Here is a 57,430-nt window from a genome sequence, read left to right as displayed (position 1 = left end):
TAGCCGCACGCGGCCCTGCAACTTTGTGCCACATCTGCGCGACAGTCGCCAAGCGCCCTGCGAGCCACGATCATGAGTGTCGCCGGGACACCTAGCGATGCTCGGAAAACTACAGCTACTTTAGGCTGCGACACCGGCAGCTCCGCGTTACGTGGTGTCGATGCCGTGATTGCCGAGCTGCTGATACAGGCCGATACCCATCACACCAATCTCGCGACACGGCAGCTGCCCTTAACCGCGTGCGCCGGCCGCGTCTTAGCCGAAGCCATTAGCGCTCCACACGATGTCCCCGCATGGGCCAATAGCGCCATGGACGGCTATGCTGTGGCCGCCGCTGATCTGCTCAGTGCTGCCCAACAGAGCAGCGTCAGTGGCACGGAAACGTCTGCTGCCAGGATTCACCTCCCCCTCGATGGTCGCCAAGCTGCTGGCGACAGCCTCTGCCCGCCGCTGCGCGCTGGTCATGCGCGGCGCATCTTCACCGGCGCGCCGCTGCCTGCCGGCGCCGACACCGTGATTGCCCAAGAGCAGGTCATGCGCGAGGGCGAATCGGTCTATCTGCCGCGCACCGCACGTGGCGCCAATGTCCGCGCGCAGGCTGAAGAGCTCAGTCGAGGCCAATGTGTTTTAACACCAGGCACGCGTTTGCGCGCCCCCGAAATCGCGCTGATCGCCAGTCTTGGCTACGCCCGCGTGCGCGTGTTTGCGCCCTTGCGCATCGGCCTACTCTCCACTGGCAATGAGCTCTGCACGCCCGGTGCGCCCTTGGCGGCCGGCCACATTCATGATGCCAATGGTCCCGGCCTCGCCACCTTGCTACGCGGCTGGGGCTTTGAGGTTATCGCACAGGGCATCGTTGCCGATCAACCGGCCGCATTGACGGATGCACTGCTGAGCTTATCGGCGCAATGCGATGTGCTGATCAGCTCCGGCGGCGTCTCCGTGGGTGAAGAAGACCATCTCAAGGCCGTGGTCAGCACACTGGGCGAACTTTCTCTGTGGCGCGTGGCCATTCAGCCCGGCAAACCACTGGCCGTTGGTCGTGTCGGCTCGTGTCCCTGGCTAGGCCTGCCGGGCAACCCCACCTCCGCCTTCATCACCGCGATGATCATCGCTAAGCCCTATCTGTTGCGCCTACAAGGCCAAGCGCGCGTGCAGGCCAGTCGCTATGCGTTGCCGGCCGCCTTTAGCTGGCCGACAGCCAAACCACGTCGGCAATACCTGCGCGCCAGCCTCAACGACAGCGGTCATGTCACCCTGCACGCTCAACAAGGCTCGGCCATGCTCAGCCCAGCCTGCGCAAGCGACGGTTTAGCCATGATCGACGCCGGATGTACCGTGGCGCTGGGCGATGCCGTGGCGTTTTTACCCTACGCTGGCCTGCTCTCATGAGTTTTCTCATCGATGGCCTAGGCCGCCGCATGAACTATTTGCGATTATCACTGACCGATCGCTGCGACCTGCGCTGCCGCTATTGCATGGCCGATGACATGCGCTTCTTGCCGCGCGAACAGACGCTGACCCGCGCTGAAATTAGGCGTGTCGCCGGCGTCATGGTAGCCGAGGGTATTGGTAAAATTCGTCTCACCGGCGGTGAGCCACTGGTGCGCCCCGACATCATCAGTATTTGTGAAGATCTCGCGGCACTCCCCGGCCTCAATGAGCTGGTGCTCAGCACCAATGGCCGCCAGCTCGCCGCTCATGCTTGCGCCCTCAAAGCCGCTGGCGTCAGTCGCTTAAACATCAGTCTCGACAGCCTCAAGCCTGAGCGCTTTCACCACATCACGCGCCATGGCGTGCTCGCCGAAGTCATCGATGGCATCGATGCTGCCGTGGCGCAGGGCTTTCAGCGCATCCGTCTCAATTGCGTGATGATGAGCGGCTGCAACGACGACGAAATCGAAGATCTGCTGGCTTTTGCACTGGCGCGCGGCATCGACATCTGCTTCATCGAAGAAATGCCCTTGGGTGATGTTGGCCGCACACGTGCTGACACCTATTTAAGCAGCGCCGACATCATCGCGCGCTTGAATCAGCGCTACACATTACTGCCCATGCTGAATCGCGACGCACAGGCCGGCCCCGCACGCTATCTGCAAGCCCAAGGCTACCCCGCCTCGCGCATCGGTTTTATCTCGCCGCACTCAAATAACTTCTGCGCCAGCTGCAATCGCTTGCGCCTCACCGCCGAGGGTCGTTTGCTGCTCTGCTTGGGTCACGAACATTCGCTGTCGCTGCGTGATCTGATGCGTGCCCATCCAGACGATGATCAGGTTTTGCGTGAGGCGCTGCACACCGCATTGGCGCAGAAACCGGCACGCCATGAATTTGCTCACGATGGCGAGCAGCTCGTGCGCTTTATGAATGTCAGTGGTGGCTGATATGCCATACGGCCATCCCGCGCACCAAAAGCGGCGTAGGCTGCTTTTGCAACGGCCAGTACTAAGCGCTGTAGCGAGTCTGCTGTTGTGCCTCAGCCTAGACAGCAATTTCGCCCGCGCTGATACCATCACCGTGGCCGTGGCTGCCAACTTTGCCCCCACCTTGCAGGAACTCACCCGGCACTTTCAGCAACACAGCGCGCATCGCGTACGGCTAGTCAGTGGCTCATCGGGCCTACTCGCCGCACAAATACGCCATGGCGCTCCCTACGATGTATTTTTCTCAGCCGATGCCAGCAAGCCGCAAGCCCTGCAAGCTGACGGCCTCGCTAAGGCTCATTACTCATATGCCATTGGCCGCTTAGTGCTCTGGTCTGCGCGGCCGACAAAGGTCATCATGCCGGTTCAAGCAGCTCAACTGTGCACGACGCGTGATACCTGCCAGAGCTCGCTGCGCCATACCCTGCAGCAAGATTTTCGCCACATCGCCTTGGCTAACCCACGACTGGCGCCCTATGGCCTTGCCGCCGTCGAGACGCTGGCATCGCTGGGTCTACAGACTGCCACCAAGGCGCGCTGGGTGCTTGCGGAGAACATCGCGCAAAGCTATTTATTCATCAGTAGTGGCAATGCCGAGTTAGGCTTTATTGCTCGGGCGCAATGGCAAGCCGCTAAGCCCAGTGGCCAAGCCTGGCTGATCCCCTCGGACTGGCATCACCCCATCGCACAAGAAGCATTACTGCTCAATGAGCGCTCAGCCAGTCGTGAGTTTTGGCAATTTATGCGCACCGATGCTGTCCGCGAGCACATTCGGCGCGCCGGCTATGATGCCCCGGAACTCACGCCATGAGCCTCTCTGCCGATGACCTCGCCACGCTGTGGCTGACCATCAAACTCGCCAGTACCACCACACTGATCTTGCTAGTGCTCGCTACACCACTGGCCTGGTGGCTGGCCACAACGCACTCGCGCTGGCGCGCGGCGATCAGCGCCGTGGTGGCACTGCCACTGGTTTTGCCGCCCACGGTATTGGGCTTTTATCTACTCATCAGTCTTGGTCCGCATGGCGTCATTGGCGAGCTAACCAGCGCGCTTGGCATCGGCTATTTGCCATTTCATTTTAGTGGCTTAGTACTGGCGTCGGTGTGCTACTCACTGCCCTTTGTCGTGCAGCCCCTGCAGGCCGCTATGCAGGCTATTCCTCGTCAGCATCTCGAGGCTGCCGCTAGTCTGGGCGCCGGGCCATACGATCGCTTCATCAGCGTGGTGCTGCCACTCGCCAAACCTGGTTTCATCAGCGCCGGGCTCTTAGGCTTTGCCCATACCGTCGGTGAGTTTGGCGTGGTCTTAATGATCGGTGGCAATATCCCCGGCGAAACCCGCGTGGCTTCGGTAGCACTCTATGACCATGTCGAAGCCATGCACTATGAGCAAGCGCATACGTTAGCCGCCGTGCTGCTGATCTTCTCGTTTGTCACGCTGTTGATGCTCTACAGCAGGTCGCCAGCGGCTCTATCGAGAATCGGCCCATGACCGATCGCAACCAGTTAAGCCTTGATGTCGATGTGCAGCACGGCGCATTTCATTTAGCGATCGCCTGCTCGCTGCCGCTCGCTGGTGTCACCGCGATTTATGGCGCCAGCGGAGCCGGCAAAACCACGCTCTTGCGCTGCATCGCCGGCTTGCACGCCTCACCCCATGGCCACATGCATTTTCGCCAACAGCACTGGCAGCACCTGCCCACACATCGTCGTGGGCTGGCCTATGTCTGCCAGCAGGCCAGCCTATTCCCGCACTTAACCGTGAGCGGCAACCTCGACTATGCGCAACGGCGCGCGCGCCGAGCGGGCCATCAGCGCGAGGAGATCATTGCGCTCTTTGCCTTAGCACCGCTGCTTGCCCGCGCGCCACAGCAACTCTCGGGTGGCGAACGCCAGCGCGTGGTGTTAGCACGCGCCCTGCTGAGTCAACCGCAGCTACTCTTACTCGACGAGCCATTCAGTGGCATCGATCAGGCGCAACGCACCGCGTTACTGCCCTATATTCGGCATCTCAGTCAGCAATTGCCCATTATCATGGTCAGTCATGATCTGCGTGACATCGAATGCCTCGCGCAGCACATCGTGCATCTAGCCGATGGCCGCTTAATCGCGCAGGCGCCAGCCTCGACACTACTGCCGAGCTTGCGCGCGCACAGCGATAGCGACCGGGTAGCGGCACTGGAGGCCGAAAATATCCGGCTGCGCGCCGCCTTAGCCGGTCAACAACGACTGATGGGTTAAGAACAAGCGCAAATCCAATTCGCGCTGATGGTAGTCCGCCAACATATGCTCGCAGAGCTGATAAAACGCCTTGTTATGATCTTTTTCGCGCAGATGCGCCAGCTCATGCACCACCACCATCTGCAAGAGCGGCTCCGGTAGCGTTTTCAACAACGCCGAAATCTTAATCTCATTTTTGCTTTTCAGCTTCGCACCCTGCACACGGCTAATAAACTGGTGCTGCCCCAAGGCATTGTCGATGACATGCAAACGCGCATCGAAACTAACCTTAGTGACCGGCACGCTGCTGCGCAGATACGCTTGCTTGATGCGCTGCGTGTAGTCGTAGAGCGCGCTATTGCTTTGGATGGCATGCGCGGGCGCCGGCGGATAGCGCCGCGCCAACCAGGCGCCGAGCTGATCGGTGTCGATTAACCGCTGGACCTGTTCGCGCAGCGCCGGCGCATAGCCATTGAGGTAGATGAGTTTAGTCATGTCTTATTGTACAAAAATGGCATCAACATATTGAAGCAGCCAAAACCGTCGCAATGTGTTATTGATCAGCTCACTGTCACTCACCAGAAAAACAACGAGGCCGCATGAAAATCTACGAAACCCGCACTGCCCCCAACCCACGTTTGGTGCGCATGTTTCTCGCTGAAAAAGGCATGTCCGCGGAATACATTGAGCTCGATATTGCCGCTGGTGAAAACCTCAGCGCGGCCATGCGCGCGAAAAATGTCACCACCAAAGTGCCCTTTTTAGAGCTCGATGACGGTACCGTTATCGGCGAAACCGCGGCTATTTGTCGTTATATTGAAGAAATACAATCGGCTCCCGCACTGATGGGCAATAGCCCCGTTGAAAAGGCGATTATTGAAATGTGGCGCCGGCGCGTTGAGTTTGGTTTTTTTATGCCCGTAGGCATGTGCTTTCAACATTCCACCGGCTATTTTAAAGACCGCATGACACCCGTCGCCGAGTTTGGCGCGGTATCGGGCAAAATGGCACTCGATTTTTTAAACGTGATAAATGATCAACTCGCCACGAACGAATATGTTGCTGGCGCCAGTTTTAGCATTGCCGACATCACCCTATTAGTCGCCATCGACTTCGCGCGCGTGATGAAAATCCGCATCGGCGACCAGCATCCACACGTGCAACGCTGGTATGAGATGGTCTCGTCGCGGAAGTCTGCCCAAGCATAAAACGGTAAGCCGTGACTTTTCGCAGGCCCCAAAAACCACAAAACCCGCATCGCACAAGGCTTTGCAGGTTTTGGTGGTTGGTGGGCGATACTGGGATCGAACCAGTGACCCCTACCGTGTGAAGGTAGTGCTCTCCCCCTGAGCTAATCGCCCGCCGCGTACGGCGTGCGCGCATTCTAGTACAAAATGACCTAGATGCAAGACGCCGATGCGGGGATTTGCCGATTAAATCAGCAAATCATCTAGCGATTTGCCTTCGGCGAGCAATGCAGCAATCCACAGCGGTTGGCGACCACGGCCAGTCCAGGTTTGCGAGGCATCATTGGGGTTACGGTATTTTGGAGCCACCGTCGACTTTGGTTTAGAGGCTTTACTACCCGCCTCTGGAAATAACTCACTTAATGACACGCCGGCTTCGCGAGCCAACTTTTCCATATCTGCCATTAATGATTTACGCGCTAACGCCTTTTTGCGCGTAATTTCCTGTTGCACTTGAGCAATTAAATCATCCAGTTGATTTACTGATAAATGGGAGATGTCGATCATTATTAATTCCTGTGGTTATTAATTACTGCAAGTGCTTTATAAATACTTTTAAATTAAAACTCAAGATTTATTAATCGTACAACCCAATTAAATCTATCGTCAGCCGTCACCTTGCATTCGTCTCATCGGCGGACAATACTCGACTAAGTTACACAACCAATAATTAGAAGAGCACATTCATGGCCATTCCCCATTTTCATGCAGCACTGGTTGCAACAGCAACGGCGCTAGCCCTCTCAGCTTGCGGCGGCTCTAGTAGCTCCGGCAGTCGCCCGAGCGCCGATGCCACGCCGCCTGGTGTTAGTGCGCCTGACACCAACACGCCGCCACCGAGCACCATGGCCACCAGTGCCAACGTGCGTGTGCTGTCTAATCGCGCCGACCTAATCAGTGCTGGCGATGCGCTAATCGAAACCATCGCTCCAGCCGGCAGCACGCTCACTAGCCTCAGCCTGAATGGCCAAACGCTGAACCCCAATCCCGTACAAGCACGCGCAAATAATCGCAGCATGGGCGTGGTGAGCGGGCTAAACGTGGGCCTAAATACACTGGTGGCCACCTTTAGCAATGGCCAGCGCGCCACTACGAGCATTCGCAACCACCCAAATGGCGGCCCGATTTTTTCTGGGCCACAGATTCAGCCTTACCGCTGCCAAGAAGCCGCTGTCGATGCGCAATGCAATCAGCCTGTTGAGATCAGCTGGCTGTATCGCTCCAGCAATCCGCTCACGCCCGATCTGCAAGCTTATGACCTCGACAATCCAGCCACCGATGTCGCCATGACTACCACCGATGCCGGCGTGCAAGTGCCGTTTATTGTGCGTGTCGAAGTGGGTTATCAAGATCGCGATCAATACCGCATCGCCACACTCTTTCAACCCGGTGAAGACTGGCAACCCTGGGCGCCACAAGCGCAATGGAATCGCAAGCTGCTCATCACGCACGGCGGTAGCGCTGGTGTGTCTTACACGCCCGGTCGCGCGCCCACGCAAGACTATGCCGGCACCATCCCCAGTGATGTGCCGGGGCTGCAAACCCTGGCCGGCGACAGCCCCACCTTCGCGCTTGGCCGCGGCTATATGGTGATGTCCACGGCGCTCAACAACAACGGTCATAATGTCAACTTAGTCACTCAAGCCGAATCCATGATGATGGCCAAAGAGCTGATCATTGAGCAGTTTGGTGAGTTGCGTTACACCATTGGCACCGGCTGCTCTGGCGGCGCGATTGCTCAGCAGCAAGTCGCCAACGCCTACCCTGGCATTTATCAGGGTATTATTGTGCAATGCTCCTATCCCGATAGTTGGACCACGGCGATTCAAATTGGCGACTACCATTTATTACGCGGCTATTTAGAGCAACCGCAAAAATGGGCGCCGGGCGTGGTCTGGAACCCGCTGCAATTTGCCGCCGTGGAAGGCCATGCCTTACCTGTGAATGCCATTGTTGCTGATGAAGCATTTTTTGGTGCCGCTCGCCCCGATCATGACTGCCCCGGCATCACCGATGAGCAACGCTACGACACCACCAATAACCCTGATGGCGTGCGCTGTGGCCTCTTCGACCCCATGATCAATATCTTTGGTGCGCGCCAACCCGAGGTGTGGAGCGCCAACGAACAACTGCTCGGCCGCGGCTTCGCCGGCATCCCGCTCGATAACGTCGGTGTGCAATACGGCCTAGCCTCCTTGCAGCAAGCGCTCATCACACCGGATATGTTTATCGACTTAAACCGCAAAATTGGCGGCTTTGATGTCGATATCAACCCCAGCAGCGAGCGCCTGCGCGCCGATACACCCGCACTGCGCAATGTCTATCGCAGCGGCGGGGTCAATGACGCCAGCCATTTGGCCGAAGTTGCGATTCTCGACTTGCGTGGCCCAGACCCCGGCATTGCCCACGATGCCTTTCACTCGTGGACCATGCGCGATCGTCTGATTCGCAGCCAAGGCCATGCCGACAACCAAGTCATTTGGTTTGGCCCCGTGCCACTCATTGGCGATACCACTTACACCACGCAAGGCTTACTGGCGATGGATCGTTGGCTAAGTCAGGTCGAAGCCGATACCCGCGAACTGCCATTGGCGCAGAAAATCGTCAGTGACAAACCCGATGACCTGCAAGACCGCTGCACCCCCGCCTCTGGCCTCTCCGGGCCAGACGGCGTCTCGATCCCGGTGGTTGGGACAATTTTCAATGCGCCATTAAGTCCGCTCACTGGCCTACTCAACCCGCTCACTGGCGCACTGAATCAGCTGCTCTTAAACCCCGTGCAAGACCAACTCTGCGGCACACCTCTGGTGCAGTTTTTGGTGCAAACGCGCTTTGGCACACCACGCACAGTGGCCGGCGAGCCGCTCATCACGCTCACCAATAAATGCGCGTTGAAACCGCTCAACCCGCTCGATAACTACGGCGTGATTCCGTTTAGCGAAGCGCAATGGGCCGCCCTGCAAGACATTTTCCCCGAGGGGGTATGTGATTACAGTCAACCGCCCGTAGATTTCGAGGCCAGCAAAACATGGCTGGGTTATGGCAGCGCTGAGCAGGTGATTACTGGCGGCAGCAAGCTCAACGCAGCGCCAATGTTCTCGGGTGCTGGTTGGGCATCACCTAGCTTTAATGAGGGTTTATTTGGCCATAAGCCCTGAACACCGAGACAGCCAACGTCGGTGACTAGGCGGTAGTTTTTTGACAGCCACAATGGTTACAAATTTCGTACATTGTTTACGCAAAAACTACTTTAACTTTACTCAGATGAACTTGACTTTTGTCGGCTGACAAATCGCTCAGACAGTGCTAAGTTCCTTCGGCGAAACAATAATAACTAGATAGGGTCATACATGAATATTAAAAAACTTCCCCTCATGATGCTTTGCGTCTCCGCTCTCGCCCTCGGCGCCTGCAGCAGCGATGAAGAGTTCGGCACCATTAGCGCTAATGAAAACGGCTCCGCCGATATGAGCGGTAACAACAACGGCAACAACGGCAACAACGGCAACGGCGGGAATGGTGGCAATGGTGGCGGCGATATGGCGGCTAGTCCATTAGCGCCACTCTGTGCCATTCCAGTATTGGGCCCAGCTATTGTTGAAGGCTCCGGTGGCGCATGCGGCGAAGGTACTGGCGGTACCGGTGCAGGTGGCATCCCAGGTGCTGAGCAGCTCACCGCTATTTGCGCTGTGCCCACGATTGGCCCAGCCATTGTGTCTGGTGCAGGTCAAAGCTGTGACGAAGGTGCGGGTGGCGAAAGCCCACTGCCCTTAGATCAACTGTGTGCCATCCCCGTATTGGGCTCTGCACTGGTTAGCGGTGCCGGCGGCTCATGCGAAATGGCCGGTGGTGACGATGCCGGTCCAGCTATTCCTGGCGCCGATCAACTCAGCGCGTTGTGCATGATTCCCGTGCTTGGCCAAGCCTTGTTTGAAGGCGCCATGCTCGGTGAGTGCACCATGGGCACCGAAGGTCCCGGCACGACGATTCCGGGTCTAGATGCTCTGCCTACTGATCAAGTCACTGGTTTACTGTGCGCCATTCCTGTCTTGGGCGACGCGCTCGTAAGCAATGTCATTAGCTTACTGGCCCCTACTGCTCCCTGCAGTGATACAGGTGGCAGCCCACTTGACGCTTTAACAGGTGCCTTTGGTGGCGCTGGCGGCGGCAGCCCACTCAGCGCATTACCTGCACCGCTCAATGCATTGCCACTCGATGCACTGCCCTTACCTATCTAAGGCCTAGGCATTAAAAAAAGGCTCCTTCGGGAGCCTTTTTTATGACTAATGCTGATGAATCATGATGCGGCAAAGTCTCGCAAACCCAAACTCAGCACCTTCATGAAGTCGGCAAAAACTCATCTAATGATTTGCGGAAACGCCGCTTAATCAGCGTATAAGTCGCGCGATCTTTTTTTGCCATCTCGGCAGCCCAGGCCATCGCCGTTGGCAGCAACTCCGTCTCGCTTAATGCATGCTCGATAACGCCTTTCGCGACCGCTTCCACACCACCCCATGCCGCACCGGTGCTCATCATTTCCCACGCACCCGCAGTGCTTGGCAGCAAGCGCACGACTTCGGTCATCAAGGGCGTAAAGGGGATTTTGATATTGACTTCAGGAAAGCAAAAACGACCACGATCCGCGCGCATAAAGCGAATATCGCCGGCACTGGCCATGATCGCGCCACCGGCGTAGGTGTGACCATTGAGCGCAAACGCGACCGGCATGGGAAAGCGCGCGACCCGCAAAAACAACTGCTCTAAGCGCGGCGCAAAATCACTGACAAAATAGTCATAGCCGTGCTCGGCAAGTATCGGTTCAATATCGATGCCATTGCTAAAAAACTTCGCATCATCGGCGGTGATCACCAAGGCGGCATTGCCCTCACTGGCCTCGATGGTGTCGAGGGCGTCATGCCAGGCCGCCAATGACTCGTTGTTGAAGCGGTTATCGCCATGACACAGCGTCATTAACCAGACATCGCCATCACGGTTTAAGTTTATCCACGACATAATGCACACTCATTTCAAGAAAAACACAGCATACCCATGCTCGTGGTCGTTTGTCACAAGCAGAGCGCAAGTGGCCAATGCTAAACTCACCGCACATTCGGTACCTGCCAGCCTCTTTATGAAACTCAATGCCCGCCATTTAATTCTCGACGTCATGCTCGCCAGCGATGCCCATGTGCTCAGCGCAAAAGAGGCCATTTTAGCCTGCCGGATTTTTGATATTTCAGAAAACTCGGTGCGCGTGGCGTTGGTGCGACTCTCAGCCGAGGGCCTCATTGAGGGCGCAGGCCGAGGCAGTTACCGCTTAGCCGATGCCGCGCGCGACTTAGCCGGCGACATTGCCACGTGGCGTCAGGCCGAACAACGCCTGCGACCCTGGCAAAATGATTGGCTGGTGGTGTTTTCTGCCGGCCTCGGGCGTAGCGACCGCACCGCGCTCAATCGCCGCGAACGCGCGCTGCAAATGCTCGGCTTTCGCGCACTCGATAAAGGCCTGCATGTACGCCCCAATAACATTGAGAAAGATGTCGATGCCGTGCGCCGACGCTTGCACAGTCTCGGCTTAGAAAGTGATGCCAGTGTATTTAGCGCGAGCGATTGGGCGCCCGCGCGCGAAGCGGAGATGCTCAAGCTCTGGGACACTCAACAGCTCATTGAGCAATACGCAGCGTCGCAAACACACCTGCGCGACTGGATGGCACGTGCCGCTGATCTTGACCCAGAAGTGGCGGCACGTGAGTGCTTCCTGCTCGGCGGCAAAGCCATTCGCCAAGTCATTTTTGACCCGTTATTGCCAGAGCCTTTGGTGGAAGCCAAGGTGCGCCAGGCTTTTGTGCAAACCGTGCGCGAGTTTGACCAGCTCGGTCACGGCATTTGGCGCAAACTCTACGATGTCGATGCGTAAGCGACCGCTAGTCGCCGCTTGTCGCACGACAAAAACAACTTTTGTCGGACAAGCAATGCGCTATAGTGACCCCGCCGCTGCGTATTCAGTCAGCATTATCTTATGAGGTCACCATGACACCCCTAATCGCTCCCCTGTCACCGGCTATTTGCGCCCTACTGTGTTTCACCGCACTCACCGTGGCGCTAGCTTTTATTTTTGTCGGCTATCGCGTTGCCTTGGTCTTAAGCTTTAAAGTCGCCGCCAATGCCTGGACACGCGGCGCAGCCACGCACGTGGACCCACCGTTCATCACGCGCGTGCAACACGCCCAAATGAACTGCGTTGAAAACCTACCGGTGTTTGCGGCTATTGTGTTTGTCGCCTCTGCCATGGGCCAGCTGGCGATTTTAGAACCGCTAGCCATGATCTTTTTAGGCCTGCGTGTGGCACAAAGCGCTGTGCACGTCATCAACACCAGCGCCGCCATGGTGTTTTTGCGCGCTAATTTATGGCTTGGCCAAATGGCCATCATTGCCTACTGGCTGTTTGAACTGTACGCCGCGCACTAAATAGTAGGCATAAAAAAGCCCGGCATGACCGGGCTTTATTTACAGCTATTGAAAACCGATGCTTAGGCAGTCAGTTCCAAAATTTGCTTGAACAAGGCTTTTTGCTGTTCGCTAGGACGAGCCGATTGCAAGGTCATGAGCTTGCTCATGTCGCCTTCCACTTTGATTTGGCCAGTCATGAAACCTTGCATGCCAGCAGCGGCATCGCCTTCTAAGAAGATTTTGCGCAGCATATCGGCTGGCAGAATCAGTTTGGTACCGGCGCTGGCATTGTGGCCACGCTCAAAGTTGCCGCCATTGAGTGCCAAGTCCACGGAACCATCGGGGGCGCCAGTAACAGTCACGTTCATGACCATGCCAGCAACTGCGGGTGGAATATTCAGGTCGCCAGCAGCAGCGGTTAATTCATCAACTTTGTCGAACCATTCTTGTGACAGGAAAGCAGCCATTGTAACAATCTCCTAAGCGTCGCTTTGCGCTCATTAAATAAGGGGTTTATCTCGGTAACACAAAACCGATCGCTGAAACTACACGATGGCCCTGATACGCGCAACCGCAAGCGTTAGTGCCGTCGCACGGTCAAAAAAACGCCCCTTTACGGGGCATTTTTCAAAGCGATGCGCCGCGATGGTGCAAGACCTCGTTACAAATCGTAGCCGCGCTCATCGTGCTGGGCCAAATCCAAGCCTGTGGTTTCTTGCTCATGCGAGACGCGCAAGCCACCGGTCATTAGGCCAGTGAGTTTGAGCAGGCCCCAGGTCACCACGGCGGTATAGCTAATACCGACGAGCACCCCAACCGTCTGCGCGCCAAACTGGCTGGCAATGCTGTCATTGGCGCCAGAGAAGCCTTGACCAGAAAAAATGCCCAAATCCGGGCTCGCCAAGATACCCACGAGCAATGTACCGAGGATGCCGCCCACACCATGCACCGGGAAGACATCGAGCGAATCGTCAATTTGCCATTTACGCTTAACGATCTGCGTCATGTTGAAGCACACGAAGCCCGCCAATACGCCGATCACTAGCGCACCCATGGGGCCAACATTGCCGGAGGCTGGTGTGATGGTACCGAGGCCGGCCACCATGCCGGTGACGACGCCCAGCACCGAGGGCTTGCCAAAGCGCTTCCATTCGCAGGCCATCCACACTAAGGCGCCTGCAGAAGCAGAGATGTGCGTGACCAAGAGGGCCATGCCCGCCGAGCCATTGGCAGCCAGTGCTGAGCCGGCGTTAAAGCCAAACCAACCGACCCACAGCATGCCCGCGCCCATCACCGACATGGTGAGATTGTGCGGCGGCATGGCATGTTTGGGAAAGCCACGACGCGGGCCAATCACCAACGCCGCCACCAGCGCCGCAACGCCAGCCGTGATGTGCACCGTGATGCCGCCGGCAAAGTCGATGACGCCGAGCTCGCTCAAGAAACCGCCGCCCCAGACCCAATGCGCTACCGGCACATACACCGCCGCGGTCCAGAGTAGTGAGAAAATCAGCATCGCTGAGAATTTCATGCGCTCAGCGAATGCACCAATAATGAGCGCTGGCGTGATGATGGCGAAAGTCATTTGGAAAGCCGCAAAGAGAATCTCAGGGATATCGCCTTGCATGGAATCCGTGCCAATGCCTTGAAAAAAGGCCTTCGATAGATCACCAATGACCGGTTGCAAGCTGCCGCCGTCACCAAACGTCAGTGAGTACAGGCCAAGAACCCATAAAATGCTAACGCCGCTGGCGATGGCAAAGCAGGCCATCAGTACTGAAAGCACGTTTTTGGTGCGTACTAAGCCACCATAAAACAAGGCCAAACCGGGCAAGGTCATAAACAAAACTAATGCGGTGGCAGTCAGTATCCACGCGGTGTTGGCGCCATTTAAGGCAGACTCAGCAGCAAATGCCGAGGTGGCGAAAACGCCAGAAACTAGGCCAAAAGCCCATTTTTGATAAGACACAATGCTCTCCTCAAAGCAAAACCCGCGTTAAATGGCGTCGTCGTTGGTCTCGCCAGTACGAATGCGCACGACGTGCTCTAAGTTGGTTACAAAAATTTTGCCATCGCCAATTTTGCCGGTGCCAGCGGCTTGCGTGATGACCTCAATGACGCCATCAACTTGCTCATCACTAACCGCCAAATCAAGGCGAACTTTTGGAACAAAATCAACCACATACTCAGCACCGCGATACAGCTCGGTATGCCCTTTTTGGCGACCAAAGCCTTTCACTTCAGTCACGGTAAGGCCGGTAACACCAATGCCGGAGAGTGCTTCGCGCACATCATCAAGCTTGAATGGCTTAATTACTGCAGAGACCATTTTCATAATAAAACCCTTCTAATATCAGTCAATTGGCGGATGTTTTGGAGGTCATCAGAGGAGAGCGTTAGACCATCACGACCCTAAGCATACTCAGAGTTGGTGGCTACGCCCATCGCTGTTTTGCACTGCTAACGTGCAGACCTTCGCGTCATGCGCTAAAAATGAGCATGCAGGAATTGCGCCATGACCAATGTCTTAGCGATGAACAGTAAAAAATCACAAAAAATGACCGATTGACCGCATTTTGTCGGTGCGTTAAGCCGCCAATGGCACTAAAATGCGCGCGGCTTAAAACATACCCCCGCGATGATCGTGGGTATGATGAGCTTGTCCGACACTTGCCGAATTGCCGCTCAGCCCCTGCACGCGCACGCTCAGCTTTGCATCGGTTACCGTGTTCGCAAGACGTTCTTATCTGGTAAACAGGAAGCAACTATGTCCCACGCACAGACAGTCGCCCAACCGACATATGACATGCAAGTGGTTCGGCAATTCGCCATCATGACCATTTTCTGGGGCATTCTCGGCATGAGCATGGGGGTGATGATCGCCGCTCAGCTCGCTTGGCCAGCCCTCAACTTCGACACCGCCTGGTTCTCATTTGGCCGCTTGCGCCCGCTGCACACCAACTTGGTCATTTTTGCCTTTGGTGGCTCAGCGCTGATGACCACGTCGCTGTATGTCGTGCAACGGACCTCGCTCACCTCCTTGTATATGCCAGGTATGGCTAAGTTCGTGTTTTGGGGTTGGCAGACGGTTATTGTCGCCGCCATCATCACGCTGCCCATGGGTTTGACCTCCACCAAAGAATACGCCGAGCTCGAGTGGCCCATCGATATCTTGATTGCTGTGGTGTGGGTTGCCTATGCCACCGTGTTTTTCGGCACGCTGGTGAAGCGCCAAACTTCACACATCTATGTGGCTAACTGGTTCTATGGTGGTTTCATTATTACCATCGCGCTATTGCATATCGTCAACTCGATGGCTGTGCCAATCTCTGCCTTCAAGTCCTACTCCATGTACTCCGGTGCCATGGATGCGATGATTCAATGGTGGTATGGCCACAACGCCGTGGGCTTCCTGCTCACCGCCGGCTTCCTCGGCATGATGTACTACTTCGTGCCCATCCAAGCGGGTCGCCCGGTGTACTCCTACCGGCTCTCGATTGTGCACTTTTGGGCACTGATCTCGGTCTATATGTGGGCCGGTGCACACCATTTGCATTACTCGGCGCTACCCGATTGGACGCAATCATTGGGCATGGCGTTCTCGCTGATTCTCATTGCACCAAGCTGGGGCGGCATGCTCAACGGCGTGCTCACACTCTCCGGTGCTTGGGATAAGCTGCGCTCCGACCCCATCATCCGCTTCCTGATTGTGGCACTGTCGTTTTACGCGATGGCCACGTTTGAAGGCCCCATGATGTCGATCAAAACGGTGAATTCGCTGTCGCACAACACCGACTGGACCATTGGCCACGTGCATTCTGGCGCCCTTGGCTGGGTCGCAATGATCTCCATCGGCTCGCTCTATGTGCTGATTCCTCGCCTCTTTGATCGCCAAGCCATGTACTCGACCTCATTGATCAATGTGCACTTCTGGCTCGCCACCATTGGCACCGTGTTTTACATCGTCTCCATGTGGATCTCTGGCATCACGCAAGGGTTGATGTGGCGCGCGGTCAACGCCGACGGCACCTTGACCTACAGCTTTGTTGAGAGTGTCGTAGCCAGCCATCCCATGTATGTCGGTCGTTTAATCGGCGGCATGTTGTTCTTGGCCGGTATGTTTGTCATGGCCTACAACACCTACAAGACCATCGCTGGTGCCAAGCCGAAAGACTTGCCTGCCCCTGTTGCTGCCTAAGGAGAATATGTGATGGCATCTTCAAAGCATGAGTTAGTTGAAAAGAACGTCGGCTTATTAGCGTTTTTCACCTTGGTGGCAATCAGTTTCGCCACCTTGGTGGAGATCGTGCCGCAGTTCTTTCAAAAAGAAACCACGCAGCCGGTCAGCAGCCTTGTGCCATTGAGCCCGCTGGCCATGGAAGGTCGTGATATCTATATCCGTGAAGGCTGCCACGTTTGCCACACGCAAATGGTGCGTCCACTTCGCGCTGAAACGGCCCGTTATGGCCACTACTCAGTGGCTGGTGAGTCGGTCTGGGATCACCCCTTCCTGTGGGGCTCCAAGCGCACAGGTCCTGACTTAGCGCGTGTCGGCGGTCGTTACTCGGATGAATGGCATTATGCCCACTTAATCAATCCGCGCGATGTAGTACCGGAGTCCATCATGCCATCGTACCCATGGCTTGAGACCACCGTGCTCGATGGCAAGTTGACCGCGAAAAAGCTCGAGACGTTCCGTGATTTCGGCGTGCCATACACCGATGCAGACATCGCGGGCGCTGAAGAGGCGGTGCAAGGTCGTACCGAATTACAGGCCTTAGTGACGTACTTGCAGCAATTAGGCCACGCCTTTAAAGATCGGGGGATACGCTAATCATGGATCGCGGCACACTGCACGGTATTGCCACTATTTTGGCCATGATCGCGTTTTTGTCGATCTGCTGGTGGGCATTTAAGCCATCGAATCGCAAGCGCTTTGAGGCCGATGGCCAAATTGCCATCGACACAGATCCTATTCATGGTGTTGAGGCAAAAAAGACCCAAAAGGGAGATGAGAAATGAGCAATTTCTGGAGCGGTTACATCATCGTTCTGGCCTTGGCCAACATCATTGGTGTGAGCTGGCTGCTCATGTGGACACGCAAGATGGACTTGTCCGACATGGCCGAAGATGGCACCACGGGCCACGAATACGACGGCATCAAGGAGTACAACAACCCCTTGCCGCGCTGGTGGCTAATCTGCTTTTGGGGCTCTATCGCTTTCGCCCTGGGCTATTTGGCGCTCTACCCCGGCCTCGGCAAATTCCAAGGTTTCTTAGGCTGGACATCGCACAATGAATTGAGCACAGACCAAGCGGCCTACGACACAGAGTTTGGCCCGCTCTACAAGTCATTTGCCGCCACGCCAATTCCTGAATTAGCGAAAAATGATCGTGCCATGAAAGTGGCCGGCCGTATTTTCGCCAATAACTGCGCGCTCTGTCACGGCTCCAATGCCCGCGGTGGCCAAGGCTTCCCCAACCTCACCGACGATGACTGGCTCTATGGCGGCAGCCCAGAGAATCTCGTGGAAACCCTCACCAACGGCCGCAATGGCGTGATGCCTGCGTGGAAAGAGTCCATGGGTGAGCAAGGCGTGAAAGAAGTCGTGACCTACACGCTGTCGCTGTCTGGCCGCACGGTCGATGCCGACCTCGCCGCTGCCGGTGAAAAACGTTTCGCGGTCTGCGCCGGTTGCCACGGTGCCGATGGTCGCGGCAATCAAGCCATTGGTGCACCGAACTTAACGGACACCATTTGGCTCTATGGCGGCGCTGAGCGCCACGTACTCGATACCGTGTATTACGGTCGCAAAAACCGTATGCCCAACTTCGACAAAACCTTAGGCCCAGATCGTGTGCATCTCATGGCTGCCTATGTGTACTCGTTGAGCAATAAGTAATCGGTAATACGCTGTGCTGCGGCAATTCGTCGCAGCACAGCCGCAACATCTCCGCGTATCATCTACGCCCCGTTGAGCTTAGGACACTGGTGCCATGAGCGAACAGATCCCCACCCGCGACCTCTCACCCGACCCCGTGCGCGTGGTGCAGCCGCAAATGATGGATCTCTATGCCAAGCGTGAAAAAATTCATGCGCGCGCCATTTCCGGTTTCTTTCAAAACATTCGTGTCATCACGCTCTACCTGACCATGGCGGTGTTTTTCTTGCTGCCTTGGATAGACTGGGAAGGCCGCCAAGCCGTGCTGTTCGATCTAGCCAACCGGCATTTCTATATTTTCTGGTGGACCTTTTTGCCGGAAGATTTTTTCTTCTTGTCATGGCTGTTCATTATTGCCGCCTTCACGCTGTTTGCTGTGACCGTGCTTGCTGGGCGCGTATGGTGCGGCTACGCCTGTCCGCAGACGGTATGGACAAAAGTCTTTATGTGGATCGAGGAGATGGCCGAGGGCAATCGCAACGCCCGCATGCGTCTCGATAAAGCCCCGATGAGCCTGCGCAAGTTCATCAAGCGCACCATTAAACACAGCGGCTGGGTCATTGTCGCGCTCGCCACCGGCATGGCGTTTATCGGCTATTTCACGCCCATGCGCGACTTGTGGTTTGAGTTTGCCACGCTGAGCATGGACCCATGGATGGCGTTTTGGATGCTGTTTTTTACCGGCGCCACCTACCTCAATGCCGGCTGGATGCGCGAACAAGTCTGCCTGCACATCTGCCCCTATGGCCGCTTTCAAAGCGTGATGTTTGATCGCGACACCTTGATCATTTCCTATGATCATCACCGCGGTGATCCGCGCGGTTCACGTGGACGCAAACAGACCAGCCTCGATGTCGGTCTCGGTGACTGCATCGATTGCAAACTCTGCGTGCAGGTCTGCCCCACGGGTATTGATATTCGTGATGGCTTGCAGTTTGAGTGCATTCAATGCGCCGCCTGCATTGATGCCTGCGACAGCGTCATGGACCAAATGGGCTATGCCCGCGGCTTGGTGAAATACACCACCGAGAACCTGCTCGAGAACACCGGCGATGGCAAGTACCACTTCCTGCGCCCGAGCCTGATCATCTACAGCGTCGCGCTCACGCTGATGATCTCCGCCCTGCTCTTTGCTCTGTTTATGCGTACGCCGTTATCGATTGAGGCCATGCGCGACCGTGGTGCGCTGTTTAACGAGAGCTACGACGGCACCATTGAAAACAGCTACACCTTGAAGGTGCAGAACAAAGCGCAAAAAGATTACCAATACCGTGTTGAGGTGCGCAGCGAGACATTGCCCATTACGCTCAATGGCGGCAGCAAAATCATCTCGCTGCAGGCCGGTGAGCTCGCCACCGTGCCATTGACCGTCATCCTCAAAGAGGCGCCGCGGGCAAGTCAGCGCGCGGCTATTGAGTTTGTGGTGACGCGTACCGACGATGAATCCGTGCAAGACAGTACCGACAGTACGTTTATGATGCCGCGCCGCTAACCCTAGGAGGCTGCTATGAATACCCCCGCTGAACGCCCGTGGTACCGTCAGTTTTGGGTCTGGTTTGTGATTGCCATTCCCGCCATCGCGGTGGTGTCATCACTGCATTATGTGTATTTAGCGGTAGTCAACAAAGACGAAGTGGTGTCCGGTGATTGGTATCAAGATGGCAAGTCGATTAACGAAGACTTCGCCCGCGTCGATACCGCCCGCGCACTGGGCGTGCATGCGCGCATCATTCTAGATGACCTGACTGGCGAGGCCCTCGTAAGCCTAGACTCCAGCAGCAATCGTCAATGGCCGGCAAGTCTGACCCTACGTCTTAATCACACCACGCTCGCCGCACGCGATCAAAATTTATTGCTGGTCGCCACCGCCCCGGGAGAATATCGCGGCGAGCTCAAGCAAGTGCCCGTCGGCCGCTACACCCTCGATATCAGCACCGATGCCTGGCATATCAGCAAGGATGTCACGCTGCCAGCGCCCGGCACGATCGATTTAGCCGCGCAATAAACTCGTGACCTCACGGCTGATGGCCTGCTTTCATTGTGGCCTGCCCAACCCCAGCACGCTGGGGCCCTATCGCGCCGTTATTCTCGGTGAGACACGCGATTTTTGCTGCCCCGGCTGTGTGGCGGTGGCGGAAACGATTGAGGCCAGTGGCTTAAGTGATTACTACCTCAATCGCGACAGCGAGCCACAGCAACGTTACGCTGCCGCCCCCGCTGAATTGCTCGCCCGCTTTGATCATCCTGCCGTGCAGCGTGAATTTGTCAGTCACGCGGGTGACACATCGATTGCCGAGCTCAGCATTGAAAATTTAAGTTGCGCTGCCTGTGCCTGGCTCATTGAACGACGCCTGCAGCAGACCGTTGGCGTGCTTGAGGCAACCGTCAACTACAGCACGCATCGGCTTCGGCTGCGCTGGCAAGATGAGCACATCACCCTCAGCACCGTGCTCACCGATCTCGACCGCATTGGCTACACGCTGCGGCCATTTCAGCAAGATAGCCATGCCAGTGCACTCAAGCAGCAGGCGCGAACTCAGCTTTTACGCGTGGCTTTAGCTGGCCTTGGCACCATGCAGGCCATGATGCTCGGAGTCGGTTTGTACCTCGGGGCATTTCAAGGCATTGATACCGAATACCGCGACTATATGCGCTGGATTTCGGCACTAATAACACTGCCGGTATTTGCTTGGGCAGGCTGGCCATTTTATCGCGCCGCATGGCAAGCGCTGCGAGCACGGCATTTGACCATGGATGTGCCGGTGTCTATTGCGCTCTGGGGCGCTTTTTGGGCCAGCGTTTATGCCACGCTCATTGGTCAGGGCGAGACCTATTTCGACTCCGTCTGCATGTTTATTTTCTTTCTGCAAAGCAGCCGCTTTATTGAGCTCAAAGCCCGTCAGCGCGCTGCCGAGCGCGCCGCTGACCTGCTCACCATCAACCCACGACTCATCAAATATTGGCGCAATAATCAATGGCAGGACATGCCTAGCGATGAGCTTGTGTCCGGCGAGCGTATCTTAATAGCCGCCGGCGATAGCGTGCCGGTCGATGCCGAGCTGGCGCAAGACAGTGGCTATGTGAGTGAGGCCATGCTCACTGGGGAGCCAGCGGCTTTGCGCAAGCGCCGCGGCGATATGCTGCTCGCCGGCAGCGTGGTTGGCGATAGTGCACTGGAAGCCATTGTGGTGCGCAGCGGCAATGACACGCTACTGGCCACGCTGCATCAATTGATGTCGCGCGCCCTGTCCGAAAAGCCGGCACTGGCGCAGCGTGCCGACAGCCTCGCGCATTGGTTTGTCGCACGCGTATTGGTGCTCGCCGTTTGTGTGTATATTGGCTGGCAGTTTGTTGATCCCAGCCAAGCCTTTTGGGCCACTTTAGCCGTCTTAGTCGCCACCTGTCCGTGCGCGCTGTCATTAGCCACCCCAACGGCACTCACGCTTGCCACTGAGCGCTTAGCGGCGATGGGATTTTTGCTCACCCGCGGGCATGTGCTGAGTACATTGCCCGAGGCCACCCACATTGTTTTCGATAAAACTGGCACGCTGACCGTGGGCGCGCTGCAAATCAGTGAATGCCACGTAGTCAGCCCCACCGATTCGCGCGAGTCGTTATTGGCGCTGGTACTGGCCATGGAAACCGGCGCAAGCCATCCTATCGCACGGGCGCTGTGTGACTACATTCAAAGCCAAGGCGTAGCGCCGGCGGTGATTAGCGCAACCGTGACCGCGCATCCTGGCCAAGGCTTAGCGCTGGCCGAAGATCACGGACTCTATCGCCTCGGTCACGCAGCATTTGCCCTCGGTGCTCACACACAAGCCGATAGCGAGCAGGTTGTTTGGTTGAGCAGAGACCATGTGCCATTGCTGCGCCTGTGCTTTAGCGATCAACTGCGCCCAGAAGCGCACGCGCTGATTGCCGGCTGCCACGCACGCGGACTGACCACGGTTTTACTCTCTGGCGATGCCTCGGCACAGCCTCAACGCATTGCCGAAACACTTGGCATTCAGCAGGTCTACAGCCAGCAAAGTCCGGCACAGAAACAAGCGCTGATTGCTCAATGGCAGGCGCAAGGCGCGATTGTGGTGATGGTCGGCGATGGCATCAATGATGCCGCGAGTCTGGCGCAGGCGCATTGTGGTGTGGCCATGGCATCCGGCACTGATTGGGCGCAGACCAGTGCCGATGCGGTGTTGTTGGGCGATCGCTTGAGTGCGCTGCTACCAGCGTTTGCATTGGCCGAACACACCGCGCGCAATGTTCGACAAAATATGCGCTGGGCGGTGACCTATAATCTCGGCATTTTACCGCCAGCCGCGCTCGGCTTTATTGCGCCGTGGGCGGCAGCTTTGGGCATGTCGCTGAGTTCATTGGTGGTGGTCTTCAATGCCCGCCGATTACGCCATATTCGTTTGAGTGAGTAGGTTTTATGGAAGTCATTTATTTGCTCATCCCGCTGAGTCTTTTGTTTATATCTGTGGCTATTTATGTACTGTTTTGGGCCATCAAAAGCGAGCAATTTGACGATATGCAAGGTCCAGCACACCGCATTTTGATGGATGATCAACGCCAGCGCCGCCACGATGCCCGCGAGCGCGACACTCAGTCAGCGCCAGCCGCTAAGAAGGACACGCCCCATGACTGATCTGGCCTGGCTACTCACTGCCCTCACCATGGGCCTACTCGGCGGCACCCATTGCGTAGGCATGTGCGGCGGCCTCAGTGGCGCCTTCACGTTTGCGCTGCCTGCCGATCAGCGCCAAGGTTGGCGCTTGTTAGCATGGCAGCTGGTCTTTAATAGCGGCCGCCTGCTCACCTACACGCTGCTGGGGCTGGTCGCCGGCGTTCTGCTCGCCGACCTACAAAATCTCGGCCCGATGAAAAAAATCATCCCCATCACCGCCGGGGTATTCATGATCCTGATGGGCGCGTATATGGCCGGATGGTTTGCCGCGCTGGCGCAGATCGAGCGCTTGGGTGGGCCGTTATGGCGCGCCTTAGCGCCGTTGCGCCAGCGCCTATTTCCGGTACGTCACCCCGGCCATGCACTTGCGGCCGGCATGATCTGGGGCTTGCTTCCCTGCGGCCTAGTCTATAGCGCCATGACACTGGCCATCACGCGCGCCGACCCCGCGCAATCGGCCTTAGTCATGCTCGCCTTTGGCCTGGGCACGCTGCCCACGCTGCTGCTCACCGGCACGGCGGCGGGGCAAATCAAGCGCCTATTGCAACGACCAGCCACGCGCAAAACCGCGGGTCTGTTGATTATTCTCTTTGGACTGTGGACACTGCTGGGCACACAGCTGCATGGCGGGCATCAGCACGCGGGCCAATCGAGCGGCAAAAGCGCTGAGCACGAGGCCGCCATGAACCACGCTGAACATGGCTCGGCGCATCATCATTAACCGACGCGGTGGCCATCAACACACGCGGAATAAAAACGAGAAATAACCATGACACTCAAACCCTTTAGCGCCAAAGCGCTGCTATTCAGTTTGCTCACGCTGGCCAGTAGCGCGCAGGCCTCGCTCGGCGGCTGGGTGCAAGAAACCGCACTCGGCTTCGAACAATACAAAGCCGGCCTAGAGCGCAGCAGCTACCGCGTCGATGACCACGACATCGTGGTTTTTAGCCGCCACAGCGACAGCGCCGAGCCCTGTATTGTTATGATTCATGGCTTCACCGCGCGCGCCGCGCATTGGTTTCGCATGGCCAAAAATCTACCGGCTGAGCGCTGCGTGATTGCCATGGACTTGCCAGGCTTTGGCCAGTCGAGCTTCCTACCAAGCGCAGCCTACGACCCCGCCACACAGGCCGATCGCGTCAGTGCGTTGATCACCGCCATGGCACTGAAAAACCCGCAGGTTGATCTCATTGGCAACTCCATGGGCGGCGCTATTTCAGCGCAATTTGCGCTGCGTCATCCCGAGCAAACCCATAGCCTAACGCTACTCAATGCCGCCGGTGTGAGCAGCCCCACGCTGAGCACGTTGCGCCAACAAATTGCTGAAGGAAAAAATGGCTTTTACGCCACCACGCTCGATGACTGGAAGGTTTTCTATGCCATGACCATGAACGAAGCGCCCTATGTGCCGAGCTTTGTGCTCGATGCGGTGGCGGCAGATGCCATCGCTCGCGTACCGCGCCATGCCTATATTTTCAAGCAACTCGGCGGTGTCATGGATGACTCATTGAGCCAAATTCGCACGCCCACGCTGATTGTGTGGGGCGATGAAGATCAGCTCTTACACGTCAGCATGGCGGGTGTTTGGCAGCGTATTGCCGGCTCAAAAGCTTACGTCTATGCCGGTGTTGGTCATATGCCGCACCTCGAGCGCCCGGCGCAAACCGCCGCCCTGTTCACGCGCTTTTTAGCCGGCGAATTGCCCTAACGGCGTGATCGCAACTAGTCACGGCTTTGCCCCCATCCTCGCTGAAGACACAACGCTGCTGGTCTTAGGCAGCATGCCGGGGCAAGCCTCTTTGCAGGCACAGGCTTATTACGCCCATCCGCGGAATGGCTTTTGGCCCATCGTGGCGGCGCATTTACGCGCGCAACACGGCGTGCTGCTCGCCGACGATTTCGCCTCGCGCTATGCACAACTTTTAGGCGCCGGCATTGGCCTCTGGGATGTGCTCGCCGCGGCCATTCGCCCCGGCAGCTTAGATGCAAAAATCCAAAAAGATGGTCTGGTTTTCAACGATTTTCAGGCAGTTTTCGCCGAATATAGCCACATCTCACAGATTGCGCTCAATGGCCAAGCCGCGCATCGCTGGTTTATGCGCCAGGTCTGGCCAACGCTCAGCGTTGATCAGCAACAGCGCTTGCATTGCCATGCCTTACCCTCCACCAGCCCAGCGCACGCCGCCTGCTCATTATCGGAGAAAATGCAGCACTGGCTGCCAGTCTTAGCCCGCGCGAGACCCGAATGTCAGCTTGAGTCAGCGGGCATTAGCGTTTAGCGTTAGGCACACTGAATTCCTTGAGGATATCTCTATGAAGCGCACGCTTTTAGCCACGGCATTCGTCTTGGCCAGCACCACCGCACTGGCGAGCAAACCCGCCGATATCGTCGTTGACATGCACACCGTCAGCGATACTGGTGTGGGTGCCAGCATCGGCACCATCACGCTCAGTCACAACCGCCACGGCACCGTGCTCACGCCCGACCTCAAAGGCCTAGCACCCGGCCTGCACGGCTTTCACATGCACACCAACCCAAGCTGTGAGGCCGCTGAAAAAGACGGCAACATGGTGCCGGGCTTAGCCGCCGGCGGCCATTACGACCCCAACAACGCCGGCAAACACGGCACACCCTGGGGCAATGGTCATTTGGGCGATCTGCCCGTGCTCTTTGTCGATGCCGATGGTAATGCCAACCAGCCGGTGCTGGCGCCGCGCCTGACGCTCAAGCGCATGCGCGGGCATTCGCTGATGATGCACGCCGGTGGCGACAATCATCATGATCACCCAATGAGCCTCGGTGGTGGTGGCGCGCGTATGGCCTGCGGCGTGGTGAGCGCAGCGAAATAAACCCATGACTTCATCGCGCGCCGTGCTGGTCATCAACGCCGGCAGTTCATCGCTTAAATTTGCCTTGATCGACACAGCCGAGCCGCAGGCTTTGGTGCGCGGTGACATTGATCGCCTAGGCAGCCCTGAGGCGAGTCTGCGTTGGCGCATCAAGGATGATAAACAGCCACCGCAAGCGCTGGCGGGGGCTGATCATCAGGCCGGCTTGCTGGCTATTGTTGACTGCTTAGCGCCGTATCGGGAGCGGCTATCGGCGATTGGCCATCGCGTCGTGCATGGTGGCGAAGACCTGCAAATGGCCACGCGCATTGGCGCCGAATCATTGGCGATTTTGCAGGCCAATAGCGCGCTGGCACCGCTGCATAACCCGGCCAATATCGCTGGCATCGAAGCCGCCCAAGCCGCCTGGCCAGATCTGCCGCAAGTAGCCGTCTGCGACACCGCCTTCCATCAAACCTTGCCGGCCATGGCCTATCGCTACGCCCTGCCCGAGGCACTTTATCGCGAGCATGGCGTGCGGCGCTATGGCTTTCATGGCACCAGCCATCGCTACGTGAGTGAGCGCGCCGCCGAAGCGGCCGGCCTCGATTATGCCAGCAGCGCTTGGCTGGTCGCGCACATGGGCAATGGCGTGTCGACCTGCGCGGTGCTAAACGGCATCAGTGTCGATACCAGTATGGGCCTCACGCCGCTGGAAGGCCCTGTCATGGGCACACGCAGCGGCGATATCGATCCGAATTTACACGGCCATTTGCAACGCAGCCTGGGCTGGAGTCTGGAGCGCATCGAGACCGTGCTCAATCGCGAAAGCGGCCTGCTCGGACTCTCCGGCCACTCCAACGACATGCGCACGCTCTTGGCTGCGCGCGACGATGGCCATGAGGGCGCAAGATTAGCGATTGCGGTATTTTGCTACCGACTAGCGAAATCACTGGCCGCCATGCGCTGCGCGCTGCCTCGACTCGATGGCCTGATTTTCACCGGCGGCATTGGCGAGCATGCGCCGGCCATTCGCCGCGAAACTTATGCGCACCTGAGCTGGCTCGGCGCCACACTCGATGACACGGCCAATGACGACACCCTAGGCAAGCTCGGCTGCATTAGCCGCGGAAGCGGCCCGGGCCTGTGGGTAATCCCCACCAATGAAGAGCGGCAAATTGCCATCGAGACCTTGGCGGTGTTGGCGGCAACACCCGGCTAGACGCGCTGCGTTGCCCACGATTTGATAAGGACTGCTCATGCACACATTTTTACTCGCCCCCACCAGCGCCCGCGTTGGCCTAACCTCCACGAGCTTGGGGCTGGTGCGCGCACTGTCACGCGCGGGCTTGAGCGTGGGCTTTTTCAAAGCCGTGGCGCAGCATCACAGCAGCGATGATGGCCCGGAGCGCTCCACCGGCCTGATGAAACTCACCCACCACATCGACGCGCCTGAGCCATTGGCTTTGGTCGATGTGGAGCGCTACATCGCCGAGCACAACCTCGATGACTTACTCGAAGCCTTAGTCACGCGCTTTCACAGCGCCGCTCATGACCACGACGTGGTGATCATTGAGGGCCTCGTGCCCAATCAGCAAACCAGCTACGCCACGCGGGTTAATGTCGCACTCGCCAGTAGCCTCAATGCCGAGGCGATTATCGTCACTGCGCCCGATGACGAAAGCGCTGAAGTGCTCGCCGATCGCATCGCCCTGCATGTGCAACAGTTTGGCGGTCCCGACCAAGCCGTCATTGTTGGCGCGGTGGTCAATAAACTGCCCAGCGCCGACTATGTTGATGCCCTAAAAGGCGCATCACCGCTGTTTCAGCGCGACGATTTCCGGCTCATCGGTACCATTCCCTGGGATGAGTCACTGAATAATCCGCGCGTTGCCGATGTCATGGCACTGATGCAGGCTAGCGCGCTTTCCATCGGCGATGCCAGCCGCCGTCGCGTAAAAAAAACCGTGCTGTGCGCGCGCGCCATGCCCAATACCGTGGCGCTCTTGCAGCCCGGCGTGCTCGTGGTCACCCCCGGCGATCGCGACGACATCTTGGTGGCGAGTTGCTTGGCGGCCATGAATGGCGTGCCGCTCGCTGGCCTGCTGCTGTGCACCGATTTTCAGCCCGATGCGCGCGTGCTGGCGCTCTGCCAACCCGCCATCGATGCCGGTCTGCCGGTGTTTACCGTGGCCAGCGGCTCCTACGACACCGCCCGCGCCTTGGCCAAGATGAATCCGGAAATCCCGCTCGACGATGCCGAGCGCGCCGAGGCCATTACCGAATTTATGGCCAGTCATTTAGACCATCAATGGTTGCAGGCGCGCTGCGGCCAAGCACCGGTACCGCGCATGACACCGGCGGCCTTTCGCTACCAGCTCGTGACGCGCGCCAAGGCCGCGAAAAAGCGCATTGTGCTGCCGGAAGGCGCGGAGCCACGCACCGTGCAAGCGGCGGCGATTTGTCAGGCGCGCGGCATTGCCGACTGCGTTCTGCTCGCCAAGCCGGCCGAGGTGCGCGAAGTGGCGCGCACACAGGGCGTCACACTGCCCGATGCACTGACTATCATTGACCCCGATAGCGTGCGCGAAGACTACGTCGCCGCCATGGTCAAACTGCGCGCCCATAAAGGCCTCAATGCCCCGATGGCGCTCGCGCAACTCGAAGACACCGTGGTGCTCGGCACCATGATGCTCGCCGAAGGTGAAGTCGATGGCCTGGTCTCCGGCGCTGTGCACACTACCGCCAATACCATTCGCCCGGCCCTGCAGCTGATTAAAACCGCACCGGGCTATAACATCGTGTCATCGGTATTTTTTATGCTGCTGCCGCAACAGGTCTTGGTCTATGGCGATTGCGCGGTGAACCCCGACCCCAACGCCCAGCAGCTCGCCGACATTGCCCTGCAAAGCGCGGCCTCGGCGCAAGCCTTTGGCATCCCCGCGCGCGTGGCCTTACTAAGCTACTCCACCGGCGACTCGGGCAGCGGCGATGACGTCGAAAAAGTCCGCGAAGCCACCCGACTAGCCCAAGCCGCACGCCCCGATCTCGCGCTCGATGGCCCTTTGCAATACGACGCCGCCGCGATTGCCAGCGTGGGCCAGCAAAAAGCCCCGAATAGCCCAGTCGCCGGGCAAGCCACGGTGTTTGTTTTCCCCGACCTCAACACTGGCAATACCACCTATAAGGCTGTGCAGCGCAGCGCCAATTGCGTGAGTGTGGGGCCCATGCTGCAAGGCCTGAATAAACCGGTCAATGACCTCTCGCGCGGCGCACTGGTCGATGACATTGTCTTTACCATCGCGCTCACTGCAATTCAGGCAGCGAGCTGAGCGGTTTGCGACAGCAGGCGCAATTGGGTAAGGTCGGGGCTGACTTTTTCGCAGCCTACTATTCATGTCCACCTCGGTTTTGCATCGCAGCCTAGACCATCTCGAACGCCTCGGTAATCGCCTACCGCATCCGACCTGGCTGTTTGTTTGGCTGTGTTTTCTTGTCGCAATAATTTCAGCCATCGCCGCCGGTCTCGACTGGCAGGCCCCCTGGCCCGATGGCAGCCGCACCGTCAGTGCTACCAGCCTCATCTCGCTCGATGGCCTGCGCTATATCCTCACCAGCAGCATCACTAATTTCACTCAGTTTGCACCAGTCGGCAGCGTCATGATCGCCATGCTCGGTCTGGGTCTGGCTGAACGTTCAGGACTACTCGGCGGCTTGCTATCGGGCTTGGTACGCTTAAGCGGTGGCCGCGGCTTGGCATTTATTGTGGCCTTTGCCGGCGTACTCTCCAGCCTCGCGGTGGATGCCGGCTATGTGGTGATCATCCCGCTCGCCGGTCTGCTCTTTGCCCGCGCCGGACTACCGCCATTGGCAGGTATCGCCTGTGCATTTGCTGGGGTGTCTGCTGGCTTCTCGGCCAATATCGCCATCGGTCCGGTCGATGCGATTTTGGCCGGCATCACCACCGAGGCAGCACGTACGGTGAATCCTGAGGCCAACGTGGCCATCACCGCGAACTATTATTTTATTGCCGCCTCCACACTGTTGGTGACGCTGGTCATCAGCGCGGTCAATGCCTGGCTGGTGCAGCCGCGCCTGCAAGCCGCCGAGCAGCAGCTCGCCGCCGGCGCACTGACGCAGCCCGACCTCGATGCCCAGCGTATTTCACCCTCCGCTGGCGGCAACACGACAGTGCTTGCCGACGCAGACACAGACCACCACCTGCACCGTGCCGGTGCGCTCGCCGCTCTGCTCTGGACACTGCTCATCGCTTGCGCCTGCCTCTACGCACTCTGGCCAGCCGATGGCGCTTTACGCGGCGCCGATGGCAGCATCTCGCGCTCGCCACTGGTGCAAGGCATCGTCGTGGTTATTGCCTTTACCGCCGGCGTGGCCGGCATTCTCTACGCACGCTTTAGCGGCCGATGGTCACGCGCCAGCGACTCCGTGGCTGCCATGGAAGACACCTTCAAAACCCTCGCCAGCTATTTGGTGCTGATGTTTTTTGCCGCGCAATTTGTCGCCTGGTTTAACTGGAGCCAGCTCGGCCAGCTGCTGGCTATTTCCGGCGCCGAAGCGCTAGCGCACACCACGCTCAGTGCCACGGCGCTGCTGCTCCTGTTTTTGCTCGCCACCTTCATCATCAACCTATTCATCGGCTCCGCCTCGGCGAAATGGGCACTGATGGCGCCGGTCTTCGTGCCCATGCTGCTGCTCGCGGGCATTCCCGCCGAATCCACGCTCGCGGCCTTTCGCGTCGGCGATAGCGTCGGCAATATCATCACGCCATTGATGCCCTATTTCGCCATGGTCGTGGCCTTTGCTCAGCGCTATCAACCAGCAGCCGGCGTTGGCACGCTGGTGGCACTCATGCTGCCTTACTCGCTGACGTTGTTAGTGATTTGGGGCGGCTTTCTCGGTCTCTGGCTCAGTCTCGGTTGGCCTTTGGGGCCGGCTTCATAACCACGCGTTGTGGTGTCTGAGCATGGCTTGGGCGCTGTTAGCCTAAGAGGTGTTCAATGATTTGGAGTTTCCTGCTGTTTCTCACCGGCTTTGCCTTGGTCGGTGTTAGCGCCGCTCGCAAAAGCCGCGGCACCGCCGATGATTATTACCTCGCCAGCCGCGATGTCTCGCCCGCACTCGCCGGCCTCTCCGCGGTGGCCACCAACAACAGCGGCTATATGTTCATCGGCGTCATCGGCTACACCTACGCCACCGGCTTCGCCGCCATTTGGCTGATGATCGGCTGGATCAGCGGCGACTACGTGGCCTCGCGCTATGTTCACGCCCGCCTACGCCGCCTCACCGAAAGCACCGGCGCAGTGAGCTTTGCCGATGTCTTAAGCCACTGGAATGGCCAGCGCGATGTGCCATTGCAACGCTTGCTGGCACTCATCTCACTGGTGTTTTTATTGGCCTACGCGAGCGCGCAATTGGTGGCCGGCAGCAAGGCTTTACATGTGCTCTTTGACTGGCCGATGGCCACCGGCGCCTTTCTCGGCGCCGGTCTGGTCTTGGTCTATTGCCTTTCCGGCGGCATTCGCGCCTCCATGTGGACCGACGCCGCGCAATCGTTCGTGATGATCGGCGCCATGAGCTTGCTGCTCATTGCCGCCACACGCAATCTCGGCGGTCTCGATGCCGTCTGGCAGCAACTGCACAGCATCCCCGGCTATATGAATGGCTACCCGCAGGATCTCGCCCTGCCGGGCTTGGCTGGCGGCGTGCTGTTTGCCGTGAGCTGGTTTTTCGCCGGGCTCTCGGTCATCGGCCAGCCGCATGTCATGGTGCGCTTTATGGCCCTCAATGACGGCGCGCACATGAACCGCGCGCGGCTCTGGTACTACCTGTGGTTTATCGCTTTCTACGCCATGGCCACCGGCGTTGGCCTACTCTCACGGCTGTACCTGCCAGTCGCCGTCGACTTCGATGCCGAATTGGCGCTGCCGACCATGGCGCTCGAATTACTGCATCCGGTACTCGTTGGCTTAGTGCTCGCCGGCGTTTTCGCTGCCACACTGTCGACCGCCGACTCGCTGATTTTAAGCTGCTCTGCCGCACTCACCCACGACCTCGTGCCCGGCTCACGCAAACTATCGCGGCTCAAATGGGGCACGGCGATCATCACCGGCCTCGCGCTGATCTGGGCGCTGAGCAATACGCAAAGCGTCTTTAGCTTAGTCATCATGGCGTGGTCAGGCTTGGCCAGCGCGCTAGCACCGCTGCTGATTTGCCGCGTACTGGGCGGCCAACCACCGCGCTGGGCGCGCTTTGCGGCGGTGATTATTGGCTTGGGCGTGGCCATTGCCTGGCGCCAACTCGGCTGGCAATCAGCGCTCTATGAGGGCATGGCCGGCATGGCCGCCGGCGGCTTGTTGCTGCTATTCTCGCTAGTACTTGCACAAAAGCCACACCACCATTAAGGCCAAACTTATGCGTTACATAAACTGCGCCAGCGCTGGTGATGCCAACGTCATGGCGCTGGCAGAAGGGCCTGTACCAAGCCTGCAAGCCGGCGAGCTATTGATTCGTGTGCATGCTGCTGGCGTCAATCGCCCCGATATATTGCAGCGACGCGGTCTCTATCCCATGCCCGCCGGCGTCAATCCCGTATTGGGCTTAGAGGTCGCCGGCGAGGTCGTGGCGGTGGCCGATGGTGTCATGAATCATCGCGTTGGTGATCGCGTTTGCGCCCTCACCAATGGCGGAGGCTATGCAGAGTATTGTGCGGTGCCATCAGGGCAATGCTTGAGTATTCCAGCGGGCGTATCGATGACACAAGCGGCGGCGATCCCTGAGGCATTTTTCACGGTGTGGGCCAACTTGCTACAGCTGGCCCGGGTTCAGCCCGGCGAGCGCGTGCTCATTCATGGCGGCAGCAGCGGCATTGGCAGTACCGCGCTGTTGTTAGGCCAAGAGCTGGGCTGGCACTGTTATGCCACGGCCGGATCCGATGAAAAGTGCCAGTTTATTGAAGACCTTGGCGCCTCTGCCCTGAACTATCGCGCGGCTGACTTTGATCAGCAGTTGCTCGCACTCACCGATGGCGTCGATGTGGTGCTCGATATGGTGGGCGCCGCCTACCTTGAGCAGCATCTAAAGGTACTCAATGACGATGGCCGCTTGGTCATTATTGGAGCCATGGGCGGCGTCAGCTCAATGATAAATATCATGCCGATCATGCTCAAACGCCTAACGCTGACCGGCTCCACTTTGCGGGCGCGGAGTAGCCAGCAAAAGGCCATCATTGCCGATGAGCTGCGTCAGCAGATTTGGCCAGCGCTAGCAGCAGGTCGCTGCTTGCCAATCATCGATAGCGAATTTGCGCTAGCCGATGTGGCCAGCGCGCATCGGCGCATGGAGTCCGGCACGCACATGGGTAAGCTGGTGCTAACTCTGCGCTAAGACATCAACTCGCGCGCTTGACCTTAAACCAGGCGGCGTAGAGCGCCGGCACAAAGAGTAGCGTGAGGCCGGTGGCAAACACCAAGCCGCCCATAATGGAAATGGCCATTGGCCCCCAAAACACACTCGTTGATAGCGGCACCATGGCCAACACCGCAGCAGCAGCGGTTAGTACCACGGGCCGCGAACGGCGCACTGTGGCATCGACAATGGCCTGCCACGGCTCATGCCCAGCGGCAATATCTTGCTCAATCTGATCGACCAAAATCACCGAGTTCCGCATGATCATTCCCGCCAGCGCGATGACGCCGAGCAGCGCCACAAAGCCAAACGGCACATTGAACAACAGCAGCGCTGGCACCACACCAATGAGACCCAATGGCGCGGTTAAAAAGACCATAAACATGCGCGAGAAGCTCTGCAGCTGGAACATCAGCACCATCAGCATGACAATCAGCATGACTGGAAATACCGCGCCAATGGCCTTGTTTGCCTTCAGGCTTTCCTCAATCGCGCCGCCTTGCTGAAGCTCATAGCCCGGTGGCAGCGCATCAATAATCGGCTGCAACGAGGGCCATATTTGCTGCGTGGCATAAGGGCCTTGCACACCATCGGCCAGATCACTTTTCACCGTGAGCTGCAAATGTCGATTGCGCCGCCACAACACCGGCTCCTCAAATACAGGCTCAATACTCGCCACCTGACTCAACGGCACGACGCCGCCCGTGCGCGAAAACACCGATAAATCGCCGATATTTTCCACGCGCGCGCGCTCTTCGGGGGTACCTCGCACCACGATATCAATAAGCTCCTCGCCACGCCGAATTTGGCTCACCGGCGCACCCGACAAAGCGGTTTGCAGCAAGTTCGCAATATCGACGCTGCTGACACCGAGCAAGCGCGCTTTATTTTGATCAATGCGTACTTTCATCACGCGCACCTGATCATTCCAATCGAGTTGCGTATCACGTACCAAGGCACTCGCGCGCACCGTGTCGCGCACCTCATAGGCAATACGACGCACTTCCATGGGATCAGGACCAATCACCCGAAACTGCACCGGAAAACCCACTGGCGGGCCAAACTCCAAACGCAAGACACGACCGCGCAACTGCGGAAACACCTGATCTTCATCAAACAAGGTCATTAGCCGTGTACGAACCGCCTCGCGCTGCGCTAAGCCGCCCGTTTGAATGACAAATTGCGCATAGGCCGGATTCGGCAACTCCGGCGCTAAGGAAATGTAGAATCGCGGCGAGCCTTGGCCTACATAAGCTGTGAAATAATCGATGTCCTCATCTTTCAGCAACAGGCTCTCAAGGCGCTTCACCTCACGCTCAGTAGCCTTAATCGACGAGCCTTCTTTTAAGCGCAACTCCACCAACAGCTCGGGTCGCGAGGCGGTCGGAAAAAACTGCTGCTGAACTAATTTCATGCCCAAAATTGCGGCAATAAATAAGCCGCCCGTGGCCAATAAAACGCTTTTTCGATGGTCAACACAAAAGTCCACCCAACGCCGCAAACGGTGATAAACCGGCTTGTTATAGGGGTCGTTGTGGGCTTTCTCGGCTAAGTTATTGGGCAACATCACCACGCCCAAATACGGCGTAAAAATCACCGCAACAAACCACGACACCACCAGCGCCATGCCAACAATCCAGAAAATGCCGCCGGCATATTCGCCCGATGTAGATTCAGCAAAGCCGACCGGCATAAACCCGGCAATCGTCACCAGCGTGCCGGTGAGCATGGGAAAGGCCGTGGAGGTATAGGCAAAGGTAGCGGCGCGGACACGATCCCAGCCCTGCTCCATTTTCACCACCATCATTTCAACCGCAATGATGGCGTCGTCGACCAGCAGACCCAGCGCAATGATCAGCGCGCCCAAGGTAATGCGATCTAGGTGCCAGCCAAAGGCATACATCAATACCGCCACAATGCCCAACACCAGCGGCACCGACGCGGCCACGACAATGCCTGTGCGCCAGCCCAAAAACAGAAATGACACCGCCAAAACAATAATCAGCGCTTCTAAAAAGACTTTCTCAAACTCCCACACCGACTGCTCAGCAACTTTCGACTGATCGGCGTATTGCTCAATTTCTACGCCTACCGGCAACTCGGCGCGAATGGCTGTCAGCTCTTTTTCCAAGTCGCGCCCGAGCGTAAGAATATTGCCGTCGGGCACCATGGTGACGCCGATGGCTAATACCGCATGGCCATTGTGGCGAATTAAAAACTGCGCGGGATCTTCATAGCCGCTCGTCACCGTGGCAATGTCGCCTAAACGCAGCAAGTTTCCCCCGGCCTCAATGCTCACCTCAGCGACATCCGCCGCACTCTGCAAGCTGCCATCGATGCGCGCAAACACGCGGTCATTATAGGTATCGACTGCGCCTGCTGGGCGCACCTGATTTTGCTCGGCAATAGCGGCAAAGACAGCCTGCGGTGAGAGCCCGAGCGCGGCCAAACGGCGCGTTGACAGCTCCACATAGACCTTTTCGGCTTGCTCACCTAAGATATTGACTTTATTGGTATTTGGTACTGTTTGCAGGCGCCGCTTAACGTGCTCAGCAAACTCCTGCAGCTCGGCCTGGCTGATGTCATCGCCACGTAGAGCATAGAGCGAGGTATACACATCGGTGTATTCGTCGTTGTAAAACGGCCCCTGCACACCCGCCGGAAACTCGCCGCGGCGATCACTAATTTTTTTCCGCGCCTGATACCACAGCTCTTTTAATTCGGCGCTCGATTGGCGGCCATTAATGCTTAAGGTCATGCCACCAAAACCTTGCCGCGAGAAGCTTTGCACATAGTTCAAATGCGGCAGCTCTTGCACTGCCTGCTCCATGCGGTTGAGCACCTGATTTTGCAGTTCTTCGGCGCTCGCGCCGGGCCAAATCACCACGGCTGTCATCGCAGGCACATTAAAATTGGGGTCTTCTAAGCGGCCCAGTTTTAAAAAAGAAAAGACCCCGGCGAGCAGCGAGGCGATCATTAAAAAAATCACGATGGTGCGGTGCGTAACCGCCCATTCGGAGAGATTAAAGCCCTTCATGGGCGCGCACCGGCAGTCGATATCACCACGCCTGAGCCGCTGCGCTCCACCGCGCGTACGGTCATCTTGGCATCGAGCTTTTGCACACCGGCAATCACCACCTGTGCGCCCTGCGCCACGCCCGTGACCACCACGCGAGTATTTTCATAGCGCTGCACAGCAACCGGCTGCAGGCGTAAGGCTGCGCCGTTGACCAGCCACACACTGCTACGATCGCGGGTTTTCACCAACGCGGTGGCAGGTAACACAACCGCCTCCGCCGCCACTGAATTTGTCGACAGCATGACATCGGCGGTCATGCCCAAATGCAAGGCTTGGCGCTGCGCATCGGAGAGCTCGGCAAAGGCATAGCGCGCACGGTAAGTGCGTAATGTTTGCGATGCAGCCGGCGAAATCTCGCGCAACGTCAGTGGCAGGCGTGCGGCATCGGTGCCCGATACCACTGCCTCGGCACGCTGCTTGCTCACCTCATTGATGAGGCGCTCGGGAATATCCGCGACAATCTCTAACTCGCCGGGCTGAGCCATTGACATCACAGGCACGCCCTCACCCACCACCTGACCTGCTTCGGCATAAAGCCCCGTGATCACGCCATCATAGGGCGCGACCAAATTGGCATAGCGCAGGCGATTGCGTGCTAAATCGGCCTGACGTTTGGCCTGTTGGAACTGCGCTTTCGCGGCATCGGCGCGGGCTGTTTGACGTTCGCTGTCGGCGACACTAATGGCGCCGGCCGCGACTAATGTAACAAGACGCTTTGCGTCGGCATCGGCTTGTTGAAATTGTGTCTTTGCAACCATGACTTGGTCGTCTGCTGCTGCCAGCGCCAATCGATAATCGCGGTTATCGAGCTGCATCAATGGCTGACCTTTGCGCACGCGCGCGCCCAACTCCACTGAGCGCTTGGCAATGCGGCCGGCGGCCTGAAACGCGATATCGCTGCTATAGCGCGCGGCCACCACGCCCGGCACGCGCCGCACATTCGCCAGTGACTGCTCAGAGCCGCCCACGGTCATCACCAAGACCGGCCGCACATCGGCCTCGGCAGCTGGTTTGCTTGGGGAGCAAGCGCTCAGCACGGCGGCCACTAAAACGACCGACAGCGCGCGCGCAGGACAAACAGCATCTGACAATGACATAGCAAACTCTCGACAAAATGCCCAAGGCAACTCTGACACCAGCCCCTGAGTGCTGGAACCGAGCTAACTTTGACCATTAACTAGACTGTGGCGTATAGTTTTAAGATTGATTTAATGGACTGTCAAGTATAACCATGAGCAACCCCGCACCGCTCGTCGCTAAGCGAGGCCGCCCGCGCGACCCCAAGCGCCTACAGAAAATTATCGATGCCGCCTCACAGCAGTTTTTGGCGTGTGGCTACGATCGCGTCAGCATGGATGCGGTGGCTTTGGCAGCGGGCGTCTCAAAAATGACGCTGTACAATAATTTTGCCGGCAAAGAGGCGCTGTTTGAGGCTTGTGTGGCGTATCGCACCAACAGCATGTTTACCGATTTTAATGACACGCTGCTCGATCCAAAGCAGCCACGTGAAGCGCTGACACGCATTGCTCAGCAGTTTGTATCGCTAATGCGCGCTGATGATGTCATCAATATTCATCGCGTCATGCACGGCCTCGCCACCACGCACCCCGACATTTGTGCACGATTTTTTAATGCCGGCCCCGAGCATGTGAACCAATTCGTGCGCGCCTACCTAAGGCAAGCGGTGAGCGCCGGCAGTCTCCATATTGACGACATTAGCGTGGCGGCCGACCAGTTTTTAGCGCTCTGCTTGGGTAGACTGCACCTGAAAGCCACGCTCGGTTTAGGTAAGCCCAGCGCGGAGACCGACGCCCAACGACAAGCACGTCATGTCGCGCTATTTATTGCCGGATACGCCGCGCGCTGAGCCCCCCCTTTTTTCGTTTAAGAGATCTCTCATGGCGCTGAAAGCCACTGTCTGTAAAGTCGAGTTGAGCATTTCCGATATTGACCGCGGGTATTATGCCGAACACGCGCTGACACTCGCGCAACACCCTTCCGAGACCAATGAACGATTAATTTGGCGGCTGCTCGCGTTTGTGCTTTATGCCCATGAGGACTTGGCGTTTACCAAGGGCTTGAGTGAGCCCGATGAGCCCGATATGTGGCAGCGTGATTTAACCGGCAGCATTGAGCGCTGGATCGATTTAGGCCAGCCCGATGAGAAACGCATATTGAAAGCCTGCGGGCGCGCCAAGCAGGTGGCGGTGGTCAGCTACGGGAGCGCAGTGCCTATTTGGTGGGCGGCGATTGCGCCGAAAATCGCGCGAGCGAGCAATTTGGTGGTGCAGCGATTGAGTGCCCATGACGACACCCCTCTTGGCGACTTTGTGCAAAAAAACATGCAGCTGCAATGCACCGTGCAAGATGGCCAACTCTGGCTCAGTGACGCGCAGCGCAGCGCTCAGATTGAGCTCACCACGCTGCACTAACGCCATGCCGCGTTTAGCCGCGCAAGGAAGCTAAAATTTTCTGCTCACCTGGCAGCATCGACTGAAATGATGGGCGCGCACTGATGCGCTCATACCAGGCCGCCAGCTGCGGCCAACGCTGCGCATCAATGCCTTCACCGCCGTGCACCATGTTGCCAAACTGACAGGCAATGGCAATGTCGGCCATGCTCAGCGCATCGCCGACGAAAAATGTCTGCGCACCCAAGACTCCTTCCAGGTAGTCAAAAAATGGCGGCAGCTTTTCAGTCATCGCCGCTTGCACGGCTGCTTCGTCGACCGCTCGCTTCATGCTCGGCATCAGCACGCGCTGGCGAAACACCACAAACGTCGCCACCGGCGCGAGCTCATAGTCTGCGTATTTTTCTAACCAACGCACCTGTGCGCGCTGCGCCGGGCCATCACCCATCAGCGGCGTTTGCGTGGCATACGCTTCTTCGAGGTACTGGCAAATGACACTGGAATCGGCCAAGACCAAATCACCATCTTTTATGGCCGGAATACGGCGTAATGGGTTGAGCTCCACGAACCAATCGGGCTGATCAAATGGCAGCACAATCTTCAGCTCGTAATCCAACACTTTCTCAGCCAAGCACACACGAACTTTGCGCACGAATGGCGACAGGGGCACACCGTATACCGTTAAGCTCATCATTCACTCCTCATAATATCAGGCGTGATAGTACGCTCAGCACGCGGCGCATGCGAGGTCACCGGCCACGTGCGAATCGCTTGATGCCCTGGGCGCTGCCAATCCGGCGGCATGACAAAATGCTTGACGCGTTGATGCCAAGCCCCCGGCGCCATGGCATCGCGGAACATATCCACGGCCTCATGGACATTCAGCACCAGCGGGTTATAGGAATGGATTTGCTCGGTAATACCAAAGGTGACTGCCTCAACTTCAGGCTCAAAGGTGCCAAATAAGCGATCAAAAATGATCAGTGAGCCGCCGTAATTTTTATCGATGTATTGTGGATTTCGGCCATGGTGCACGCGGTGGTGTGATGGCGTATTGAAAACCGCCTCAAACCATCGAGGTAATTTGCCAATAGACTCGGTGTGAATGAAATACTGGTACGCCAAGCTCACAGCGAGGCAAAACATCACCACCACGGGCGGCACACCAAGAAAACACAGGCCAATGTAGAACACCCATATACCGCTAAATGCGTTCAGCACGCTCTGGCGCATGGCGGTCGTGAAGTTCATAAATTCGCCACTGTGATGCGGCACATGCGCCGCCCAAAACCAACGGATGCGATGTGAGCTGCGGTGGTAAATATAAAAGCACAGCTCAACCGCCACATAGATTGGCACAATAGTCCAGCCATTCACGGGGACATCAAACAGCCGAAAGCTGTAGACCCAGGCAAAGATGGCCGCCGTAAACACAACCCACATCAGCGCTTCAAAAATCTGGTAGGCGGCGCCTAATGATAGGTTGGCAAAGACTTCTTTGAACTGAAAACTGGCGGTTTTTTCCCGTTGCTTTTGCACGGAAAACTCCACCACAAACGCCAATAAAAACAGCGGCGTCATGCCAATCAAAAACACTTGTTTCCAATCAATCTGGTCGCCAAATATTGGCTGCAGTAACGTTGTTAAGGTATCCATGAGCATCTCCTCGGATGGTTTTTCCACCCGCTCAGATTACGAAGATGCAGCGCAGAATGCTTGACCATAATCGCCATTTTTGTGCATTATCTGCCAAATGCATGATGTCTCTGTCGACCCCAATATCCTCGATCTGTTGATTGCCTTTTTAGATCAAGAGCAACTCGCTGCCGATGCCTTGCGCGCGAAAATCGGCCGCCTACGCCATAGCCCGCGCATCGCGATTGATGTCTGGTGGCAGTTATTAGAGGACGTGCAGCTGCTGTGCCCGATCGACGCACTCGGCCTGCGCATTGGTCAATGCCTTGAGCCGCACCATGCCGGCGTGCTCGGCTACTTAGGGATTTACAGCGACACCATTGGCCAGGCCATCATGCGCTTTCATCGCTACCAGCCGCTGTTACACACCTTGGTGCCCACGACATTACGTGCAGAAGCCGGCCATATTATCTTGGGCTGGCAAGCTGACCGGCGCTCAACCGCACTGTCAGATGATGTGTTGAACGCCGGCATTATGCGCTTTTTGACCTTACTCACCGGCCGCAATGACGTGCGCCCGAGCCTGATCAAAACGCGGCAAGCGGCGGTAGCCAATGGCCGCCTGCATGAGCGATTTTTCGGCTGCCCTGTCCTGTTTAATGCCAACGTTACGGAAATTCACTTCCCCGCGACGCTCGCGAATCTGCCGATTAACAGCAAAGACCCGTATTTATTTAGCCTGCTTGAGCGCCAAGCCGATGCCATGCTGCAAGCGCTACCCAAACAAGACCCACTGCTCAGCGATGTTCAGCAAGCGATTTTAGCCATCATGCAAGATGCCACGCCAACCATGGCGCAAGTCGCCAAGCACATCGGCATGGCCGAGCGCAGTCTATACCGAGAGCTCGCTGCACGCGGCACGGGCTTTAAGGCGCTGGTCAGCGCACTGCGTTTCGAGTTGGCAAAAGATTATTTACGCGATAATGACTTAAAGCTACCTAACATTAGCCTGCTGCTAGGCTTTGCCGACCAAAGTGTCTTTACTCGTGCGTTTCGTCAATGGAGCGGCGTATCGCCACTGCAGTGGCGCAAGCAGGCCCTGAGAGCTGGCTAAGGGCGGGCTAAGATAGGCGTTGGGTTGGGAATGTGGCGGTGAGAGAGGGATTCGAACCCTCGATAGGCTATTAACCTATACACGCTTTCCAGGCGTGCTCCTTAAACCACTCGGACACCTCACCGGGGTAACACCGGATGGCAACAAGCGGTGCTGTTGCGGGCGGCAATCCTAGCGGATGCGCTCCGTGATGGCAAAGTGTTTTTCTCACAGCGAGCAGTGGTAAACTCCCGCGTCATCAGTTGCCCGCCAACCGCCATCTCGCGCGTTGACACTGAGGAAGCATATGTCTGCAGCAGCATCCGATACGCTAAAGTCTAGCCAATTAGCCCTCACCATTGGCGCACTTGGCGTGGTTTTTGGCGACATCGGCACTAGCCCGCTTTACGCCATCAAGCAATGTTTTAGCGTGGTACCCGGCCTCGATATTACCCACGACAATGTCATCGGCATTTTGTCGATGGTGTTTTGGTCGCTCACCCTCGTGGTCTCCATCCAATACATCACGCTGATCATGCGCGCCAATAACAACGGCGAAGGCGGCATTATGTCGCTGATGGCACTGGTTCTGCGCGGCAATTACAAACGCCCGTGGGCACGCCCTTTAATGATCGTACTGGGGCTATTTGGCGCGGCTTTATTTTTTGGCGATGGCATGATCACGCCGGCCATCTCGGTGCTGTCGGCAGCAGAGGGCCTAAATGTAGTCTCGCCCGATTTTGAGCCATTTATTATTCCACTCACGCTAGTGGTCATCACGATTTTATTCACCATGCAGCGCCACGGTACCGGCTCGATGGGCGCTTTTTTCGGCCCCATCATGCTGCTCTGGTTTAGCACGCTGGCCATTCTCGGTGCGATCAATATCAGTCACGCACCCGAAGTCTTGGCGCTCATCAACCCGTATTGGGCTATTTTGTTTATTGAGCAACACGCTGGCGTCTCGATGATTATTTTCGGTGCCGTGGTGCTGACCATAACCGGCGGTGAGGCAATTTACGCCGACATGGGACACTTTGGTCATCGGCCCATTCGGCGCGCTTGGTTTTACATGGCCTTCCCAGCGCTGGTGCTGAACTACTGCGGGCAAGGCGCGCTGTTGTTAGAAGACCCGGCCGCCATTGAAAACCCCTTCTTTTTATTAGCTCCCGATTGGGCGCTCTACCCGCTGATTATTTTCGCCACCGTGGCCACGGTAGTGGCATCGCAAGCCTGTATTTCTGGCGTTTTTTCTATCGCCAAACAAGCCATGCTGCTGGGCTATTTGCCGCGCTTTGAAGTGCGCCACACCTCCAATAAAGAAATCGGCCAAATCTATATTCCATTTTTCAATTGGTTTTTATTTGCCGCAGTGTGTGTGCTCGTGGTGACCTTCCAAAGCTCTGAAAATCTCGCCGCGGCGTATGGCATCGCGGTGACCATGACCATGACCCTCGATGCGATTTTGCTGATCGTGGTGGCCGTGAAAATCTGGCAATGGAAGCCGTATTTGGCCGGCCTGCTGATCGTGCCGTTTATTGTGCTCGATGCGGCCTACTTCTCCTCGACATCACTAAAGTTTATCCACGGCGGCTGGCTGCCAGTGATGATCGGCATCCTCGCCTTCTTCGTGATGGCCACGTGGAAGCGCGGCCGTGACAGCGTACAAACACGCCTAAATCAAGAGACCATGCCGCTGTCGCTATTCGTCAATAGTATTGGCGCCTCGGCAGGCCAAACCGTGCCCGGCACGGCGGTGTTTATGAATAGCTCATTGGAACAAGTGCCGCATGCGCTGCTGCACAATATGAAGCACAACAAAATCATTCATGAGCGCAATATTGTGCTGCGCATTGCCACGCAAGATGTGCCATTTGTCGAGGACGCCGAGCGTCTGACCATCAATGAAATTAGCCATAACTTTTATTTAATTACGGCTTATTACGGCTTCAAAGAACAGCCCGATATTGAGCAGATTTTTGCGCTGTGTCGCACGCATTCCCTACATTTAGACGTGATGGACACGAGCTTTTTTGTCTCGCGCGAACGCATCATTCCCAATCGCGACAACCCCATGCACCGCATGCGGCAAATGCTTTATATCGCCATGGCTCGTAATGCCGTGCCGGTCACCGACTTTTTCAGCATCCCCAGCAACCGCGTGGTGGAGATGGGCACGCAAGTTATGCTCTAAAGCTGTCAACGATGCGCTCGGCAATGACACTGGCCAGCGCATACACGGTGAGCTGTGGATTCACGATGATGCTGGTCGGAAACAAACTGGCATCGGTGATGTAGAGCCCGCGCACCTCATGCGTCTCCCCGCTTGGCGAGACCACGCTCGTCGCCGGATCAGCGCCCATGCGGCAGCTGCCTTGTGGGTGGTAACTGACCATGCGAAACACATGCGCTTCGTGCGGTAACGCCGCGAGTGCGGCATCAAGCTCAGCGTCATTGCGCACCACACGCTGCTGCACGGTGGGCAGAAATACTTGCGTGGCACCACCGGCCAAATGCACCCGCGCCGCTGCCCGAATGGCCGCGAGCATGGTCGGAAAGTCCGGTTCACTCAGCGAATAATCAATGGTCGCGCCGTCTTTCGCCGCCGAAATACTGCCGCTATTGTGGTCGTGAATCAGCGTGACCAAGCCCGCCAAATGCCCCACGCGCTCCATATACGCCACATAGGGCCGACCCGTGCCCGGATCGGCCACGCCCGAGAGCTCCACGGGGCCGGCGCCACCGGCTTCCAAAATAAAGCCGCCCTTGGCTGGGTCCAGCCATTCATCAACATAAACACCGAGCAGCGCGCCCGACCACGAATCGATGCGCTGCGGGTAATCGCCGACCACTAAACATGAGGGATGGCAGGCGAAGTTTTTGCCGACCTGCCCCGAACCATTGGCCAGTTGCGAACGCTGCAGCAGCACCGGCGTTTGCACAGCGCCAGCGGCGACCACCACACGCGCGGCATTGACCTGGAGGCGTTGCACCAGCGTGCCATCGGGCCTGCGCATCTCGGCTTCAACGCCGCGCGCCTGACCCTCGCTGGCTAAAACACGCGTCACGGCGGTGTCGGCATACAGCGTAGCCCCGGCCTCCAGCGCCCATGGCACATAAGTCACCAGCATGGACTGCTTGCGATCGCTGGCGCAGCCCGACAAGCAATGCCCAGTGAGCGCACAAGCCTTGACGTTGCGCTTGAGCGGCTGCCACGACACGCCAAGAGCATCGCAACCTTTAATGATGGCGTGCGAATTGGCGTTGATCTCATGTGCCATATTGCTATGAATATGCAGGCGCTCCTCAACGCGCTGAAAATACGGCGCGAGTGCTGCCGAGGTCATCTCGGTGAGACCAAACTGCTGCTGCCAATCACGCAAAATCAGCTCAGGCGTGCGAAACGCCACGCAACCATTGACCACGGTTGAACCACCCACGCAGCGACCTTGCAGCACCAACATATCGCCGTCGGCATTCGCCTGCGTGCCGTGCTCGGCGTAAAGCGTGTCGAGCGCGTCATTAAAGCTTTCATTAAATGCCGAGCTTGGGATAAACGGCCCAGCCTCAAGCATGACCACGCGCAAACCCGCTACGGCCAGCTCATAGGCCGCTACCGCGCCGCCGGCGCCCGACCCGACCACCACCACATCGGCGTCGATCGTCAATACGCCGGATACCGGCGCGAGCGTGGCGGCGGTGAACAAACCATTCATGATGAGGCTCCTAGGCGACGCTGGCCACGCCGCGCGGCAGTGATCATGGGTCGCACAGCGGCTTTGCTGCGCATCGGCGCACGCGGCGGGCTCGGGGCATTGCCCAGTCGCTCAATGCCACGCGGCTTGGTCACCGGCCCGGGAAAGTTCACCGCCGCCCATGCGGCAGGATTGTCCCAATACGCCGATTTGGTGAGTCGCGTGGCGGCATTGGCAATGGCACGAAACGCTGACACGGAACTATTGGTCCAGTCATCAATATAGCGACGCGCGGCATCAGCGGGCAGATCAATAAAGCGCCGACCGTGGCGAACCAGCGCGGCGTTATCAAACAGGTCGAGGCCAATGAGCAGCTGCTGGCGCACATCGGCGCGCACCCCCGCGATCAAACTATCGACTTGCAGGGCAATGCCCACCGGCACGGGCAAGGCGGAGTCCGCCACCGGAAAGCAGACCTCACTGAGGCGTTGGAAAAGCTGATACTGATTGACTGACAACACCTGCAAACCCTCAGGCGTGGGCAATGCATCACGCGGGGAGCGGCGCAAATAGCCCACGCCGGCCACCGTGGTGGCTGCCACGCCAAGGCCCAGCCACAGCCCGCTACGAATAAAGCCGCGGCGCGACAGCTGAAGAAGGTCTCGCTCAATCAACGCGGCGGGCAAATGAGCTTGAGCTGTGTTGGTTTTTATTAGCATTGTCTGACAACCTGACTGAATGGTCATAGCGCACTATACCTGAGCGCCAGATGATGCCAAGTAGGCACGCGTTTTTTCGCAAATCTGTGGCAAACTCAGAAAAAATAATAAGGAATGCGCCATGACTCCACCCACCGAGCGCCCCGCCGACAACAGCAAAAAAGTTGGCCTAAAAGACATCGCCCGCGGCGCCCTCGCCGCCATTCCCGAATTACTCACGGTCAATCGCGGCTTGTTTGGTCTGGCCACGCTCAAGCCCGACTCCGAGATGTCCATTGGCCGCGTGCTTGAGCGCTGGGCCCGGCAAACACCCGATCGTGTGGCCGTGCAGTGGCAAGACCGGCATTGGACGTATGCCGAATTCAATAGCTGGGTCAATCGCCTAGCGGCAAGCTTCGCGCATCATGGCGTGAAGAGTGGCGAAACCGTGGCCATCCTCGCCGAAAATAGCCCAACACAACTCGCCTGCGTAGCGGCCGCTGTGAAGCTCGGTGCAGTCGCCGGCATGCTCAACTTCAACCAACGCGGCGATGTCTTGCGCCATAGCATCGACCTCGTCAAGCCGCGCCTCCTAGTGCTCAGCGACGAATGCAGCGACGCCTTAGCGAGCACCGACATCAATCCTGCCAGCCGCCCCGACATCGGCTTTTTCTGGATGCAAGGCCAAGGCCATGCGCCGCAAGAAAGCGCTGACTGCCCCGAGGGCTTCGCTGATTTAGCCCGCGATGCCGGCCGCCGCCGCAGCATCAACCCGGACAGCACGCGCCATGTGCAAGCCCGCCAGCCCTGCTTTTTTATCTTCACCTCAGGCACCACAGGCCTGCCCAAAGCCTCGGTGATGACCCATTACCGCTGGCTCGCCTCCATGGCCGGTGTCGGCAACGCCACCCTGCGCCTGCGCAGCGATGACGTGTTTTATTGCTGCCTACCGCTTTATCATAACAACGCCCTCACTGTGGCCTGGGGCTGCGTGCTCTCTGCCGGTGCCACGCTCGCCATCGATCGCAAATTCAGTGCCACGCATTTTTGGGATCGCCTCCGCCATCATCGCGCCACCAGCTTCACCTATATTGGCGAACTGCTGCGCTACCTGCTCAATCGCGATGCCCAAGACAACGACACCGCCCACGATGTGCGACTCATCACTGGCAATGGCCTGCGGCCAGAAATTTGGCAGCAATTCCAGCAGCGCTTTGGTATTGAGCGTATTTATGAGTTCTATGGTGCTAGCGAGTCCAATATTGGCTTTATCAATGCCTTTGGCGTCACGGAGACAGCCGGCTTTTCGCCGCTGCCGTTTGCCATTGTCGAATTCGATGCTGATAGCGATGAACCCGTACGTAATGCCAAAGGCCGTTTGCTAAAGGTCAAAAAAGGTGGCGTTGGTCTACTCATCAGTGAAGTCAGCGAACGCCGCCCCTTCGATGGCTATACCGACCCGGAGGCTGGCGAGAAAAAAATGCTGCGCGATGTCTTCAAAAAAGGCGATTGCTATTTCAACACCGGCGATTTGGTGCGCGACCAAGGCCTGCGGCATATCCAGTTTGTCGATCGGGTGGGCGATACCTTCCGCTGGAAGGGTGAAAATGTCGCCAGCACCGAAGTCGAGGGCGTGCTGGCCAGCGTCAGCGGTATTGCCCATGGTGCGGTCTATGGCGTGTCGGTGCCCCATAGCGATGGCCGCGCAGGCATGGCCGCGATCACCCTCAAACCGGGCGTGCGCTTCGATGGCGCGGCGGTGGCGGCTGCGCTCACCGCCACGCTGCCGCGCTACGCCGTGCCCGTGTTTATTCGCGTGCAAGCCGAGCAAGACACCACCGGCACCTTCAAATACCGCAAAGTTGAGCTGAAAGCCGCCGGCTTCGACCCAAAAATCGTTGATGACCTATGGCTTTTGCTACCCCGCGACAATGCCTACATCAAGCTCACCAAAAAACACTTTGCCGACATCCATGCCGGACGCATCCAGCTCTAACACAGGACCGTGACCATGACGCCGCTTTCACCACCAGACAATATGTTTTTGCTGCTTGAGCGCCGCAATCAGCCCATGCATGTGGGTAGCCTCATGCTGCTCTCGCCACCGCCCGATGCCGGCGAGAACTATGCGCAAGCGCTCGCCGATTGGGCGCGCTCCTATGATCGCGCGCAGCCCCCCTTTAACCAAAAGCTCACCAAGCGCTTCGGCATACCATTTTGGACAGAAGACACCGAATTCGACTTAGAAGCGCACTTTCACCATATCTCGCTGCCAAAACCGGGACGTATTCGCGAGCTCTTGGCCATCGTCTCTAAGCTCCATAGCGGCCTGATGGATCGCGCCAAACCGCTGTGGGAGATCTATATCATTGATGGCGTCGAGGATGGCCGTGTTGGCGTATACAGCCGCATGCATCACGCGCTTGTCGATGGTGTGGCCGCCATGCGCATGCTGCAGAAAAGCATGTCAACCGATCCACTCGCGCGCGATACCGTGCCCTTTTGGGCGATGCCACCGCGCAAGCGCAGCAGCCCCGATGGCGTGGTGGCGAATGTTACGCAACCTATCTCGACAGTCGGCAAAGCGGTGGGCGTCATGCGCGAGCAAGCCGCCACCTGGCCACGCGTGACTAAAGAGATCATCAAGTCGATTAAGTCGCGCAATAGCGATGCCGACTATGTCTCGGTGTTTCAAGCGCCGCGCACGATTTTGAATCAACCGATTAGCGCCTCGCGCCGATTTGCCGCGCAGTCTTGGGAGTTGCCGCGCATCAAGGCGGCGGCGAAACAGCATAACGCCACGCTCAACGACATCGTCTTGGCCATGTGTGCGAGTGCTTTGCGACGCTATCTGAGCGACTTAAATGCACTGCCCGATAAACCACTGGTGGCGATGGTGCCGGTGTCATTGCGCAAAGATGACTCCGAGGGCGGCAACCAAGTTGGCATGGTGTTGGCGAATTTGGCCACGCATTTAAGCCATCCACTCGAGCGCCTCGATGCCATTTCGCGCTCAGTGCAAAATAGCAAAGACCGCTTTGCCAGCATGAGTCAGCTCGAAATCATGAATTACGTTGGCACCGCGTTGGCCGTTAGTGGCATCAATATGGCTACCGGCGTGGCGCCAACCTGGCAGGCCTTTAATATTGTCGTGTCGAATGTACCCGGCCCGCGCGAGACGCTGTATTGGAACGGTGCCAAGCTCGAGGGCATCTACCCAGTCTCCATCGCCATGGATGGTCAAGCCACCAATATCACCGTGGTTAGCTATGCCGAGAAATTCGAGATTGGCATCATTGCCTGCCGCCGCACGCTGCCGCATATGCAAAAGCTGTTGGCGTATTTGGAAGATGGTCTGGTGGAGCTAGAGAGCGCCTAAACCGCTCGCGCCATGGCTATTCGCTATGGCGCGTCATCGATAGCGCGGCGGTCGCTACGCTATCGACCTGTGCCGCTTTTCTAGTCATCGCCGGGATCCAAAAAGCCGCCAGACTGCCGCGCCCACAGCTGTGCATAGAGTCCGCCACTGGCGACCAGCTCATCGTGCGTACCGACCTCAATGATGCGGCCAGCGTCCATCACTACCAAGCGATCCATGGCAGCAATGGTCGACAACCGATGCGCAATGGCAATCACGGTTTTTCCCTGCATGAGGCGATAGAGATTCTCCTGAATCGCCGCCTCCACCTCCGAATCCAGCGCCGAGGTGGCTTCATCGAGAATCAAGATCGGCGCGTCTTTCAGCATCACGCGTGCAATGGCCACGCGCTGGCGCTGACCACCGGAGAGCTTCACGCCGCGCTCACCCACGTGTGCGTCATAGCCCACGCGGCCTTTTGCATCTTTCAAGGCGCCAATGAACTCATGTGCCTGCGCTTGCCGCGCAGCCGCCTCGGTCATCGCCTGCGTGGCATCCGGGCGGCCATAGCGCAGGTTCTCGGTGACCGAACGGTGCAGCAGCGAGGTGTCTTGCGTGACCATGCCAATCTGCGCGCGCAAGCTATCTTGCTGCACCTCGGCAATGTTTTGGCCATCAATACAAATGCGGCCATCGGCGACGTCATAAAAACGCAGTAACAAATTCACCAGCGTCGATTTCCCCGCGCCCGAACGCCCCACCAGCCCCACTTTTTCACCGGCGGCAATGCGTAGGCTTAAGTCCTCAATGACACCGCTGGCTTGGCCATAATGAAAGCTCATTTGGTCAAATACGATCTCGCCATGCGGCACGCTCAACACCGGCGCATCAACTTTATCTTCGACTACCTGCGGCACCGAGATTGAGCCAATGCCATCCTTCACGGTACCGATGTTTTCAAATAGCGCGCCGATTTCCCACATAATCCATTGCGACATGCCCGACAAACGCAGCACCAAGCCGAGTGCTAGCGCCACGGCGCCGACCGTGATCTCAGCGCCCAGCCAAAGCCAAATAGCCAAACCACCGACGCTGAGCAGCAGCGCAGCATTGAGGCTGTAGAGTGATAAGTTCAGCCACGTCACCAAGCGCATTTGCGCGTAGACGGTGACCAGAAAACCGCTCATGCCCTCTTTTGCGTAGCTGGCCTCGCGCTGCGCATGCGAAAACAACTTCACGGTTTGAATATTGGTGTAGCTATCGACAATGCGGCCGGTCATTTGCGAGCGCGCATCGGCCTGTTGCTGGGCAATGCGGCCCATGCGCGGCACAAAAAACTTCAGCATCAATAAATACAGCGCCAACCACGCCAATAGCGGCATGGCTAAACGCCAATCGGCACTGGCAAACAACACCACGGTACCAATGAAATACACCACGATATAGTTCAGCACATCGAGCAGCTTGATGACGCACTCACGCACCGCCAGCGCCGTTTGCATGAGTTTGGTGGCGATGCGCCCGGCAAACTCATCCTGATAAAATGCCAAGGATTGGCGCAGCAAATAGCGGTGCACCAACCAACGAATGCGCATCGGGTAGTTGCCCATCAGGGTTTGATGATTCAGCAGCGAATGTACCGTGACCAGTAATGGCAAGCCCACCACCACAGCCGCCATGCCCGCGAGCTGCCAAAATTGCGCCTGAATAAATGTCTCGCGGCTTTGCTCGGAAAGCCAATTGACGATGTCGCCAAGAAAACTAAACAGCCACACCTCAGCAATCGCCACCAGCGTCATCAAGGCGGCACTGGTGAGCAAGTACGGCCAAGCGCCGCGCGTGTAATACAAGCAAAATGCCAAGAAGCCCTGCGGTGGCTGCGTCAGTGCTTGCTCGGGAAATGGACTTAGGCGGCGTTCAAACCAGGAAAACATAGCACTCTCAACACAAATAACAGGCTGCATGGTGGCAGAGACCACGCACTTAAACGAATGAACAAAGCCATAAAAAAAACGGGCCACTAGGACCCGTTTTTGACAAACCGCAAGTGCTCGGTGAGCGCTCAGCATTACACCAGTTTGTCGAGCTGCGGCACGATGTCGAAGAGATCGCCCACGATGCCGTAATCGGCAACGGAGAAGATCGGCGCTTCTTCATCTTTGTTAATCGCCACAATGACTTTCGAATCTTTCATACCGGCCAAATGCTGGATGGCACCGGAGATGCCAACAGCGATATACAGTGCGGGAGCGACCACTTTACCGGTCTGACCAACTTGCATGTCGTTGGGCACAAAGCCGGCATCAACTGCCGCACGCGAGGCACCAACGGCGGCGCCAAGTTTGTCGGCCAAGGTGTAGAGTAGGTCGAAGTTCTCGCCATTGCCCATGCCACGACCGCCAGATACAACGATTTTCGCACCGGCCAATTCAGGACGATCTGATTTCGCCAGCTCTTCGCCAACAAAGCTCGACACACCCGCATCTTGCACAGAACCAACCGCTTCAACGGCGGCGGAGCCACCTTCGGCAGCCGCCGCATCAAAACCCGTAGGACGCACGGTGATGACTTTGATGTCTTCGGTCGATTGCACGGTGGCGATGGCGTTACCGGCGTAAATAGGACGCTCAAATGTATCGGCCGAAATAACCGCGGAAATTTCCGAGATCTGTGAGGCATCGAGTAGCGCGGCAACGCGTGGCAGGACATTTTTACCGCGTGTGGTGGCCGGCACTAAGATGTGGCTGTAGGACTTGCCCAGCTCAGCCACCAACAACGACACGTTCTCGGCCAGCTGGTGACCATAGGCGGCGTTGTCAGCCAATAATACTTTGCTTACACCGGCGATTTTCGCGGCGGCATCGGCAGCGGCTTGGCAGCCTTCGCCGGCAACCAACACGTGCACATCACCACCAATGGCAACAGCGGCTGTAACGGTGTTTAAAGTCGCGCCTTTGATGGAGGCGTTATCGTGTTCTGCAATAATTAAAGTGGCCATGATTAGATCACCTTCGCTTCGTTTTTCAGTTTATCGACGAGTTCTTCAACCGTTTTCACCTTGATGCCAGCGCTACGCTCAGCAGGGGCATTGACTTTCACGGTTTTCAGACGTGGCGTGGTATCAACACCAAAGTCGCTAGGCGCTTTGGTATCCAAGGGCTTTTTCTTGGCTTTCATGATGTTTGGCAGCGACGCATAGCGTGGCTCATTCAAACGTAAGTCTGTGGTCACCACAGCAGGCAGCGTCAGCTCAACGGTTTGCAAACCACCGTCGATTTCGCGCGTGACTTTGGCTTTATCACCAGCAACTTCAACCACCGAAGCAAATGTGCCTTGGGCATAACCGGCCAATGCAGCGAGCATCTGGCCTGTTTGGTTGTTGTCGCCGTCGATGGCTTGCTTACCTAAGACCACCAAACCAGGCTGTTCTTCATCGCAAATACCTTTGAGGATTTTAGCGATGGCCAGTGGCTCAGCGACGTCATCGGTTTGCACCAAAATGGCACGGTCGGCACCCAGAGCCAAAGCCGTACGCAGCTGCTCTTGCGCAGCTTGTGGGCCCACAGTGACCGCAATAATTTCAGTAGCGATGCCTTTCTCTTTCAGACGAACAGCTTCTTCTACAGCGATCTCGCAGAATGGGTTCATGGCCATTTTGACATTGGCCAGCTCCACACCGGAGTTATCCGCTTTCACGCGAACTTTGACGTTGTAATCGACAACGCGTTTGACAGCGACAAGAACCTTCATGGCATCCTCAGCTATTTAACGATGAAAACAAAAATAAACATGTCGAGAAAAGCGCACGGTCTGCTCTCGAAAGGTGTCGTATCTTGCCGTGTGGTGCCGGCACGGTCAACCGGCAGCCCTAATACAATCTCGACGACACACAATTATTGCTAGGTAAATCAGTCTTTTGCAGGCTTGCCCAAGACGTGCTTATTGCCCATCCGCACGGCGACATTGAGCAAAAAGTCTAAGAAAGGCTCTTTCTCGCCAATAAATTTTGTGTAAAACCCCGACTTGGTGAGTGCCGACGCGCCATGCGCCAACGCCCACGCCGCCGCAATATGCCAAGCTGGGGGTACATCAGCGAGTTTACCGGCCTTAATCTGGCTATTTACCATGGCGTAAAGCGATTCCATGTTGGATGAGCGAATGGCGTGTAGCTTTTCCAGCAGCGTGGGCACAGCACCATCGGCCACGAGCTGGCTTTCTAAGCGTTCAAACAATAGGTATTTATCGGCATCTTGCACGCGAAAACGGAAATATTCGCGCACCAGTGTTTGCTTATCTTCGGACATGTCGATGCGGCGAAATAAATCCGCCAGCTCATCTTCGTAGCGAATCATCAGCAGCACATAGATTTCGTTTTTAGTCTCGAAATGCTTATAGATGGTGCCTTTGCCAATACCCACGTTGTCGGCAATCATCTCGACCGTGACTTTGTCTTCGCCATGCTCAATAAACAGCGCCTGCGCGCAGTCAAGAATATCCTGCTCACGCTGACGAAACTCACGGGCTTTTTGAGTGGCTTTGGCTAAGTCGGTCATGCCGGCTCCTTCACGATAAACGCATTAACGACGCCGCCATCGCGACAATCGCTCAAATAAATATAGGCTGAGTGTAGACTGACCGCGAAGTCAGCGCTACGACCGCGCGCTAGTAGCTCAGCGACTTCAGACCAAACAACCGCTTAAAGTTTTCCGTGGTGGCCTCGGCTAAAGCGTCCACGCTGATGCCTCGCAACTGCGCAATATGTGCGGCGGTATCGGGCAAATACGCGGGCTCATTGGGCTTGCCACGATTGGGCGTGGGCGCCAAATATGGCGCATCGGTCTCAATCAGCAGCCGATCGAGCGGAATGCGCTTGGCGACCTCTTTTAGTTCCAGCGCTTTGTTAAACGTCACAATGCCTGAGATAGAAATGTAATAGCCCAAGTCCAGCGCCGCCGTCGCGGTGTCCCAATCTTCGGTGAAGCAATGCATGACCGCGCGCTCAGCGCCCTCGCGACGCATTTGCGCTAATACATCCTCGCGTGATGAACGGGTGTGAATAATCAGCGGCTTGGCGGTTTGGCGCGCCACCTCAATGTGCGTGGAAAATAGCGCCTGCTGCTGCTCGCGGGTGCTGGCATCGTGGAAATAATCAAGGCCGGTCTCGCCAATGGCGACCACGCGCGGATGCTGCGCCAAAGCCAGCAACTCCGCCGCGCTGGGCGCGTGGGCATCGGTATGGCAGGGGTGCACGCCGATGCTCAGTGAGACATCCTGGTGCTGCTCGGCAATCGCGCAGAGATCATCGAACTTCTCGGTCTCCACACTGACGCAGAGAAAATGCTCAACGCCACGCGTACGCGCGGCATCGAGCGCGGCACTCAGCGAGCCGGCGTGACGGTCGAGCTTGAGCATATCGAGATGGCAATGGCTATCGACGAACATGATGGCCTCCTTGACGGGTCGCACGTGCCCAATGCAACCAGAGATTATCGATGATGGTGGCGGCTGCGACATTGGTGTCATCAAGCAAACGGCGCGCTTCAACGGCTTGCCACAGGGTTTCCAGCAAGCATTGCGCGTTGATTTCAGCGAGCTGTTTGAGTAATGGCAAGTCGCTATGACGCACCGGTGACTCCGGCGCGAGACCTTGCTGCACAGCGTCATCGAGCAGGCTTTGCCACGCAGTAATCTGCTCAATGGCGGGCATCTTGGCAAAGGCCGCGGCGGCCGTTAGCGGCTGATCAGCGCCGCTTCCGACCGCCAGCAGCGCATCGAGCAGTGTGCCGCGCTGGATAAACCACGGCGCCTCGCTCAAGGCTAGCGCCGCCAACGGTGCCCCGCGCGCCAAGGCTAGCAGGGTTTCGGCCATTGCCGGTGCGCTCAGCTGCGGGCGCAGCCAGGTCAGCGCATCGTCATCGCTAGGCAAGCTCAGCGGCAGTAATTGGCAACGGCTGCGAATGGTCGCCAAAAGCGCCGTGGGCTGATCGGTCAGCAAGAGAAATACGCAGCGCTGACCCGGCTCCTCAAGCGTTTTTAGCAAGGCATTGGCCGAGGCCGTGTTCAGGGCATCCGCCGGCTCAATGATGATGACGCGGTAGCCCTGCATTTGCGCGGTTTGCGCGGCAAAACTGACCACCGCGCGGGCTTGATCAATCTTGATGACCTTACTGACTTTCTCGCCGTCACCCTCAGGGCTCAGCACATAATAATCCGGGTGCGTGCCAGCGGCTAAGAGCTCACAACCACGGCAATGCCCGCACGCGGTATCGGCGACCGGCGACTGACACAACATGCGCGCAGCAAAGGCATCGGCTAAGCGCCGTTTACCCGTACCGGCCGGTGCGGCGAAAAGCATGGCGTGAGGTAGGCGTTCAGCCACTAATAGGCGATTTAGCGAGGCCCAAATGCCGCGCTGCCATGGGTACACATCAGTCAACATAATTATTCACACATCTCAATATAGGCGGCCATGACCGCGGCGACATCAGCCTGTACCTGCGCTAAGGGCTGACTGGCATCAATGCGCCGAATGCGTTCGGGCTCAGCCTGCGCACGCACCAAATACGCTGCGCGCACGCGCTCAAAAAAACTCAGCTGCTCCTGCTCAAAACGATCGAGCGCCGCGCGTTGCTGAGCACGCGCTAAGCCAGTAGCCACATCGACATCGAGCAATAACGTCAGCGCGGGCCCCTGACCCTGCAAGACAAGCTCGGCCAAGCGATCGATCAACGCCGTATCGAGGCCGCGACCTGCACCTTGATAAGCGTAAGTGGCATCAACAAAACGATCGCAGAGTACCCACGCGCCACGCCTCAAGGCCGGCAAAATTACCTGCTGCCAGTGCTGCGCACGCGCTGCAAAGAGCAGCAAGAGCTCGGCATCGGCGGCCACGGCCTCATTGCGCGGTGCTAACAAGAGCTGGCGAATGTCTTCCGCCAACGGCGTGCCACCCGGCTCACGCGTGACCACCAACTCGCGGCCAGTGGCGCGCAGCAGCTCGGCCATGGCAGCGAGATTTGTGCTTTTACCAACGCCCTCACCGCCCTCAAGACTAATGAAGCGCGGCCATAAACCGGGCTGACTCATCGGCGCTGATACTTATTGACGGCGTTGTTGTGCTCACGCAGCGTTGCCGAGAAAATATGACGGCCTTTACCATCGGCCACGAAGAAAATCGCGTTGCCCTTGGCTGGATGCAGCGCGGCATGAATCGAGGCGCGGCTTGGCAACGCGATCGGCGTCGGCGGCAGGCCATCGATGCGATAAGTGTTGTACTCGGTGGCGGTACGTAAGTCTTTGCGCGTGATGTTGCCGCGATAGGCCTCGCCCATGCCGTAGATCACCGTGGGGTCGGTTTGCAGGCGCATGCCTAAATTCATACGCCGCACAAAGACGCCGGCAATGCGCGCGCGCTCATCGTGGCGGTAGGTTTCTTTCTCAATAATCGAGGCCATGATTAACGCCTCGTAAGGCGTTTTATAGGGCAGCTTAGGCGCGCGCGCGGCCCATTCGGCGGCCAAAATACGCTTTTGCCGCAAATACAGTCGGCGCAAAATATCAATGTCGCGGGTGTCGTCGTCCATGACATAGGTGTCGGGGGCAAACAGGCCCTCGGGATGCGACTCCTCGGCACCGATGGCCGCCAGCACTTGCGCATCGCTCATGTCAGCCACGCTGTGGCGCACATCATCTCGCGCGGCAATGGTCGCCAGCAGGTCGCGGTAGCGCGTGCCCTCGATCACCAGCATGGCCGGCGTGCCATCGGGCGCTTGCGAGAGGCGCGCAACCAGCTGCTCCAAGGTCATGGGTGGGCGAAACTTAAAGACGCCGGGCAGCAATACTTCCTCGCCTGGGCGCAGCGCTAAGTACGCGCGCAATGACCATTGGCTGTGAATAATGCCCTGCTCGCTGAGCTGCGTGGCCACTTGCTGCCAGCTGCTACCGCGCATCACGCGTAGCTTGACGCCCTCAGTGGGCAGACTAACCGACTGCAACAATATGCGGTAGGCAATGATCGCCAACAACACAATAATGGCCATCAGCAGCCAACGGTAGAGGCGAATAGGGGCTTTTTTTGAACTCATGCGCTAGCAAACCACGGGGCAATAATGTCTTGGCATTGTCGGGTGATTGCATCGATTCGCCAAGTCTTATTGGGCTTGGTGGCATCGACACTGACCAATGGCCTGCTTGGCATCTGGCCCTGCCAGTGCTGGATTGGCCATAAACCATTGACGCT

54 protein-coding genes, 2 tRNA genes and 1 pseudogene (2 of these 57 only partly in view) are annotated in these 57,430 nt (G+C 57.5%); 34 read left to right on the top strand and 23 right to left on the bottom strand.

The window, feature by feature from the left end; translation table 11 throughout:
• The 6 genes from moaB to DFR26_RS05640 all read left to right on the top strand — a co-directional run.
• Positions 1–76 carry the end of a molybdenum cofactor biosynthesis protein B gene (moaB, locus tag DFR26_RS05665; protein ID WP_116207991.1) on the top strand. 470 nt of this gene lie to the left of the window's left edge, so the window shows 76 of its 546 coding nt (coding positions 471–546); its start codon lies off the left edge, out of view; the stop codon is at positions 74–76.
• A complete protein-coding gene (locus tag DFR26_RS05660; protein ID WP_116207990.1) occupies positions 73–1,392 on the top strand; it encodes a molybdopterin molybdotransferase MoeA in 1,320 nt (439 codons plus the stop codon). The genes moaB and DFR26_RS05660 overlap by 4 nt, the downstream gene beginning before the upstream one ends.
• A complete protein-coding gene (gene moaA, locus DFR26_RS05655) occupies positions 1,389–2,381 on the top strand; it encodes a GTP 3',8-cyclase MoaA (RefSeq protein ID WP_116207989.1) in 993 nt (330 codons plus the stop codon). Before DFR26_RS05660 ends, moaA begins: the two co-directional genes overlap by 4 nt.
• Positions 2,382–2,466: 85 nt before the next feature.
• Entirely contained in the window at positions 2,467–3,231 is a 765-nt protein-coding gene (gene modA / locus DFR26_RS05650) for a molybdate ABC transporter substrate-binding protein (RefSeq protein ID WP_181898994.1), read from the top strand.
• Positions 3,228–3,914, top strand: a complete 687-nt coding sequence (modB, locus tag DFR26_RS05645; protein ID WP_116207987.1) for a molybdate ABC transporter permease subunit — start codon at positions 3,228–3,230, stop codon at positions 3,912–3,914. Before modA ends, modB begins: the two co-directional genes overlap by 4 nt.
• Positions 3,911–4,663 (top strand): ATP-binding cassette domain-containing protein, encoded by a 753-nt coding sequence (locus tag DFR26_RS05640; RefSeq protein ID WP_116207986.1) that lies wholly within the window; start codon positions 3,911–3,913, stop codon positions 4,661–4,663. The genes modB and DFR26_RS05640 overlap by 4 nt, the downstream gene beginning before the upstream one ends.
• Here the strand turns inward: DFR26_RS05640 and DFR26_RS05635 are convergent.
• On the bottom strand, positions 4,634–5,137 hold the full coding sequence (locus DFR26_RS05635; RefSeq protein WP_116207985.1) for a M48 family metallopeptidase: 504 nt from the start codon (positions 5,135–5,137) through the stop codon (positions 4,634–4,636). The genes DFR26_RS05640 and DFR26_RS05635 overlap by 30 nt on opposite strands.
• A gap of 104 nt (positions 5,138–5,241) precedes the next feature.
• Here DFR26_RS05635 and DFR26_RS05630 point away from each other — a divergent pair, with 104 nt between their 5' ends.
• On the top strand, positions 5,242–5,850 hold the full coding sequence (locus DFR26_RS05630) for a glutathione S-transferase family protein (RefSeq protein ID WP_116207984.1): 609 nt from the start codon (positions 5,242–5,244) through the stop codon (positions 5,848–5,850).
• 78 nt (positions 5,851–5,928) lie between these two features.
• Here the strand turns inward: DFR26_RS05630 and DFR26_RS05625 are convergent.
• Positions 5,929–6,003: transfer RNA gene (locus DFR26_RS05625), tRNA-Val, on the bottom strand.
• Between the two features lie 72 nt (positions 6,004–6,075).
• The gene (locus tag DFR26_RS05620) at positions 6,076–6,396 is read right to left on the bottom strand and encodes an H-NS histone family protein (RefSeq protein WP_220375710.1); all 321 of its coding nucleotides are present in this window, start codon (positions 6,394–6,396) and stop codon (positions 6,076–6,078) included.
• 179 nt (positions 6,397–6,575) lie between these two features.
• Here DFR26_RS05620 and DFR26_RS05615 point away from each other — a divergent pair, with 179 nt between their 5' ends.
• Both DFR26_RS05615 and DFR26_RS05610 read left to right on the top strand, forming a co-directional pair.
• Positions 6,576–9,047, top strand: coding sequence for a DUF6351 family protein (locus DFR26_RS05615; protein WP_116207982.1), 2,472 nt, complete (start codon positions 6,576–6,578; stop codon positions 9,045–9,047).
• A 192-nt stretch (positions 9,048–9,239) separates the two neighbouring features.
• Entirely contained in the window at positions 9,240–10,127 is an 888-nt protein-coding gene (locus DFR26_RS05610) for a hypothetical protein (protein WP_116207981.1), read from the top strand.
• Between the two features lie 100 nt (positions 10,128–10,227).
• Here the strand turns inward: DFR26_RS05610 and DFR26_RS05605 are convergent, their stop codons facing one another.
• A complete protein-coding gene (locus DFR26_RS05605; protein WP_116207980.1) occupies positions 10,228–10,902 on the bottom strand; it encodes an enoyl-CoA hydratase/isomerase family protein in 675 nt (224 codons plus the stop codon).
• 70 nt (positions 10,903–10,972) lie between these two features.
• Here DFR26_RS05605 and DFR26_RS05600 point away from each other — a divergent pair, with 70 nt between their 5' ends.
• Both DFR26_RS05600 and DFR26_RS05595 read left to right on the top strand, forming a co-directional pair.
• The gene (locus DFR26_RS05600; RefSeq protein ID WP_245953015.1) at positions 10,973–11,806 is read left to right on the top strand and encodes a PaaX family transcriptional regulator C-terminal domain-containing protein; all 834 of its coding nucleotides are present in this window, start codon (positions 10,973–10,975) and stop codon (positions 11,804–11,806) included.
• A gap of 113 nt (positions 11,807–11,919) precedes the next feature.
• Positions 11,920–12,357 carry an MAPEG family protein gene (locus DFR26_RS05595; RefSeq protein ID WP_147300267.1) on the top strand — a complete coding sequence of 146 codons (438 nt, stop codon included), beginning with the start codon at positions 11,920–11,922 and terminating at the stop codon, positions 12,355–12,357.
• A 62-nt stretch (positions 12,358–12,419) separates the two neighbouring features.
• Here DFR26_RS05595 and DFR26_RS05590 read toward each other — a convergent pair whose 3' ends face one another.
• From DFR26_RS05590 to glnK, 3 genes are all read right to left on the bottom strand, one after another.
• Positions 12,420–12,806 (bottom strand): SCP2 sterol-binding domain-containing protein, encoded by a 387-nt coding sequence (locus tag DFR26_RS05590; protein WP_116207978.1) that lies wholly within the window; start codon positions 12,804–12,806, stop codon positions 12,420–12,422.
• Between the two features lie 194 nt (positions 12,807–13,000).
• Positions 13,001–14,308, bottom strand: coding sequence for an ammonium transporter (locus tag DFR26_RS05585; protein ID WP_116207977.1), 1,308 nt, complete (start codon positions 14,306–14,308; stop codon positions 13,001–13,003).
• Between the two features lie 27 nt (positions 14,309–14,335).
• The gene (gene glnK / locus DFR26_RS05580; RefSeq protein WP_116207976.1) at positions 14,336–14,674 is read right to left on the bottom strand and encodes a P-II family nitrogen regulator; all 339 of its coding nucleotides are present in this window, start codon (positions 14,672–14,674) and stop codon (positions 14,336–14,338) included.
• Positions 14,675–15,106: 432 nt separating this feature from the next.
• Here glnK and ccoN point away from each other — a divergent pair, with 432 nt between their 5' ends.
• The 17 genes from ccoN to DFR26_RS05495 all read left to right on the top strand — a co-directional run bounded on the left by ccoN (position 15,107) and on the right by DFR26_RS05495 (position 33,201).
• Positions 15,107–16,537, top strand: coding sequence for a cytochrome-c oxidase, cbb3-type subunit I (ccoN, locus tag DFR26_RS05575; protein ID WP_116207975.1), 1,431 nt, complete (start codon positions 15,107–15,109; stop codon positions 16,535–16,537).
• Between the two features lie 12 nt (positions 16,538–16,549).
• Complete coding sequence (ccoO, locus tag DFR26_RS05570; RefSeq protein WP_116207974.1) at positions 16,550–17,173, top strand: cytochrome-c oxidase, cbb3-type subunit II; 624 nt, start codon at positions 16,550–16,552, stop codon at positions 17,171–17,173.
• Between the two features lie 2 nt (positions 17,174–17,175).
• Positions 17,176–17,361: a cbb3-type cytochrome oxidase subunit 3 gene (locus DFR26_RS05565; protein ID WP_116207973.1), complete on the top strand. Its 186-nt coding sequence runs from the start codon at positions 17,176–17,178 to the stop codon at positions 17,359–17,361.
• Positions 17,358–18,242: a cytochrome-c oxidase, cbb3-type subunit III gene (gene ccoP / locus DFR26_RS05560; RefSeq protein WP_116207972.1), complete on the top strand. Its 885-nt coding sequence runs from the start codon at positions 17,358–17,360 to the stop codon at positions 18,240–18,242. Before DFR26_RS05565 ends, ccoP begins: the two co-directional genes overlap by 4 nt.
• A gap of 94 nt (positions 18,243–18,336) precedes the next feature.
• Positions 18,337–19,773 (top strand): cytochrome c oxidase accessory protein CcoG, encoded by a 1,437-nt coding sequence (ccoG, locus tag DFR26_RS05555; RefSeq protein WP_116207971.1) that lies wholly within the window; start codon positions 18,337–18,339, stop codon positions 19,771–19,773.
• 15 nt (positions 19,774–19,788) lie between these two features.
• The gene (locus tag DFR26_RS05550) at positions 19,789–20,286 is read left to right on the top strand and encodes a FixH family protein (RefSeq protein WP_116207970.1); all 498 of its coding nucleotides are present in this window, start codon (positions 19,789–19,791) and stop codon (positions 20,284–20,286) included.
• A gap of 4 nt (positions 20,287–20,290) precedes the next feature.
• Positions 20,291–22,708, top strand: coding sequence for a heavy metal translocating P-type ATPase (locus tag DFR26_RS05545; protein WP_147300266.1), 2,418 nt, complete (start codon positions 20,291–20,293; stop codon positions 22,706–22,708).
• Positions 22,709–22,713: 5 nt separating this feature from the next.
• Entirely contained in the window at positions 22,714–22,929 is a 216-nt protein-coding gene (gene ccoS / locus DFR26_RS05540) for a cbb3-type cytochrome oxidase assembly protein CcoS (RefSeq protein ID WP_116207968.1), read from the top strand.
• Entirely contained in the window at positions 22,922–23,689 is a 768-nt protein-coding gene (locus DFR26_RS05535; RefSeq protein ID WP_116207967.1) for a sulfite exporter TauE/SafE family protein, read from the top strand. Before ccoS ends, DFR26_RS05535 begins: the two co-directional genes overlap by 8 nt.
• Positions 23,690–23,737: 48 nt before the next feature.
• Positions 23,738–24,676 (top strand): alpha/beta fold hydrolase, encoded by a 939-nt coding sequence (locus tag DFR26_RS05530; RefSeq protein WP_116207966.1) that lies wholly within the window; start codon positions 23,738–23,740, stop codon positions 24,674–24,676.
• 4 nt (positions 24,677–24,680) lie between these two features.
• The gene (locus tag DFR26_RS05525; protein ID WP_220375709.1) at positions 24,681–25,247 is read left to right on the top strand and encodes a DNA-deoxyinosine glycosylase; all 567 of its coding nucleotides are present in this window, start codon (positions 24,681–24,683) and stop codon (positions 25,245–25,247) included.
• Positions 25,248–25,281: 34 nt separating this feature from the next.
• Positions 25,282–25,818, top strand: a complete 537-nt coding sequence (sodC, locus tag DFR26_RS05520; RefSeq protein WP_116207965.1) for a superoxide dismutase family protein — start codon at positions 25,282–25,284, stop codon at positions 25,816–25,818.
• A gap of 4 nt (positions 25,819–25,822) precedes the next feature.
• Positions 25,823–27,019: an acetate/propionate family kinase gene (locus tag DFR26_RS05515; RefSeq protein WP_116207964.1), complete on the top strand. Its 1,197-nt coding sequence runs from the start codon at positions 25,823–25,825 to the stop codon at positions 27,017–27,019.
• A 37-nt stretch (positions 27,020–27,056) separates the two neighbouring features.
• Positions 27,057–29,129 carry a phosphate acetyltransferase gene (gene pta, locus DFR26_RS05510; protein WP_116207963.1) on the top strand — a complete coding sequence of 691 codons (2,073 nt, stop codon included), beginning with the start codon at positions 27,057–27,059 and terminating at the stop codon, positions 29,127–29,129.
• Between the two features lie 64 nt (positions 29,130–29,193).
• Entirely contained in the window at positions 29,194–30,759 is a 1,566-nt protein-coding gene (locus DFR26_RS05505) for an AbgT family transporter (protein WP_116207962.1), read from the top strand.
• Positions 30,760–30,815: 56 nt separating this feature from the next.
• Entirely contained in the window at positions 30,816–32,219 is a 1,404-nt protein-coding gene (locus DFR26_RS05500; RefSeq protein WP_116207961.1) for a sodium/proline symporter, read from the top strand.
• A 10-nt stretch (positions 32,220–32,229) separates the two neighbouring features.
• Positions 32,230–33,201 (top strand): NAD(P)H-quinone oxidoreductase, encoded by a 972-nt coding sequence (locus DFR26_RS05495; RefSeq protein WP_116207960.1) that lies wholly within the window; start codon positions 32,230–32,232, stop codon positions 33,199–33,201.
• A 4-nt stretch (positions 33,202–33,205) separates the two neighbouring features.
• On the opposite strand, the pseudogene DFR26_RS05490 reads toward DFR26_RS05495, so the two are convergent.
• Positions 33,206–36,229, bottom strand: a pseudogene (locus DFR26_RS05490) (efflux RND transporter permease subunit); the annotation flags it as partial.
• Positions 36,230–36,255: 26 nt separating this feature from the next.
• Positions 36,256–37,398 (bottom strand): efflux RND transporter periplasmic adaptor subunit, encoded by a 1,143-nt coding sequence (locus DFR26_RS05485; protein ID WP_116207958.1) that lies wholly within the window; start codon positions 37,396–37,398, stop codon positions 36,256–36,258.
• A 134-nt stretch (positions 37,399–37,532) separates the two neighbouring features.
• Here DFR26_RS05485 and DFR26_RS05480 point away from each other — a divergent pair, with 134 nt between their 5' ends.
• Positions 37,533–38,168, top strand: a complete 636-nt coding sequence (locus DFR26_RS05480; RefSeq protein ID WP_116207957.1) for a TetR/AcrR family transcriptional regulator — start codon at positions 37,533–37,535, stop codon at positions 38,166–38,168.
• A 31-nt stretch (positions 38,169–38,199) separates the two neighbouring features.
• Positions 38,200–38,733, top strand: coding sequence for a YaeQ family protein (locus DFR26_RS05475; protein WP_116207956.1), 534 nt, complete (start codon positions 38,200–38,202; stop codon positions 38,731–38,733).
• Between the two features lie 13 nt (positions 38,734–38,746).
• On the opposite strand, the gene DFR26_RS05470 is transcribed toward DFR26_RS05475, so the two are convergent.
• Both DFR26_RS05470 and DFR26_RS05465 read right to left on the bottom strand, forming a co-directional pair.
• The gene (locus DFR26_RS05470; protein WP_116208161.1) at positions 38,747–39,403 is read right to left on the bottom strand and encodes a glutathione S-transferase family protein; all 657 of its coding nucleotides are present in this window, start codon (positions 39,401–39,403) and stop codon (positions 38,747–38,749) included.
• Positions 39,403–40,368 (bottom strand): sterol desaturase family protein, encoded by a 966-nt coding sequence (locus DFR26_RS05465; protein ID WP_116207955.1) that lies wholly within the window; start codon positions 40,366–40,368, stop codon positions 39,403–39,405. Before DFR26_RS05465 ends, DFR26_RS05470 begins: the two co-directional genes overlap by 1 nt.
• Before the next feature lie 97 nt (positions 40,369–40,465).
• Between DFR26_RS05465 and DFR26_RS05460 the strand changes: the two genes are divergently transcribed.
• The gene (locus tag DFR26_RS05460) at positions 40,466–41,461 is read left to right on the top strand and encodes a helix-turn-helix transcriptional regulator (protein WP_116207954.1); all 996 of its coding nucleotides are present in this window, start codon (positions 40,466–40,468) and stop codon (positions 41,459–41,461) included.
• Positions 41,462–41,494: 33 nt separating this feature from the next.
• Here the strand turns inward: DFR26_RS05460 and DFR26_RS05455 are convergent.
• Positions 41,495–41,585, bottom strand: a tRNA-Ser gene (locus DFR26_RS05455).
• A gap of 162 nt (positions 41,586–41,747) precedes the next feature.
• On the opposite strand from DFR26_RS05455, the gene DFR26_RS05450 reads away from it, so the two are divergent.
• Positions 41,748–43,634, top strand: coding sequence for a potassium transporter Kup (locus DFR26_RS05450; RefSeq protein WP_116207953.1), 1,887 nt, complete (start codon positions 41,748–41,750; stop codon positions 43,632–43,634).
• On the opposite strand, the gene DFR26_RS05445 is transcribed toward DFR26_RS05450, so the two are convergent.
• Positions 43,624–45,156: a GMC family oxidoreductase gene (locus DFR26_RS05445; protein ID WP_116207952.1), complete on the bottom strand. Its 1,533-nt coding sequence runs from the start codon at positions 45,154–45,156 to the stop codon at positions 43,624–43,626. The genes DFR26_RS05450 and DFR26_RS05445 overlap by 11 nt on opposite strands.
• The gene (locus DFR26_RS05440; protein ID WP_181898993.1) at positions 45,153–45,854 is read right to left on the bottom strand and encodes a gluconate 2-dehydrogenase subunit 3 family protein; all 702 of its coding nucleotides are present in this window, start codon (positions 45,852–45,854) and stop codon (positions 45,153–45,155) included. The genes DFR26_RS05445 and DFR26_RS05440 overlap by 4 nt, the downstream gene beginning before the upstream one ends.
• Positions 45,855–45,975: 121 nt before the next feature.
• Here DFR26_RS05440 and DFR26_RS05435 point away from each other — a divergent pair, with 121 nt between their 5' ends.
• Together DFR26_RS05435 and DFR26_RS05430 are read left to right on the top strand one after the other, a co-directional pair.
• The gene (locus tag DFR26_RS05435) at positions 45,976–47,829 is read left to right on the top strand and encodes a long-chain-acyl-CoA synthetase (protein WP_116207950.1); all 1,854 of its coding nucleotides are present in this window, start codon (positions 45,976–45,978) and stop codon (positions 47,827–47,829) included.
• A gap of 15 nt (positions 47,830–47,844) precedes the next feature.
• Entirely contained in the window at positions 47,845–49,212 is a 1,368-nt protein-coding gene (locus DFR26_RS05430; RefSeq protein ID WP_116207949.1) for a WS/DGAT/MGAT family O-acyltransferase, read from the top strand.
• An 80-nt stretch (positions 49,213–49,292) separates the two neighbouring features.
• On the opposite strand, the gene DFR26_RS05425 is transcribed toward DFR26_RS05430, so the two are convergent.
• From DFR26_RS05425 to pabC, 9 genes are all read right to left on the bottom strand, one after another.
• Positions 49,293–51,125, bottom strand: coding sequence for an ABC transporter ATP-binding protein (locus DFR26_RS05425; RefSeq protein WP_116207948.1), 1,833 nt, complete (start codon positions 51,123–51,125; stop codon positions 49,293–49,295).
• A gap of 134 nt (positions 51,126–51,259) precedes the next feature.
• Positions 51,260–52,189 (bottom strand): electron transfer flavoprotein subunit alpha/FixB family protein, encoded by a 930-nt coding sequence (locus tag DFR26_RS05420; protein WP_116207947.1) that lies wholly within the window; start codon positions 52,187–52,189, stop codon positions 51,260–51,262.
• Between the two features lie 2 nt (positions 52,190–52,191).
• Positions 52,192–52,941 carry an electron transfer flavoprotein subunit beta/FixA family protein gene (locus DFR26_RS05415; protein WP_116207946.1) on the bottom strand — a complete coding sequence of 250 codons (750 nt, stop codon included), beginning with the start codon at positions 52,939–52,941 and terminating at the stop codon, positions 52,192–52,194.
• Positions 52,942–53,099: 158 nt separating this feature from the next.
• A complete protein-coding gene (locus DFR26_RS05410) occupies positions 53,100–53,744 on the bottom strand; it encodes a TetR/AcrR family transcriptional regulator (protein WP_116207945.1) in 645 nt (214 codons plus the stop codon).
• Between the two features lie 109 nt (positions 53,745–53,853).
• Complete coding sequence (locus DFR26_RS05405; RefSeq protein ID WP_116207944.1) at positions 53,854–54,633, bottom strand: TatD family hydrolase; 780 nt, start codon at positions 54,631–54,633, stop codon at positions 53,854–53,856.
• A complete protein-coding gene (locus DFR26_RS05400) occupies positions 54,620–55,630 on the bottom strand; it encodes a DNA polymerase III subunit delta' (RefSeq protein ID WP_116207943.1) in 1,011 nt (336 codons plus the stop codon). The genes DFR26_RS05405 and DFR26_RS05400 overlap by 14 nt, the downstream gene beginning before the upstream one ends.
• Before the next feature lie 2 nt (positions 55,631–55,632).
• Positions 55,633–56,277: a dTMP kinase gene (gene tmk, locus DFR26_RS05395; protein WP_116207942.1), complete on the bottom strand. Its 645-nt coding sequence runs from the start codon at positions 56,275–56,277 to the stop codon at positions 55,633–55,635.
• Positions 56,274–57,275, bottom strand: coding sequence for an endolytic transglycosylase MltG (mltG, locus tag DFR26_RS05390; protein ID WP_220375708.1), 1,002 nt, complete (start codon positions 57,273–57,275; stop codon positions 56,274–56,276). Before mltG ends, tmk begins: the two co-directional genes overlap by 4 nt.
• A protein-coding gene (gene pabC / locus DFR26_RS05385) for an aminodeoxychorismate lyase (protein ID WP_147300265.1) crosses the window boundary here: on the bottom strand, positions 57,272–57,430 show its 3' portion. 720 nt of this gene lie beyond the right edge of the window; 159 of the gene's 879 nt are visible here — the last part of the coding sequence; the start codon falls outside the window, past its right edge; it ends in the stop codon at positions 57,272–57,274. The genes mltG and pabC overlap by 4 nt, the downstream gene beginning before the upstream one ends.

Origin of the sequence: Paraperlucidibaca baekdonensis (assembly GCF_003387535.1) — a bacterium.
GTDB classification, from domain to species: Bacteria; Pseudomonadota; Gammaproteobacteria; order Pseudomonadales; family Moraxellaceae; genus Perlucidibaca; species Perlucidibaca baekdonensis.
Note: the sequence above shows the minus strand (reverse complement) of the source record. Positions and strands in the feature narration are given on the sequence as shown.

Coding starts and splice junctions, on each gene's coding strand:
- ccoS (WP_116207968.1), top strand. CDS start 22,714: ATGGAAGTCATTTATTTGCTCATCCCGCTGAGTCTTTTGTTTATATCT.
- DFR26_RS05485 (WP_116207958.1), bottom strand. CDS start 37,398: ATGTCATTGTCAGATGCTGTTTGTCCTGCGCGCGCGCTGTCGGTCGTT.
- DFR26_RS05465 (WP_116207955.1), bottom strand. CDS start 40,368: ATGGATACCTTAACAACGTTACTGCAGCCAATATTTGGCGACCAGATT.
- DFR26_RS05415 (WP_116207946.1), bottom strand. CDS start 52,941: ATGAAGGTTCTTGTCGCTGTCAAACGCGTTGTCGATTACAACGTCAAA.
- DFR26_RS05470 (WP_116208161.1), bottom strand. CDS start 39,403: ATGAGCTTAACGGTATACGGTGTGCCCCTGTCGCCATTCGTGCGCAAA.
- DFR26_RS05595 (WP_147300267.1), top strand. CDS start 11,920: ATGACACCCCTAATCGCTCCCCTGTCACCGGCTATTTGCGCCCTACTG.
- DFR26_RS05440 (WP_181898993.1), bottom strand. CDS start 45,854: ATGCTAATAAAAACCAACACAGCTCAAGCTCATTTGCCCGCCGCGTTG.
- DFR26_RS05620 (WP_220375710.1), bottom strand. CDS start 6,396: ATGATCGACATCTCCCATTTATCAGTAAATCAACTGGATGATTTAATT.
- pta (WP_116207963.1), top strand. CDS start 27,057: ATGCACACATTTTTACTCGCCCCCACCAGCGCCCGCGTTGGCCTAACC.
- DFR26_RS05515 (WP_116207964.1), top strand. CDS start 25,823: ATGACTTCATCGCGCGCCGTGCTGGTCATCAACGCCGGCAGTTCATCG.
- DFR26_RS05635 (WP_116207985.1), bottom strand. CDS start 5,137: ATGACTAAACTCATCTACCTCAATGGCTATGCGCCGGCGCTGCGCGAA.
- DFR26_RS05615 (WP_116207982.1), top strand. CDS start 6,576: ATGGCCATTCCCCATTTTCATGCAGCACTGGTTGCAACAGCAACGGCG.
- DFR26_RS05435 (WP_116207950.1), top strand. CDS start 45,976: ATGACTCCACCCACCGAGCGCCCCGCCGACAACAGCAAAAAAGTTGGC.
- DFR26_RS05410 (WP_116207945.1), bottom strand. CDS start 53,744: ATGACCGACTTAGCCAAAGCCACTCAAAAAGCCCGTGAGTTTCGTCAG.
- ccoG (WP_116207971.1), top strand. CDS start 18,337: ATGAGCGAACAGATCCCCACCCGCGACCTCTCACCCGACCCCGTGCGC.
- DFR26_RS05610 (WP_116207981.1), top strand. CDS start 9,240: ATGAATATTAAAAAACTTCCCCTCATGATGCTTTGCGTCTCCGCTCTC.
- DFR26_RS05530 (WP_116207966.1), top strand. CDS start 23,738: ATGACACTCAAACCCTTTAGCGCCAAAGCGCTGCTATTCAGTTTGCTC.
- DFR26_RS05475 (WP_116207956.1), top strand. CDS start 38,200: ATGGCGCTGAAAGCCACTGTCTGTAAAGTCGAGTTGAGCATTTCCGAT.
- DFR26_RS05445 (WP_116207952.1), bottom strand. CDS start 45,156: ATGAATGGTTTGTTCACCGCCGCCACGCTCGCGCCGGTATCCGGCGTA.
- DFR26_RS05550 (WP_116207970.1), top strand. CDS start 19,789: ATGAATACCCCCGCTGAACGCCCGTGGTACCGTCAGTTTTGGGTCTGG.
- DFR26_RS05565 (WP_116207973.1), top strand. CDS start 17,176: ATGGATCGCGGCACACTGCACGGTATTGCCACTATTTTGGCCATGATC.
- DFR26_RS05630 (WP_116207984.1), top strand. CDS start 5,242: ATGAAAATCTACGAAACCCGCACTGCCCCCAACCCACGTTTGGTGCGC.
- DFR26_RS05535 (WP_116207967.1), top strand. CDS start 22,922: ATGACTGATCTGGCCTGGCTACTCACTGCCCTCACCATGGGCCTACTC.
- ccoP (WP_116207972.1), top strand. CDS start 17,358: ATGAGCAATTTCTGGAGCGGTTACATCATCGTTCTGGCCTTGGCCAAC.
- DFR26_RS05640 (WP_116207986.1), top strand. CDS start 3,911: ATGACCGATCGCAACCAGTTAAGCCTTGATGTCGATGTGCAGCACGGC.
- DFR26_RS05660 (WP_116207990.1), top strand. CDS start 73: ATGAGTGTCGCCGGGACACCTAGCGATGCTCGGAAAACTACAGCTACT.
- glnK (WP_116207976.1), bottom strand. CDS start 14,674: ATGAAAATGGTCTCTGCAGTAATTAAGCCATTCAAGCTTGATGATGTG.
- modB (WP_116207987.1), top strand. CDS start 3,228: ATGAGCCTCTCTGCCGATGACCTCGCCACGCTGTGGCTGACCATCAAA.
- ccoO (WP_116207974.1), top strand. CDS start 16,550: ATGGCATCTTCAAAGCATGAGTTAGTTGAAAAGAACGTCGGCTTATTA.
- DFR26_RS05400 (WP_116207943.1), bottom strand. CDS start 55,630: ATGTTGACTGATGTGTACCCATGGCAGCGCGGCATTTGGGCCTCGCTA.
- DFR26_RS05505 (WP_116207962.1), top strand. CDS start 29,194: ATGTCCACCTCGGTTTTGCATCGCAGCCTAGACCATCTCGAACGCCTC.
- DFR26_RS05590 (WP_116207978.1), bottom strand. CDS start 12,806: ATGGCTGCTTTCCTGTCACAAGAATGGTTCGACAAAGTTGATGAATTA.
- sodC (WP_116207965.1), top strand. CDS start 25,282: ATGAAGCGCACGCTTTTAGCCACGGCATTCGTCTTGGCCAGCACCACC.
- moaA (WP_116207989.1), top strand. CDS start 1,389: ATGAGTTTTCTCATCGATGGCCTAGGCCGCCGCATGAACTATTTGCGA.
- ccoN (WP_116207975.1), top strand. CDS start 15,107: ATGTCCCACGCACAGACAGTCGCCCAACCGACATATGACATGCAAGTG.
- DFR26_RS05480 (WP_116207957.1), top strand. CDS start 37,533: ATGAGCAACCCCGCACCGCTCGTCGCTAAGCGAGGCCGCCCGCGCGAC.
- tmk (WP_116207942.1), bottom strand. CDS start 56,277: ATGAGTCAGCCCGGTTTATGGCCGCGCTTCATTAGTCTTGAGGGCGGT.
- DFR26_RS05495 (WP_116207960.1), top strand. CDS start 32,230: ATGCGTTACATAAACTGCGCCAGCGCTGGTGATGCCAACGTCATGGCG.
- DFR26_RS05605 (WP_116207980.1), bottom strand. CDS start 10,902: ATGTCGTGGATAAACTTAAACCGTGATGGCGATGTCTGGTTAATGACG.
- DFR26_RS05500 (WP_116207961.1), top strand. CDS start 30,816: ATGATTTGGAGTTTCCTGCTGTTTCTCACCGGCTTTGCCTTGGTCGGT.
- DFR26_RS05425 (WP_116207948.1), bottom strand. CDS start 51,125: ATGTTTTCCTGGTTTGAACGCCGCCTAAGTCCATTTCCCGAGCAAGCA.
- DFR26_RS05460 (WP_116207954.1), top strand. CDS start 40,466: ATGCATGATGTCTCTGTCGACCCCAATATCCTCGATCTGTTGATTGCC.
- DFR26_RS05450 (WP_116207953.1), top strand. CDS start 41,748: ATGTCTGCAGCAGCATCCGATACGCTAAAGTCTAGCCAATTAGCCCTC.
- DFR26_RS05420 (WP_116207947.1), bottom strand. CDS start 52,189: ATGGCCACTTTAATTATTGCAGAACACGATAACGCCTCCATCAAAGGC.
- DFR26_RS05430 (WP_116207949.1), top strand. CDS start 47,845: ATGACGCCGCTTTCACCACCAGACAATATGTTTTTGCTGCTTGAGCGC.
- mltG (WP_220375708.1), bottom strand. CDS start 57,275: ATGAGTTCAAAAAAAGCCCCTATTCGCCTCTACCGTTGGCTGCTGATG.
- DFR26_RS05405 (WP_116207944.1), bottom strand. CDS start 54,633: ATGTTCGTCGATAGCCATTGCCATCTCGATATGCTCAAGCTCGACCGT.